General features: G+C 60.4%; 50 protein-coding genes (2 of these 50 only partly in view). 22 read left to right on the forward strand and 28 right to left on the reverse strand.

The annotated features are described in order from the left end of the window. Positions 1-96, reverse strand: the 5' portion of a protein-coding gene (locus tag ACQ4OE_RS16145) for a hypothetical protein (RefSeq protein ID WP_430947199.1). Its footprint begins 2,469 nt before the window's first position; the window shows 96 of its 2,565 coding nt (coding positions 1-96); it begins with the start codon at positions 94-96; its stop codon lies off the left edge, out of view. Between the two features lie 221 nt (positions 97-317). Between ACQ4OE_RS16145 and ACQ4OE_RS16150 the strand changes: the two genes are divergently transcribed. The 4 genes from ACQ4OE_RS16150 (at position 318) to ACQ4OE_RS16165 (ending at position 9,638) form a co-directional block, all read left to right on the forward strand. Beyond that, complete coding sequence (locus tag ACQ4OE_RS16150) at positions 318-2,630, forward strand: YgiQ family radical SAM protein (RefSeq protein ID WP_007915855.1); 2,313 nt, start codon at positions 318-320, stop codon at positions 2,628-2,630. A gap of 267 nt (positions 2,631-2,897) precedes the next feature. After that, a complete protein-coding gene (locus ACQ4OE_RS16155; RefSeq protein WP_430947200.1) occupies positions 2,898-6,173 on the forward strand; it encodes a DUF2126 domain-containing protein in 3,276 nt (1,091 codons plus the stop codon). Positions 6,174-6,261: 88 nt separating this feature from the next. Beyond that, entirely contained in the window at positions 6,262-8,748 is a 2,487-nt protein-coding gene (locus tag ACQ4OE_RS16160) for a circularly permuted type 2 ATP-grasp protein (protein ID WP_430947201.1), read from the forward strand. Then, on the forward strand, positions 8,748-9,638 hold the full coding sequence (locus ACQ4OE_RS16165; RefSeq protein WP_122593798.1) for a transglutaminase-like domain-containing protein: 891 nt from the start codon (positions 8,748-8,750) through the stop codon (positions 9,636-9,638). The genes ACQ4OE_RS16160 and ACQ4OE_RS16165 overlap by 1 nt, the downstream gene beginning before the upstream one ends. Positions 9,639-9,844: 206 nt before the next feature. On the opposite strand, the gene ACQ4OE_RS16170 is transcribed toward ACQ4OE_RS16165, so the two are convergent. Beyond that, complete coding sequence (locus tag ACQ4OE_RS16170) at positions 9,845-10,042, reverse strand: hypothetical protein (protein WP_430947202.1); 198 nt, start codon at positions 10,040-10,042, stop codon at positions 9,845-9,847. Between the two features lie 67 nt (positions 10,043-10,109). Next, entirely contained in the window at positions 10,110-10,697 is a 588-nt protein-coding gene (locus ACQ4OE_RS16175; protein WP_430947203.1) for a TIGR00730 family Rossman fold protein, read from the reverse strand. A 340-nt stretch (positions 10,698-11,037) separates the two neighbouring features. Between ACQ4OE_RS16175 and azu the strand changes: the two genes are divergently transcribed. Continuing rightward, positions 11,038-11,481, forward strand: a complete 444-nt coding sequence (gene azu, locus ACQ4OE_RS16180) for an azurin (RefSeq protein WP_008078296.1) — start codon at positions 11,038-11,040, stop codon at positions 11,479-11,481. Positions 11,482-11,610: 129 nt separating this feature from the next. Here azu and nadE read toward each other — a convergent pair whose 3' ends face one another. The 3 genes from nadE to ACQ4OE_RS16195 all read right to left on the reverse strand — a co-directional run bounded on the left by nadE (position 11,611) and on the right by ACQ4OE_RS16195 (position 14,782). Continuing rightward, positions 11,611-12,438 (reverse strand): ammonia-dependent NAD(+) synthetase, encoded by an 828-nt coding sequence (gene nadE / locus ACQ4OE_RS16185; protein WP_430947204.1) that lies wholly within the window; start codon positions 12,436-12,438, stop codon positions 11,611-11,613. A gap of 4 nt (positions 12,439-12,442) precedes the next feature. Next, entirely contained in the window at positions 12,443-13,666 is a 1,224-nt protein-coding gene (gene pncB, locus ACQ4OE_RS16190; RefSeq protein ID WP_122593791.1) for a nicotinate phosphoribosyltransferase, read from the reverse strand. A 204-nt stretch (positions 13,667-13,870) separates the two neighbouring features. Next, complete coding sequence (locus ACQ4OE_RS16195) at positions 13,871-14,782, reverse strand: LysR family transcriptional regulator (RefSeq protein WP_122593789.1); 912 nt, start codon at positions 14,780-14,782, stop codon at positions 13,871-13,873. Positions 14,783-14,945: 163 nt separating this feature from the next. Between ACQ4OE_RS16195 and amaB the strand changes: the two genes are divergently transcribed. The 9 genes from amaB to ACQ4OE_RS16240 all read left to right on the forward strand — a co-directional run bounded on the left by amaB (position 14,946) and on the right by ACQ4OE_RS16240 (position 26,008). Continuing rightward, positions 14,946-16,436, forward strand: coding sequence for an L-piperidine-6-carboxylate dehydrogenase (amaB, locus tag ACQ4OE_RS16200; RefSeq protein WP_430947205.1), 1,491 nt, complete (start codon positions 14,946-14,948; stop codon positions 16,434-16,436). 158 nt (positions 16,437-16,594) lie between these two features. Continuing rightward, entirely contained in the window at positions 16,595-17,878 is a 1,284-nt protein-coding gene (gene amaA, locus ACQ4OE_RS16205; RefSeq protein ID WP_430947206.1) for an L-pipecolate oxidase, read from the forward strand. A 368-nt stretch (positions 17,879-18,246) separates the two neighbouring features. Continuing rightward, positions 18,247-19,380: an ABC transporter substrate-binding protein gene (locus tag ACQ4OE_RS16210; RefSeq protein ID WP_008078283.1), complete on the forward strand. Its 1,134-nt coding sequence runs from the start codon at positions 18,247-18,249 to the stop codon at positions 19,378-19,380. 241 nt (positions 19,381-19,621) lie between these two features. Beyond that, positions 19,622-20,536, forward strand: coding sequence for an ABC transporter permease subunit (locus tag ACQ4OE_RS16215; protein WP_008078282.1), 915 nt, complete (start codon positions 19,622-19,624; stop codon positions 20,534-20,536). 3 nt (positions 20,537-20,539) lie between these two features. Further along, positions 20,540-21,841 (forward strand): high-affinity branched-chain amino acid ABC transporter permease LivM, encoded by a 1,302-nt coding sequence (gene livM / locus ACQ4OE_RS16220; protein WP_122593784.1) that lies wholly within the window; start codon positions 20,540-20,542, stop codon positions 21,839-21,841. Further along, positions 21,838-22,710 (forward strand): ABC transporter ATP-binding protein, encoded by an 873-nt coding sequence (locus tag ACQ4OE_RS16225; protein ID WP_034151617.1) that lies wholly within the window; start codon positions 21,838-21,840, stop codon positions 22,708-22,710. Before livM ends, ACQ4OE_RS16225 begins: the two co-directional genes overlap by 4 nt. Beyond that, positions 22,707-23,423: an ABC transporter ATP-binding protein gene (locus ACQ4OE_RS16230; RefSeq protein ID WP_122593782.1), complete on the forward strand. Its 717-nt coding sequence runs from the start codon at positions 22,707-22,709 to the stop codon at positions 23,421-23,423. The genes ACQ4OE_RS16225 and ACQ4OE_RS16230 overlap by 4 nt, the downstream gene beginning before the upstream one ends. Positions 23,424-24,162: 739 nt before the next feature. Next, positions 24,163-24,927, forward strand: coding sequence for an SDR family oxidoreductase (locus tag ACQ4OE_RS16235; RefSeq protein ID WP_430947207.1), 765 nt, complete (start codon positions 24,163-24,165; stop codon positions 24,925-24,927). 175 nt (positions 24,928-25,102) lie between these two features. Next, positions 25,103-26,008: a cation diffusion facilitator family transporter gene (locus ACQ4OE_RS16240; RefSeq protein WP_430947208.1), complete on the forward strand. Its 906-nt coding sequence runs from the start codon at positions 25,103-25,105 to the stop codon at positions 26,006-26,008. Between the two features lie 137 nt (positions 26,009-26,145). Here the strand turns inward: ACQ4OE_RS16240 and ACQ4OE_RS16245 are convergent, their stop codons facing one another. The 7 genes from ACQ4OE_RS16245 to ACQ4OE_RS16275 all read right to left on the reverse strand — a co-directional run bounded on the left by ACQ4OE_RS16245 (position 26,146) and on the right by ACQ4OE_RS16275 (position 31,387). Next, positions 26,146-27,279, reverse strand: coding sequence for an AGE family epimerase/isomerase (locus ACQ4OE_RS16245; protein ID WP_430947209.1), 1,134 nt, complete (start codon positions 27,277-27,279; stop codon positions 26,146-26,148). A gap of 180 nt (positions 27,280-27,459) precedes the next feature. Further along, entirely contained in the window at positions 27,460-28,032 is a 573-nt protein-coding gene (locus ACQ4OE_RS16250; protein WP_430947210.1) for a HupE/UreJ family protein, read from the reverse strand. Between the two features lie 27 nt (positions 28,033-28,059). Then, positions 28,060-28,674 carry an urease accessory protein UreG gene (ureG, locus tag ACQ4OE_RS16255; protein ID WP_053116815.1) on the reverse strand — a complete coding sequence of 205 codons (615 nt, stop codon included), beginning with the start codon at positions 28,672-28,674 and terminating at the stop codon, positions 28,060-28,062. An 11-nt stretch (positions 28,675-28,685) separates the two neighbouring features. Further along, a complete protein-coding gene (locus ACQ4OE_RS16260; RefSeq protein ID WP_430947211.1) occupies positions 28,686-29,360 on the reverse strand; it encodes an urease accessory protein UreF in 675 nt (224 codons plus the stop codon). Continuing rightward, positions 29,357-29,857, reverse strand: coding sequence for an urease accessory protein UreE (ureE, locus tag ACQ4OE_RS16265; RefSeq protein WP_095121871.1), 501 nt, complete (start codon positions 29,855-29,857; stop codon positions 29,357-29,359). The genes ACQ4OE_RS16260 and ureE overlap by 4 nt, the downstream gene beginning before the upstream one ends. A 236-nt stretch (positions 29,858-30,093) precedes the next feature. After that, positions 30,094-30,726, reverse strand: a complete 633-nt coding sequence (locus ACQ4OE_RS16270; RefSeq protein WP_122593770.1) for a TetR family transcriptional regulator — start codon at positions 30,724-30,726, stop codon at positions 30,094-30,096. Between the two features lie 154 nt (positions 30,727-30,880). Beyond that, on the reverse strand, positions 30,881-31,387 hold the full coding sequence (locus tag ACQ4OE_RS16275; RefSeq protein WP_430947212.1) for a hypothetical protein: 507 nt from the start codon (positions 31,385-31,387) through the stop codon (positions 30,881-30,883). A 385-nt stretch (positions 31,388-31,772) separates the two neighbouring features. On the opposite strand from ACQ4OE_RS16275, the gene ACQ4OE_RS16280 reads away from it, so the two are divergent. After that, positions 31,773-33,848, forward strand: coding sequence for an AsmA family protein (locus ACQ4OE_RS16280; protein WP_430947213.1), 2,076 nt, complete (start codon positions 31,773-31,775; stop codon positions 33,846-33,848). Between the two features lie 218 nt (positions 33,849-34,066). Here ACQ4OE_RS16280 and ACQ4OE_RS16285 read toward each other — a convergent pair whose 3' ends face one another. Further along, positions 34,067-34,600 carry a ferritin-like domain-containing protein gene (locus tag ACQ4OE_RS16285; RefSeq protein ID WP_430947214.1) on the reverse strand — a complete coding sequence of 178 codons (534 nt, stop codon included), beginning with the start codon at positions 34,598-34,600 and terminating at the stop codon, positions 34,067-34,069. A gap of 264 nt (positions 34,601-34,864) precedes the next feature. Here ACQ4OE_RS16285 and ACQ4OE_RS16290 point away from each other — a divergent pair, with 264 nt between their 5' ends. Next, positions 34,865-35,743, forward strand: a complete 879-nt coding sequence (locus tag ACQ4OE_RS16290; protein WP_430947215.1) for an alpha/beta fold hydrolase — start codon at positions 34,865-34,867, stop codon at positions 35,741-35,743. Between the two features lie 19 nt (positions 35,744-35,762). Here ACQ4OE_RS16290 and ACQ4OE_RS16295 read toward each other — a convergent pair whose 3' ends face one another. Next, positions 35,763-36,650: a DMT family transporter gene (locus ACQ4OE_RS16295; RefSeq protein ID WP_430947216.1), complete on the reverse strand. Its 888-nt coding sequence runs from the start codon at positions 36,648-36,650 to the stop codon at positions 35,763-35,765. A 96-nt stretch (positions 36,651-36,746) separates the two neighbouring features. Here ACQ4OE_RS16295 and ACQ4OE_RS16300 point away from each other — a divergent pair, with 96 nt between their 5' ends. The 3 genes from ACQ4OE_RS16300 (at position 36,747) to ACQ4OE_RS16310 (ending at position 39,138) form a co-directional block, all read left to right on the forward strand. Beyond that, entirely contained in the window at positions 36,747-37,541 is a 795-nt protein-coding gene (locus ACQ4OE_RS16300) for an AraC family transcriptional regulator (RefSeq protein ID WP_430947217.1), read from the forward strand. 63 nt (positions 37,542-37,604) lie between these two features. Continuing rightward, positions 37,605-37,910, forward strand: a complete 306-nt coding sequence (locus ACQ4OE_RS16305; RefSeq protein WP_158959355.1) for a PsiF family protein — start codon at positions 37,605-37,607, stop codon at positions 37,908-37,910. A 214-nt stretch (positions 37,911-38,124) separates the two neighbouring features. Further along, the gene (locus tag ACQ4OE_RS16310; protein WP_122593755.1) at positions 38,125-39,138 is read left to right on the forward strand and encodes a hypothetical protein; all 1,014 of its coding nucleotides are present in this window, start codon (positions 38,125-38,127) and stop codon (positions 39,136-39,138) included. A 135-nt stretch (positions 39,139-39,273) separates the two neighbouring features. Here the strand turns inward: ACQ4OE_RS16310 and ACQ4OE_RS16315 are convergent, their stop codons facing one another. Beyond that, positions 39,274-40,548: an Hsp70 family protein gene (locus ACQ4OE_RS16315; protein WP_430947218.1), complete on the reverse strand. Its 1,275-nt coding sequence runs from the start codon at positions 40,546-40,548 to the stop codon at positions 39,274-39,276. A 292-nt stretch (positions 40,549-40,840) separates the two neighbouring features. Between ACQ4OE_RS16315 and ACQ4OE_RS16320 the strand changes: the two genes are divergently transcribed. Both ACQ4OE_RS16320 and ACQ4OE_RS16325 read left to right on the forward strand, forming a co-directional pair. Next, positions 40,841-41,791: a DnaJ C-terminal domain-containing protein gene (locus tag ACQ4OE_RS16320; protein WP_122593751.1), complete on the forward strand. Its 951-nt coding sequence runs from the start codon at positions 40,841-40,843 to the stop codon at positions 41,789-41,791. A gap of 23 nt (positions 41,792-41,814) precedes the next feature. Then, a complete protein-coding gene (locus ACQ4OE_RS16325; protein ID WP_016984795.1) occupies positions 41,815-42,120 on the forward strand; it encodes a chaperone modulator CbpM in 306 nt (101 codons plus the stop codon). Between the two features lie 124 nt (positions 42,121-42,244). On the opposite strand, the gene ureC is transcribed toward ACQ4OE_RS16325, so the two are convergent. The 11 genes from ureC to urtA form a co-directional block, all read right to left on the reverse strand. Continuing rightward, positions 42,245-43,945 carry an urease subunit alpha gene (ureC, locus tag ACQ4OE_RS16330; protein WP_430947219.1) on the reverse strand — a complete coding sequence of 567 codons (1,701 nt, stop codon included), beginning with the start codon at positions 43,943-43,945 and terminating at the stop codon, positions 42,245-42,247. A gap of 141 nt (positions 43,946-44,086) precedes the next feature. Beyond that, positions 44,087-44,395, reverse strand: a complete 309-nt coding sequence (locus tag ACQ4OE_RS16335; protein ID WP_122593747.1) for an urease subunit beta — start codon at positions 44,393-44,395, stop codon at positions 44,087-44,089. Continuing rightward, positions 44,395-44,928, reverse strand: a complete 534-nt coding sequence (locus tag ACQ4OE_RS16340) for a GNAT family N-acetyltransferase (RefSeq protein ID WP_430947220.1) — start codon at positions 44,926-44,928, stop codon at positions 44,395-44,397. Before ACQ4OE_RS16340 ends, ACQ4OE_RS16335 begins: the two co-directional genes overlap by 1 nt. A gap of 5 nt (positions 44,929-44,933) precedes the next feature. After that, a complete protein-coding gene (locus tag ACQ4OE_RS16345; protein WP_430947221.1) occupies positions 44,934-45,467 on the reverse strand; it encodes a GNAT family N-acetyltransferase in 534 nt (177 codons plus the stop codon). Positions 45,468-45,476: 9 nt separating this feature from the next. Then, a complete protein-coding gene (gene ureA / locus ACQ4OE_RS16350) occupies positions 45,477-45,779 on the reverse strand; it encodes an urease subunit gamma (RefSeq protein ID WP_007915951.1) in 303 nt (100 codons plus the stop codon). Between the two features lie 223 nt (positions 45,780-46,002). Beyond that, positions 46,003-46,842: an urease accessory protein UreD gene (locus ACQ4OE_RS16355; protein ID WP_430947222.1), complete on the reverse strand. Its 840-nt coding sequence runs from the start codon at positions 46,840-46,842 to the stop codon at positions 46,003-46,005. A gap of 43 nt (positions 46,843-46,885) precedes the next feature. Next, a complete protein-coding gene (gene urtE, locus ACQ4OE_RS16360) occupies positions 46,886-47,584 on the reverse strand; it encodes an urea ABC transporter ATP-binding subunit UrtE (protein WP_038360486.1) in 699 nt (232 codons plus the stop codon). A gap of 140 nt (positions 47,585-47,724) precedes the next feature. Continuing rightward, positions 47,725-48,594, reverse strand: coding sequence for an urea ABC transporter ATP-binding protein UrtD (gene urtD / locus ACQ4OE_RS16365; protein ID WP_007918913.1), 870 nt, complete (start codon positions 48,592-48,594; stop codon positions 47,725-47,727). Continuing rightward, positions 48,591-49,670 carry an urea ABC transporter permease subunit UrtC gene (gene urtC / locus ACQ4OE_RS16370; protein ID WP_430947223.1) on the reverse strand — a complete coding sequence of 360 codons (1,080 nt, stop codon included), beginning with the start codon at positions 49,668-49,670 and terminating at the stop codon, positions 48,591-48,593. Before urtC ends, urtD begins: the two co-directional genes overlap by 4 nt. Further along, on the reverse strand, positions 49,670-51,172 hold the full coding sequence (gene urtB / locus ACQ4OE_RS16375; protein ID WP_430947224.1) for an urea ABC transporter permease subunit UrtB: 1,503 nt from the start codon (positions 51,170-51,172) through the stop codon (positions 49,670-49,672). The genes urtC and urtB overlap by 1 nt, the downstream gene beginning before the upstream one ends. A 143-nt stretch (positions 51,173-51,315) precedes the next feature. After that, the gene (urtA, locus tag ACQ4OE_RS16380) at positions 51,316-52,581 is read right to left on the reverse strand and encodes an urea ABC transporter substrate-binding protein (RefSeq protein WP_064388716.1); all 1,266 of its coding nucleotides are present in this window, start codon (positions 52,579-52,581) and stop codon (positions 51,316-51,318) included. Between the two features lie 304 nt (positions 52,582-52,885). On the opposite strand from urtA, the gene ACQ4OE_RS16385 reads away from it, so the two are divergent. Beyond that, complete coding sequence (locus ACQ4OE_RS16385) at positions 52,886-56,239, forward strand: hypothetical protein (RefSeq protein ID WP_430947225.1); 3,354 nt, start codon at positions 52,886-52,888, stop codon at positions 56,237-56,239. Between the two features lie 78 nt (positions 56,240-56,317). Here ACQ4OE_RS16385 and ACQ4OE_RS16390 read toward each other — a convergent pair whose 3' ends face one another. Beyond that, positions 56,318-57,262, reverse strand: the 3' portion of a protein-coding gene (locus tag ACQ4OE_RS16390; protein ID WP_430947226.1) for a PepSY-associated TM helix domain-containing protein. The gene runs 423 nt beyond the window's last position; only the last 945 of its 1,368 coding nucleotides appear in the window; the start codon falls outside the window, past its right edge; its stop codon occupies positions 56,318-56,320.

A 57,262-nucleotide genomic window follows, 5' to 3' on the forward strand; every position in this document is an offset into this window, starting at 1 on the left:
TGGCACGTGATCGGGGTGAATCATCGGGCCGTCCGGTCGCGCCGGTCGAGTGTGCACGTCAACGACGGTTGTCGTTTTCCCAGGTTTTACTGTCATGAGCGTTCATCCTTGAACGGTTGTCATAATGTCGCCCTCACCATCAAAGCCTGACGAGGCGACGAATTTTTGGCCGATTCACCGGCCAGATGCGCAGTGTGCCGACCGTGTCGAGCGGGTAGAGGCGGTTGCGGTAAAAACCGACCACCGCCGTCGGAATTGGTCAAAATTTGTGCTATATTCCGCGCCCGCGATTTTTCATCTCAACACCGGTCGTCGACATGCAAGCAGCCAAGCCGTTATTTGACTATCCAAAATATTGGGCCGAATGTTTCGGACCAGCGCCATTCCTGCCGATGAGCAGGGAGGAGATGGATCAGCTCGGCTGGGATTCGTGCGACATCATCATTGTTACGGGAGATGCCTACGTCGATCACCCGTCGTTCGGCATGGCGATCATTGGCCGGCTGCTGGAGTCGCAAGGCTTCCGCGTCGGGATCATTGCCCAGCCGAACTGGCAGTCCAAAGACGATTTCATGAAGCTCGGCGAGCCGAACCTGTTCTTCGGCGTCGCTGCGGGCAACATGGACTCGATGATCAACCGCTACACCGCGGACAAGAAAATCCGTTCCGACGACGCCTACACGCCGGGCGGCATGGCCGGTAAGCGTCCGGACCGCGCGAGCCTGGTTTACAGCCAGCGCTGCAAAGAAGCCTACAAGCATGTGCCGATCGTCCTCGGCGGCATCGAAGCCTCGCTGCGCCGCATCGCCCACTATGACTACTGGCAGGATCGCGTGCGTAACTCGATCCTGATCGACGCCAGCGCCGACATTCTGCTGTACGGCAACGCCGAGCGCGCGATTGTCGAAGTCGCTCAGCGTCTGTCCTACGGTCACAAGATCGAAGACATCACCGACGTGCGCGGCACCGCGTTCATCCGTCGCGATACGCCGAAAGACTGGTACGAAGTCGACTCGACGCGCATTGACCGTCCGGGCAAGGTCGACAAGATCATCAACCCGTACGTGAACACCCAGGACACCCAAGCCTGCGCCATCGAGCAGGAAAAGGGGCCGGTTGAAGATCCGCAGGAAGCCAAGGTCGTGCAGATCCTGGCCAGCCCGCGCATGACCCGCGACAAGACCGTGATTCGCCTGCCATCGGTAGAAAAGGTCCGTGGCGACGCCGTTCTGTATGCCCACGCCAACCGCGTGCTGCACCTGGAAACCAACCCGGGCAACGCCCGTGCGCTGGTGCAGAAGCACGGCGAAGTCGATGTCTGGTTCAACCCGCCGCCGATTCCGATGACCACCGAAGAAATGGACTACGTGTTCGGCATGCCTTACGCCCGTGTTCCACACCCGGCGTACGGCAAGGAGAAAATCCCGGCCTACGACATGATCCGTTTCTCGGTGAACATCATGCGTGGCTGCTTCGGTGGCTGCACCTTCTGCTCGATCACAGAGCACGAAGGCCGGATCATCCAGAACCGTTCCGAAGAGTCGATCATTCGCGAAATCGAAGAGATCCGCGACAAGGTCCCAGGCTTCACCGGCGTCATCTCCGACCTCGGCGGCCCGACTGCGAACATGTACCGCATCGCCTGCAAAACGCCGGAAATCGAATCAGCGTGCCGCAAGCCGTCCTGCGTGTTCCCGGGCATCTGCCCGAACCTGAACACCGACCACTCGTCGCTGATTCAGCTGTACCGCAGCGCTCGTGCGTTGCCGGGTGTGAAGAAAATCCTGATCGCCTCCGGTCTGCGCTACGACCTTGCGGTCGAGTCGCCGGAGTACGTCAAAGAGCTGGTGACCCACCACGTCGGTGGTTACCTGAAGATCGCCCCGGAACACACCGAGGAAGGTCCGCTCAACCAGATGATGAAACCGGGCATTGGCAGCTATGACAAGTTCAAGCGCATGTTCGAGAAGTACACCAAGGAAGCGGGCAAAGAGCAGTACCTGATTCCGTACTTCATCGCCGCCCACCCGGGTACCACCGACGAGGATATGATGAACCTCGCGCTGTGGCTCAAGGGCAACGGCTTCCGTGCTGACCAGGTGCAGGCGTTCTACCCGTCGCCGATGGCCACTGCCACCGCGATGTACCACTCGGGCAAGAACCCGCTGCGCAAGGTCACTTACAAGAGCGACGGCGTGACCATCGTCAAGAGCGAAGAGCAGCGTCGTCTGCACAAGGCGTTCTTGCGTTATCACGACCCGAAAGGCTGGCCGATGCTGCGTGAAGCGCTGATCCGCATGGGCCGTGGTGATCTGATCGGTTCGGGCAAGGATCAGTTGATCCCGACCCATCAACCGGCGACCGACAGCTACCAGAGCGCCCGTCGCAAGAACTCGACGCCGGCCGGCAGCCATAAAGTGGCGAAGGAAGGCAAAGAGAAGACCACCAAGATCCTCACCCAGCACACCGGCCTGCCGCCGCGTGCCAGTGATGGTGGTAATCCTTGGGACAAGCGTGAACAGGCCAAGGCCGCGGCGTTTGCCCGTAACCAGCAGGCTGCCAAGGAACGCAAAGACGCCGCGAAAGGCAAAGGGCCGAAGCCGACCCGCAAGCCGGTCGTACCGCGCTAAACATCGCTTGAGCTGAACAGAACGCCAACCTTCGGGTTGGCGTTTTGCATTTGCAGCCTCCAGGAAATGTGTTGAGCGAAGAGGACCGCACATGCAACCACCATCGCATGTCTGCCACAAATAGAAGCAAACTCGCCAAACCATTTCCCCGCATCGCCCGATTTTGGTGCTGTACTGCCTTAAGCATTCCGGGAAAGCGCCCAAGCCCTCTGCATGGCATAAGTCTTGCGCGCTTTCGAATACGCTTAGGCTCGCAGGAGGCACGCCGTGTCGATTCATGTCGCATTGCACCACGTCACGCATTACCGCTACGACCGCGCTGTCGAACTCGGCCCGCAGATCGTTCGCCTGCGCCCGGCCGCTCACAGCCGCACGCGGATTCTGTCGTATGCGCTGAAAGTCTCGCCTGAGCAGCATTTCATCAATTGGCAGCAAGACCCGCAGGGCAACTACCTCGCCCGACTGGTGTTCCCTGAGAAGACCAACGAACTGCGCATCGAAGTCGATCTGCTCGCGGAAATGGCCGTGTTCAATCCGTTCGACTTCTTCCTCGAGCCCTACGCCGAGAAAATCCCCTTCACCTATGCCGCCGATGAGCGCAAGGAGCTGGCGCCGTATCTCGAAACCCTGCCGCTCACGCCCAGGTTCAAAGCCTATCTGGACGCCATCGACCGCACGCCGCTGCCGGCGGTGGATTTCCTCGTGGCACTCAACCAGCGCCTGAGCGAAGACATCGGCTATCTGATCCGCATGGAGCCGGGCGTGCAAACCCCGGAGCACACCCTCGAACACGCTTCCGGCTCTTGCCGTGACTCGGCGTGGTTGCTCGTGCAACTGCTGCGCAACCTTGGCTTGGCCGCGCGATTTGTTTCCGGCTATCTGATTCAACTGACGGCGGATGTGAAGAGTCTCGACGGCCCGTCCGGCACGGACGTCGATTTCACCGATCTGCATGCCTGGTGCGAGGTGTATCTGCCCGGTGCCGGCTGGATCGGCCTCGACGCCACGTCCGGGCTGTTTGCCGGTGAAGGGCATATCCCGTTGGCCTGTAGTCCCGATCCGTCCTCTGCGGCACCGATCAGCGGCTTGGTCGAACCGTGCGAATGTGTGTTCAGCCACGAAATGTCGGTGGAGCGGGTCTGGGAGGCGCCGCGCGTCACCAAGCCCTACACCGATGAGCAATGGCTGGCGATTCAGGCGCTCGGTCGGCAGATCGATGCCGACCTGCTGGCGGATGACGTGCGCCTGACCATGGGCGGCGAGCCGACCTTCGTGTCCATCGACGATCCGGACGGCGCCGAGTGGAACACCGCCGCGTTGGGTGACGATAAACGTCGACTGTCCGCCGAACTGTTCCAGCACATGCGCAAACACTACGCACCGAAAGGCCTGGTGCATTTCGGTCAGGGCAAGTGGTATCCCGGCGAGCAACTGCCGCGCTGGTCACTTAATTGTTACTGGCGCCGCGACGGCGTACCGATCTGGCACAACGATGCGCTGATCGCCGACGAGCAGCAGGATTACGGCGCCACTGGCGAGCTGGCCGGGCGTTTTCTGGCGAGTGTCGCCGAGCGCCTGAAATTGCCTACACGCTTTGTGTTCCCGGCCTACGAGGACAATTTCTATTACCTCTGGCGCGAGGGCACGTTGCCGAGCAACGTCACTGCCGAAGATTCACGTCTTGAAGAACCGCTGGAGCGCGCCCGCCTGCGCAAGGTCTTCAGTCAGGGCCTGAACAAGGTGATCGGCCAAGTGCTGCCGCTGGCGCGCACCGCCAAGGGCGATCAATGGCAGAGCGGGCGCTGGTACCTGCGTGACGAGCACTGCCGGTTGGTGCCGGGGGATTCGCCGTTGGGCTATCGCTTGCCGCTGGGTGCGCAGCCGTGGCTCAAGGCCGCCGAATATCCGTTTATTCATCCACAGGACCCGAATCAGGACTTCCCGGATCTCCCGGAGACCACGCAGCTCAACCGTCACGCCGAGCCGGCGACAGCGGACGAGCGCGCTCCAAAAATCGATGAATCCGCCGATTGGCTGACGCGCACCGCATTTTGTGCCGAGGCTCGTGAGGGGCGTTTGTACCTGTTCATGCCGCCGCTGGAGCGGGTCGAGGATTATCTGGAACTGGTCGCCGCCATCGAAGCCACCGCTGAAGAGTTACATTGCCCGGTGCTGCTGGAAGGTTACGAGCCGCCCAGCGATCCGCGCTTGAGCAACTTCCGCGTGACGCCGGATCCGGGTGTGATCGAGGTCAACGTGCAACCTTCGGCGACCTGGGACGAATTGGTCGAGCGCACCGAGTTTCTCTATGAAGAGGCACGCCAGACCCGCCTGACCACCGAAAAATTCATGATCGACGGCCGCCACACCGGCACCGGCGGCGGCAATCATTTCGTGCTCGGCGGGGCGACACCGGCGGACTCGCCGTTTCTGCGTCGTCCTGACCTGCTGCGTAGCCTGATCAGTTACTGGCACAACCATCCGTCGCTGTCGTATCTGTTTTCCGGGCTGTTCATCGGCCCGACCTCGCAGGCGCCGCGTGTCGATGAGGCGCGCAATGACGCGCTGTACGAACTGGAAATCGCTTTCGCGCAGATGCCGGAACCGGGCGAGGAATGCGCGCCGTGGCTGGTCGATCGATTGCTGCGCAACTTGCTGATCGACGTCACCGGCAACACTCACCGAGCCGAATTCTGCATCGACAAACTGTACTCGCCGGACGGCGCCACCGGGCGCCTCGGTCTGCTGGAACTGCGGGCCTTTGAAATGCCGCCGCACGCGCGCATGAGCCTGGCTCAGCAGTTGTTGCTGCGAGCGCTGGTCGCACGGTTCTGGCGTGAACCTTATGCGCCGCCGAAGCTGGCGCGCTGGGGCACTGAACTGCACGACCGGTTCCTGCTGCCGCACTTTATCGAGCAGGATTTTGCTGACGTCATCGTCGAACTCAACGGTGCAGGTTATCCACTGCGCGCGGAATGGTTCGCCGCGCATCTTGAATTTCGTTTTCCCAAGGTCGGCGATTACGCCGTCAACGGCATCGAACTTGAACTGCGTCAGGCGCTGGAGCCGTGGCATGTGCTGGGTGAGGAGGGTGCGGCGGGTGGCACGGTGCGATACGTCGATTCGTCATTGGAGCGTTTGCAGGTCAAGCTCAAAGGCTTACCGCCGCAGCGCTATTTGCTGACCTGCAATGGCATCGCGGTGCCGTTGCACCCGACCGGGCGCGTGGGCGAGTTTGTCGCGGGTGTGCGTTATCGCGCGTGGCAACCGGCCAATTGTTTGCAGCCGACGATTCCGGTGCATGCGCCGTTGGTGTTCGACGTACTCGACACCTGGATGGGCCGTTCGCTGGGTGGATGTCAGTACCACGTCGCGCATCCGGGTGGGCGCAATTACGAGACCTTGCCGGTCAATGCCAACGAAGCGGAGAGCCGGCGCATGGCGCGATTCTTCCGCGTCGGACACACCCCGGGAAAACTTCCTATACCGAATGTGGAAATCAGTGACGAGCTGCCGATGACAATCGATTTGCGACGCTTCTGAATCGTACGCGACGGTCGGATTTTTCGTATATCCGCGCGTCATGTGCCTGCGTTAGTCTGACCGTTCCCTGCTGTCTGCCGAGCTTTCCATGCCTGACCTGCTAGACCGCTACCCGCTGACGGCGGGCACTTATCACGAACTGCTTGACGTCAGTGGCGCGGTGCGCCCGCACTGGCGGCGGCTGTTCGATCAGTTGCAGCGCAGTACGCCGGCGCAACTCGTGCAGCGGCAAGCGTTGCTGGCCCGACAGATTCAGGAAAACGGGGTCACCTATAACGTCTACGCCGACCCGAAAGGCGCAGATCGGCCGTGGGAACTGGATCTGCTGCCCCATGTGATTGCGGCAGATGAATGGCAGCAACTCTCGGCCGGTATTGCCCAGCGTGCGCGACTGCTCAACGCGGTGCTGGCGGATCTGTATGGTCCGCAGCGGCTGATCAGCGAAGGCTTGCTACCGGCAGAACTGGTGTTTGGGCATAACAACTTTCTCTGGCCGTGTCAGGGTATCGTGCCGCCGGAAGTCGCTTTCCTGCATCTGTATGCAGTGGATCTGGCGCGCACCCCGGACGGTCGTTGGTGGGTCACCGCCGATCGAACCCAGGCACCTTCGGGCGCCGGTTATGCGCTGGAAAACCGCACCATCGTCTCCCGCGCCTTTCCCGAGTTGTACCGCGATCTGAAGGTGCAGCATCTGGCCGGGTTCTTCCGCACGTTGCAGGAAACCCTCGCGCGTCAGGCGCCGAGTGACGGCGACACACCGTTGGTGGTGTTGCTGACGCCGGGGCGCTTCAACGAAAGCTATTTCGAACATCTGTACCTCGCGCGCCAGCTCGGCTATCCCCTGGTCGAGGGCGGCGACCTGACGGTGCGTGATGCCACGGTGTACCTGAAAACCCTCAGTGGCTTGCGTCGGGTGCACGCGATCATGCGCCGCCTCGACGATGATTTCTGCGATCCACTGGAGTTGCGCACAGACTCGGCGCTCGGCGTGCCCGGTTTGCTGGAGGCGGTGCGCCAGCGTCGCGTGCTGGTCGCCAATGCATTGGGCAGTGGCGTGCTGGAGTCGCCGGGATTGCTGGGCTTTCTGCCAAAGATCAATCAATACCTGTTCGGCGAAGACCTTATTCTGCCGTCCATCGCCACGTGGTGGTGCGGCGAAGCGCCGGTGTTGGCGCAGGCGCTGGAAAAGCTGCCGGAGCTGTTGATCAAACCGGCATTCCCCTCACAAACCTTCGCGCCCGTATTTGGCCGTGATTTGAATGAAAAACAGCGCGAAACGCTCGCTGAGCGCATGCGTGCGCGGCCCTATGCGTATGTTGCGCAAGAACTGGCGCAGCTGTCTCATGCACCGATCTGGCAGGCCGAAAACGGCCAGCTGCAACCTCGGGCGATCGGCATGCGCATGTATGCCGTGGCCGGTGAGGACGATTACCGCGTGTTGCCCGGCGCTCTGACCCGAGTCGCCGCCGAGGCCGATGCCGAAGTAGTGTCGATGCAGCGTGGCGGCGCGAGTAAGGACACCTGGATGTTGGGCGATCGTCCGCCGAGCGGTGAACAGTGGAAAACCCAGCGTAACGTCGGCGTGCACGATCTGGTGCGGCGCGATCCTTATCTGCCTTCGCGGGTGGTGGAAAACCTGTTCTGGTTTGGCCGCTACTGCGAGCGCTGTGATGACAGTGCCCGGCTGCTGCGGATCATGCTCGCGCGGTATGTCGATGGCGATGACCCGCAAGCGTTGCAAGCCGCCGTCGATCTCGGCGAGCGCCTGACACTGTTACCGGACGAAGGCGAATTGCCGGAACGCTTGCTGGCTGCGTTGCTTGGCGATGATTGGTCGTTCAGCTTGCGCTCTAACCTGCAGCGCCTGCAGTGGGCGGCTTCGCAAGTGCGCGGCAAGCTCTCGCGGGAAAACTGGCAGGCGTTGGTCGAGTTGCAGCGCGAAGCCATGGAGCTGGACACCGATGAACCGGATTTCGGCGAGTTGCTGGATTTTCTCAACAGGCTGGTGATGTCGCTGGCGGCGTTGTCCGGATTTGCCCTCGACGACATGACCCGCGACGAAGGCTGGCGCTTTCTGATGATTGGCCGGCGGATCGAACGTTTGCAGTTTCTCAGCCGCAGTCTGGCGGCATTTCTGCGCGGCGCCGGAGCGTTCGATCAGGCCGGGCTCGAATGGCTGTTGGAGCTGGGCAACAGCAGCATTACCTACCGCTCACGTTATCTGGCAGTGGCGCAACTGATTCCGGTGCTCGATCTTTTACTGCTCGACGAGCAGAACCCGCACGCGGTGTTGTTTCAGTTGAAACTGGTGACACGCACATTGAAGCGCTTGAACGATGATTTTGGCGTCCCGCGGGAAGCCGGGTTGCCGCGACTGGTCGAACGCCTGGCGCAATTCGATCTCGGTTGCCTGGAGAACCCGCTGTTCGGCGAAGCCAGCGTGCGCGCGGCACTGGATGGTCTGGCGGATCTGTTGCAGGAAATCGCCGAGGCCAGCGGTCAGGTGTCGGATCGTCTGGCCTTGCGCCATTTCGCTCACGTCGATGATGTCAGCCAGCGCACGGTGTCCGTCTGATGAGCGCGCATTACCAGATCCTGCATGACACCTGTTATCACTACGACAGCCCGGTGTCGCTGGCGCAGCAACTGGCGCATCTGTGGCCACGCGAGTGCGCATGGCAGCGCTGCACCGAGCAGCAATTGCTGATCAGCCCGCCGCCAACCGCGCGGCGTGATGAACTGGATGTGTTCGGAAATCCGCTGACCCGACTGGCGTTCGAGCGGCCTCATGATGAGCTGCAGGTCAATGCGCGGCTAACCATTGAGGTGTTGGCGCGCCCGACGCTGGATTTCAACCAGTCGCCGGCCTGGGAGCTGACGCGGGATGCGCTGACCTACAGCAGTCAGCCGCTGTCCGCCGATCTGCTGGAAGCCTGTCGCTACCGGTTCCAGTCCCCCTACGTGCATTTGAAGCGCAGCTTCGTCGAGTTCTCGCAGAGCTGCTTCCCGCCGGGCCAGCCGTTGCTGCTCGGTGTGCAGGCTTTGATGCAGAAAATCTTCAGTGAATTTACTTTCGATGCCGAAGCGACACAGGTGGCCACGCCGCTGGTGGAAGTGCTGGAGCGTCGGCGCGGGGTGTGTCAGGACTTTGCCCATCTGATGCTGGCGTGCGTGCGCTCTCGAGGTCTGGCGGCGCGCTATGTCAGTGGTTATCTGCTGACGCAGCCTCCACCGGGGCAGCCGCGCTTGATCGGTGCCGATGCATCCCATGCCTGGGTTTCGGTTTTTTGCCCGGTGCTGGGTTGGGTGGATTTTGATCCGACCAACAATGTGCAGCCGGCGCTGGAGCACATCACCTTGGCGTGGGGCAGGGACTTCTCCGATGTGTCGCCATTGCGCGGGGTGATTCTGGGTGGCGGCAATCACGACCCGGAAGTGCGGGTCACTGTGATGCCGCTGGATTAACGCCGATCAAACATGTGGGAGCGAGCCTGCTCGCGAAAGCTTTCCATCAGTCAATGATTTATCGACTGGCACGACGCTTTCGCGAGCAGGCTTGCTCCCATAGGGGATTTGGGGAAATTTAAGGAAGGCTGTGAGGGCCGGCGGTGAACCCGCCAGCCCCGTCACAAATCCGCAGGGTCTGATTCGATCATCAAACCCGGTGGGGCTCAGGCGTCAGGCGCCTGATCTTTCGGTGTATCGGTTGCTTCGGTTGCATCAACATCGTCTTCCGTTGCCACTTCACCCTCAGGGTTCAGTGCTGCTTCTTCAGCGGTTTGTTTCTTGCGCTGAAGCTTTTCCTCTTTCTTCTGTTCCTTTGCCAGGTCTCGTTGACGTTTGGCGAAGGAGTAATTGGGTTTGGCCATGGGCGTTCCTCTTGGTCGAAGGTGAGGTTGAGCGGCGCGTATTCTGCCCTGTATCGGTGCCTTGCGGTTAGCCGGGTTTTTGGTCGACCCATTTTGGCGTGACGGTCGGCTTCCAGTTATCCAGGGAATCGAGCAGCGTTTGCGGCGATTCGCTCACTTGCAGCATGTCACGGTGTGGCGCGCGAACGAAGCCTTCGCCGACGATGTGGTCAAGAAATGCAGTGAGTTTGCTATAAAAACCGTTCACTTCGAGCAGACCCAGCGGCTTGCCGTGGTAGCCGAGCTGACCCCAGGTCCAGACTTCGAACAATTCTTCCAGGGTGCCGAGGCCGCCGGGCAGCGCGATAAACGCATCGCTGAGCTGCGCCATCCGCGCCTTGCGCGCATGCATGCCATCAACCACTTCCAGGCGCGTCAGGCTTTTGTGACCGATTTCCTTGTCCATCAGGCTTTGCGGGATGATGCCGATCACTTCGCCGCCAGCGGCCAGCGCGGCGTCAGCGACGATCCCCATCAAACCCACGGCGCCACCGCCGTAAACCAACGTCAGCTTACGCTCGGCGAGCGCGCGGCCAAGGGCGATGGCGGCTTCGGTGTAAGCCGGATCAGTGCCGGCGTTGGCACCGCAAAATACACAAACGGATTTCAGAGACATGCCTTTCTCCTGAGTCGATCTGACACAGGGTAATGGCTCGCACGCTGCGATCCAAGGCCTAAACTTCCCGCTCCGGAGATTCAAAGGTACCGCTGGCGCCACAGGCGTAGGCGGCGAGCAAACTGCACAACAGACCGTTAAAGAACATGACAGGCACTCCGTTTCAGTAGATGGGCCGATCATAGGGCCGTGCGGGAATCCTGGCCGTTAGATTGTCTCGATGAGTGTCATAGCCTGAAAGTTGTATACAATTTTTGACTCAAGTCATATGAACTTGCGAAGATTTCAGGCAGTCTTTCCATCATTCGTGTGTTTGTTAACCCTGCCTTGGAGATTCACCATGTTTTCCAAAGTTGTTGCGGTATCCCTGCTGGCGCTGGCCAGCAGCCAATTGATGGCTGCCGAGTGCAAAACCACCGTTGACTCCACTGATCAGATGTCCTTCAACACCAAGGAAATCGTGATCGACAAGAGCTGCAAAACCTTCACCGTCGAACTGACCCACTCCGGCAGCCTGCCGAAGAACGTCATGGGCCATAACCTGGTGATCAGCAAAGAAGCTGACATGCAGCCAATCGCTACCGCAGGCCTGGCCGCCGGTATCGACAAGAACTACCTGCCGGAAGGTGACGCGCGCATCATCGCCCACACCAAAATCATCGGCGCCAAGGAAACCGACTCGCTGACCTTCGACGTGGCGAAGATTGCAGACGGCGGCTACGGCTTCTTCTGCTCGTTCCCTGGCCACATCTCGATGATGAAAGGCACGATTACCGTTAAGTAAGCAGGCCAATCGCGTCATCGTTCTTGGCGAGCTTGCTCGCGAAGGGGCCATCAGCATCAACTGATGTCTGGGCCAAAGAAAAGCCCGCTGAGGATTACGCCTCAGCGGGCTTTTTCATTTCATCAGCGCTTACGGCGCAAACGGCATCACACGCTTGTGATGAGTCTTGTTGTACGTCGCGACGATAATGTCGAACGCTTCCTGCCGCACCGGCTCACCGTGCAGGAACGCATCGATCTCGGCATAGGTCACGCCATGGGACGCCTCGTCCGGTTTACCTGGCGACAGGTCTTCCAGATCCGCCGTCGGCACCTTCTCGACTAACGATTCCGGCGCACCAAAGCTGCGGGCAATCGCGCGAACCTGATTTTTCACCAGCCCGCTCAGCGGCGCCAAGTCGCAAGCGCCGTCGCCAAACTTGGTGAAGAAGCCCATCACCGCTTCCGCCGCGTGGTCGGTGCCGATCACCAGACCGTGAGCCGCGCCAGCGATGGTGTACTGGGCAACCATGCGCATGCGCGCCTTGGTGTTGCCGAGGACGAAATCCACCGACACCGCGTGTTTGCCTTCGAACGCGGCGACTTCAGCGGCCAGCGACTTCACCGCTGGGCCGATGTTGACGGTGTGACGTTCATCCGGGGCGATGAAATCCACCGAAGCCTGGGCGTCATGCTCGTCGAACTGGGTTTCGTACGGTAGGCGCACGGCGATGAATTTGTAGCTGTTGTCGCCGGTCTGGTCGCGCAGTTCACGCATCGCCCGTTGGGCCAGAAGGCCGGCGGTCAGCGAGTCGACGCCGCCGCTGATGCCCAGCACCAGCGTCTTGAGCCCGGAATTGACCAGGCAATCCTGAATGAAGGTAATGCGCCGGGCGACTTCGGCTTGCAGGGCCTGGTAGTCGGCGAACGGCGGTTGCACCTTGAGCTGTTCAGCAATCTCACGCTGTACGGCTTGCATGAATTCACTCCTTGCTAGATAGACTGGAATCGGCAGGAACCTGGAAAACGTGTCGCAAATAGGCAACAAAATTCGGGTCTTTGCAGTGGGACTTGCCTGGCTCGTCGGAGATCTTCGCCACCGGTTGGCCGTTGCAGGCGGTCATTTTAAGCACGATGCTCATCGGTTCGACACCCGGAATGTCACAGGTGAGGTTGGTGCCGATGCCAAAGCTGACGTTGATCCGCCCGTGCAGCGCGCGGAAGATCTCCAGCGATCTGGGCAGGGTCAGGCTGTCGGAGAACACCAAGGTCTTGCTCATCGGGTCGATGCCGAGCTTGTGGTAGTGCGCGATGCATTTTTCGCCCCACACCACAGGATCGCCGGAGTCGTGGCGCAGACCGTCGAACAACTTGGCAAAGAACAGATCGAAATCGCCGAGGAAAGCGTCAGTGGTGATGCAGTCAGTGAGGGCAATCCCCAGCAAACCCCGGTACTCGCGCACCCAGCAATCGAGCGCGGCGATCTGGCTGTCGATCAACCGTGGGCCGAGTTGCTGGTGCGCCATGATCCATTCGTGGGCCATGGTGCCCAGCGGTTTCATGTCCAGTTCCCGCGACAGATTGACGTTGCTGGTGCCGACGAAACGCCCGGGGAAATCATGCTTGAGCACGTTCACCACTTCTTCCTGCACCCGGTAAGAAAACCGCCGGCGCGTGCCGAAATCGGCGACTTGCAGTTGCGACAATTCGTCAGCCGAGGCGTTGGCGGTCAGCCAGTCGAACTTGCGATAGAGCTGCTCGCGCGCCTGTTCGAGCACGGTTTCGCGGTAGCGATAGCGATTGCGCACTTCGCTGACGATCGCCAGCAACGGCACCTCATAAAGGATTACATGCAGCCACGGCCCACGCAGGCGGATGAACAACTCGCCGTTCTCGATGCCAGTGTGCACGTAGCGCAGGTTGAAGCGGAACAGCCCGAGGAAGCGCAGAAAATCCGGCTTGAGGAAGCTGATGCGCTCAAGGAAACTCAACTGATCGGCACTCAGGCTCAGCTCGGCCAGGCGCTCGATCTGATAGCGGATCTCGGCCAGATACGGGCGCAGATCCTCGCTGTTACGGCAACGAAACTCCCATTCGACTTCGACGTTGGGGTAGTTGTGCAGCACCGCCTGCATCATCGTCAGTTTGTAGAAGTCGGTGTCGAGCAGGTTCTGCACGATGCGATCGGCAAACACACTCTCGCTCATAACGGGGTCTCCAGGTGCGCCGCGCCGTGGCGCGGTCTCAATCAGTGGCGCTAGTGGCGCATATCAGGGACGAAGATTGCCAGCAGTTTTTTAAATCACCGCAGAAGCTTGTGGGAGCGAGCCTGCTCGCGAAGGCGTCATTTCAGTCGATATTGATACTGAATGTGCCGGCCTCTTCGCGAGCAGGCTTGCTCCCACAGTTTTTCAATCGGGTTCGTCATTCGGACTGTCGATCTGCTCCAGCATCCACTTCACAAAATCCCGCACCTTCGGCACTTCCGCCGCGTGCTCCGGGTACGCCAGGTAGTAGGCGTCGGAACTGGGCATTGCATGCTGCCAGGGAATCACTAGTTTGCCGTCGGCCAATTCCTCTTCCACCAGAAACCGTGGCAGCAGCGCTACGCCGCAGCCGACCTGCGCGGCGCGGATGCACATATAAAAGGTTTCGAAGCGTGGGCCGTGGTAGCTGTGCTCGGTCTGGTAGCCCTGACTGTCGAACCAGTCGTGCCAGGCCTGGGGGCGCGAGGCATTTTGCAACAGCACCAGATCGGTCAGTTGCGTCGGGTCAGTAAACGGTGTGTCCGGCAGGCTGCCCGGCGCGCACACCGGCACCAGCTCCTCGCCGAACAGCTTCAGGCATTCAGTGCCGGGCCGCGAGCCTTGGCCGAAATAGAACGCCAGATCGCTGCGCCCTTGCAGCAAATCATCGGCTTCCTGCTCATTGCAGAGATCCAGATGGATCGAAGGATGGCGCAGGCGCCAGCCTTTCAAACGTGGCACCAGCCAACGCGCGCCGAAGGTCGATGGCGTAGAAACACGTAGGACTTCGGTCTCGCCGCCGTAGGAGCGCAGGTAATGGGTCGACATTTCCACTTGCGTGAGGATTTTTCGTACTTCGACCAAGTACAAATCCCCAGCCGGGGTCATCTGCAAACGCCGGCGCACGCGGCGGAACAACAAGTGCTGCAACAATTCTTCCAGCTGCGCGACCTGCTTGCTGACTGCGCTCTGGGTCAGGTTGAGTTCCTCGGCAGCGCGGGTGAAGCTCAGGTGTCGGGTCACGGCCTCGAAGCACTGCAATGCGGTGATCGAGGGCAAGTGGCGTTTGTTCAGCATGGCCGATCCTTTTCTGGTCTTTCTGTGCGCAGCATGAATAAACGGAATGATATCTCGCGTAAAGGTCGTTTGTTGCCTTGCCATTGTGACGCTACAACTAAAGGCCTGCCCGGTCGCGAAAAAGCGTCCGCACACATTCAGTTTTTTGCTTGAGGAGTGACCCATGGTTGCCGCATTGCTTGATCGTCTTGGTGTGAACCCGGCCCTTTATCAGAACGGCAAAGTGCCGGTGCATTCGCCCATCGATGGCAGCCGCATTGCCGCCGTCAACTGGGAAGGCCCGGCCGAAGTCGAGCAGCACATCAGTCGCGCAGATCATGCGTTCGAGCAATGGCGCAAGATTCCGGCCCCGCGTCGCGGCGAATTGGTGCGTCAGTTCGGTGAGGTGTTGCGCGAATACAAGGCCGACCTCGGCGAACTGGTGTCGTGGGAGGCGGGCAAGATCACCCAGGAAGGTCTGGGTGAAGTGCAAGAGATGATCGACATCTGCGATTTCGCCGTCGGCCTGTCCCGTCAGTTGTACGGTTTGACCATCGCTTCCGAGCGTCCGGGCCACCACATGCGCGAAACCTGGCATCCGCTGGGCGTGGTCGGGGTGATCAGCGCGTTCAACTTCCCGGTCGCGGTGTGGGCGTGGAACACCACGCTGGCGCTGGTCTGCGGCAACCCGGTGGTGTGGAAGCCGTCGGAGAAAACCCCGCTGACCGCGTTGGCCTGCCAGGCGCTGTTTGATCGTGTAGTGAAGAATTTCACCGACGCCCCAGCGAATCTTTGCCAGGTGATTATTGGTGGTCGCGACGCTGGCGAAGCCTTGGTCGATGACCCGCGTGTCGCGCTGATCAGCGCCACTGGCAGCACACGTATGGGCCGCGAAGTGGCGCCGAAAGTTGCCGCTCGATTCGCTCGCAGCATTCTGGAATTGGGCGGTAATAACGCGATGATCCTCGGCCCGAGCGCGGATCTCGACATGGCCGTACGTGCGATTCTGTTCAGTGCCGTCGGCACCGCCGGCCAGCGTTGCACCACTTTGCGTCGTTTGATCGCGCATGAATCGGTTAAAGAAGAAATCGTCACCCGCCTCAAGGCTGCTTATTCGAAAGTACGCATCGGCAACCCACTGGAAGGCAATCTGGTCGGCCCGCTGATCGACAAGCACAGCTTCGAAAACATGCAGGACGCGCTGGAGCAGGCGTTGAGCGAGGGCGGTCGGGTGTTTGGCGGCAAGCGCCAACTGGAAGATCAGTTCCCCAACGCCTACTACGTGTCGCCAGCGATTGTTGAAATGCCGGAGCAGAGCGATGTGGTCTGCAGCGAAACTTTCGCGCCGATTCTGTATGTGGTCGGTTACAACGATTTCCAGGAAGCGCTGCGCCTGAATAACGCGGTGCCACAAGGTCTGTCGTCGTGCATCTTCACCACGGATGTGCGCGAGGCTGAGCAGTTCATGTCGGCGGTCGGCAGTGATTGCGGCATTGCCAACGTCAACATCGGCCCGAGCGGTGCGGAGATTGGTGGCGCGTTTGGTGGCGAGAAGGAGACCGGTGGGGGGCGTGAGTCGGGTTCCGACGCCTGGCGCGCGTACATGCGCCGGCAGACCAACACCGTGAACTACTCGCTAGAGTTGCCGCTGGCGCAGGGCATCACCTTCGACTGACAGGTTGAGATCGATCGTTCCCACGCTCTGCGTGGGAATGCCTCACCGGACGCTCCGCGTTCGCTTTTGGGACGCAGAGCGTCCCTGACTGCATTCCCACGCAGAGCGTGGGAACGATCATTTTGCAGTGTTTGTTAGGTTTCTGTTGGAGTCTGGCAATGCCGTTACGCGAAGAATGTCTGTGGGAAAAACTCACGCCGCAACGCCCGGATAACACCGCGCTCAGGGGCGAAGTCAAAGTCGATGTCTGCGTGATCGGCGCCGGGTTCACCGGGTTGTCGGCGGCGCTGCATCTGTTGGAACAGGGCAAAAGCGTCTGCGTGCTGGAAGCTCATCGCGCCGGCCACGGCGGGTCCGGACGTAATGTCGGGCTGGTCAACGCCGGCATGTGGATTCCACCGGACGAGATCGAAGCCGGTTTCGGCGAAGCGGTCGGCAGTCAGCTCAACCGCATGCTCGGGGCAGCACCGGCGCTGGTGTTCAGCCTTGTGGACAAGTACAACATCGATTGCCAGTTGCGCTGCGAAGGTACGCTGCACATGGCGCACAACGCCAAGGGCGAGGCCGATCTGCGCAGTCGCGAGCAACAATGGAAGCGACGCGGTGCGCCCGTCGAATTGCTCACCGGCAAAGCTTGCGAACAAGCCACCGGGACGCAAAAAATTGCTGCTGCATTGCTTGATCGACGCGCCGGTACGCTCAACCCGATGGCTTATGTCACCGGGCTGGCGAATGCCGTGATCGGTCTCGGCGGGCAGATGTTTGATCATTCGCCGGTGACTCGACTTGAACGGCAAGGCTCGAACTGGTCGGTGCAGACCGAGCACGGTTCGGTGCTCGCCGAACAAGTGGTCATCGCCTCAAACGCCTACACCGAAGGTGACTGGACCGAACTCAAACGCAACTTCTTCCCCGGTTATTACTATCAGGTCGCCTCGGTGCCTCTGACCGAGGACGCCGCGCAGGCAATTCTCCCGGGCGGGCAGGGTTCGTGGGATACGCGGCAGGTCTTGAGCAGCATCCGCCGCGACAAAGAAGGGCGGTTATTGCTCGGCAGCCTGGGCAACGGTAATCAGAAACCGACCTGGTTTCTCAAGGCCTGGGCTGACCGCGTGCAGCAGCATTACTTCCCCAATCTGAAGCCGGTCGAATGGGAATGCACCTGGACCGGGCGCATCGCATTCACCCCCGATCACCTGATGCGCCTGTTCGAACCAGCACCGGGTCTGGTGGCCGTCACCGGCTATAACGGTCGTGGCGTCACCACCGGCACCGTGGTCGGCAAAGCCTTCGCCGATTACCTGTGTAACGGAAATCCTCAAGCCTTGCCGATTCCTTTTGCACCGATGCAGCCCTTGGCCGGTGTGGGCTTGCGCAGTTGCCTGTACGAGGCCGGGTTCTCGCTGTATCACGCGGGCCAGTGCCTGCGCATTGTGATTTGAGTGTTGAAATATGTTGCCGGAAGCGGCGCTTTTCGATGCAGCGACTAGCCTGTAATGGTGCGGGTTGTAGCAGTCCCGCACCAGCAGTGTGCAGTTCGGTGACGCGGGCTGTTACAGGCTGGTTGCACGTCGTTTGGCGCCGCGGTTGCAATGATGGCGCGCGCGGGTTGCGCCTGAAAAAATAAATGGTTTCACCTTCCGCGGTTTAGACGGTTGCACGCCCAATGAAAATGGGAACGAAACAGTCGAAATAACAAGAAAGCAGCGACTTTTTGAAGAATAAAAAACCGATGGCACGGGCCTTGCTCTGAGCTTTCAGTGAAGTGAAGTCGCAGTGCCAACTAAAAAAAACCTTGGAGCACCACCTCATGTCCCAGACGTTTTACAAGAAAGGCTTTCTGGCCCTCGCAGTGGCTACTGCGTTGGGTGTTTCTGCGTTTGCTCAGGCTGACATCAAAATCGGTGTAGCGGGTCCAATGACGGGCGCCAACGCGGCATTTGGCGAGCAGTACATGAAGGGTGCACAGGCAGCGGCTGACGCGGTCAACGCGGCAGGTGGCGTCAACGGGGAAAAAATCGTACTGGTCAAAGGCGATGACGCCTGCGAGCCGAAGCAGGCTGTGACGGTCGCCAAGGACCTGGTCAACCAGAAAGTCGCTGGCGTCGTCGGTCACTTCTGCTCTTCTTCGACCATTCCAGCGTCGGAAATCTACGACGAAGCCGGCGTGATTGCGATCACTCCAGGTTCCACCAACCCGCAAGTGACCGAGCGCGGCCTCAGCGCCATGTTCCGTATGTGCGGGCGTGACGACCAGCAGGGCATCGTCGCCGGCGACTACATCGTCGACGTGCTCAAAGGCAAAAAGGTTGCCGTGCTGCACGACAAGGACACCTACGGCCAAGGCCTGGCGGACGCCACCAAGGCACAGCTTGAGAAGCGTGGCGTGAAGCCGGTGCTGTACGAAGGCCTGACCCGTGGCGAGAAAGACTTCAGCGCCGTGGTCACCAAGATTCGTGCGGCCGGTGCCGACGTCGTCTACTTCGGCGGCCTGCACCCGGAAGCCGGTCCTCTGGTTAAACAACTGCGTACCGAAGGCCTGAAAGACGTGAAGTTCATGTCCGACGACGGCATCGTTACCGACGAGCTGGTGACCACCGCTGGCGGCCCACAATACGTCGACGGCGTGCTGATGACCTTCGGCGCCGACCCGCGCATGCTGCCGGAAAGTAAAACCGTCGTGGATGCCTTCCGCAAGGCTGGCACCGAGCCTGAAGGCTACACCCTGTACGCCTACGCGTCGGTTCAGACCCTGGCGGCCGCCTTCAATGGCGCCAAGTCCAACAGTGGCGAGAAAGCCGCCGAATGGCTGAAAGCCAACCCGGTGAAAACCGTGATGGGCGAGAAAGCCTGGGACAAGAAGGGCGACCTGAAAGTCTCCGACTACGTGGTGTACCAGTGGGACGCGACTGGCAAATATCACCAGCTGGAAAAACAGAAGTAAGGGCTGACGCGATCAGTTGATCCCCACCGATCCAATGTGGGAGCGAGCCTGCTCGCGAAGACGGAATGACTGCCAACACATGTGTTGAATGATCGACCGCATTCGCGAGCAGGCTCGCTCCCACAGGAACGGTGTGGGACGGGTGGATCGTGGCTGACATTGCTCCGACGTAAATCTGTATTTTCCCTAGAAGAGCCGCCCATCCACAGGTGGGCAGGTTCTCACTGCGTGAGATTGCGTTATGGATGGTATTTTCCTGCAGCAACTGGTCAACGGCCTGACCCTCGGGTCGGTCTACGGCCTGATCGCCATCGGCTACACAATGGTCTACGGCATCATCGGCATGATCAACTTCGCCCACGGCGAGGTTTACATGATTTCCGCTTACCTGGCGGCAATCAGTCTGGCTCTGCTGGCTTACTTCGGTATCGAATCTTTCCCGCTGCTGATGCTCGGCACACTGATCTTCACCATCGTCGTCACCGCGGTGTATGGCTGGGTCATTGAGCGAGTCGCCTACAAACCCCTGCGCAACTCCACCCGACTGGCTCCGCTGATCAGCGCCATCGGTATTTCCCTGATCCTGCAGAACTATGCGCAGATCAGCCAGGGCGCCCGCCAACAGGGTGTGCCAACGCTGCTCACTGGCGCCTGGCGCGTCGACATCGGCACCGGTTTCGTTCAGCTCACCTACACCAAGATCTTCATCCTGGTAGCCGCATTCGTCGGCATGGGGCTGCTGACTTACGTCATCAAGTACACCAAGCTCGGCCGCATGTGCCGCGCCACTCAGCAAGACCGCAAGATGGCCTCGATTCTGGGGATCAACACCGACCGCGTGATCTCTTACGTGTTCATCATCGGTGCAGCGATGGCGGCGTTGGCCGGCGTGCTGATCACCATGAACTACGGCACGTTCGACTTCTATGCCGGCTTCGTCATCGGCATCAAGGCGTTCACTGCCGCGGTGCTCGGCGGGATCGGTTCTCTGCCGGGCGCGATGCTGGGCGGGATCATCCTCGGCATCTCCGAGTCGCTCTTCTCCGGTCTGGTCAACTCCGACTACAAAGACGTGTTCAGCTTCTCGCTGCTCGTACTTGTTCTGGTCTTCCGGCCGCAAGGCCTGTTGGGCCGTCCTCTTGTGTCGAAGGTGTAAGCGATGTCTTCAACCACTAAAAAAACCATCGATATCAAAAAAAGCCTGGTTGAGGCGATTCTGGCAGGCCTGATTGCCCTGATCGTATTCGGGCCGATTGTCGGCGTCGTTCTTGAGGGTTACAGCTTCAACCTTGAGCCGACTCGCGTGGCGTGGCTGATCGGCATTGTCATGATCGGCCGTTTTGCGCTGAGCCTGTTCCTGCAGACGCCCAAGGGCCTGAAGATTCTCGACGGATTCGAGAGCACCGGTTCCGGCGTGCATGTGTTGCCGGCCGATCACAAATCACGCCTGCGCTGGATCATCCCGCTGATGATTGTGCTGGCCGTGATCGTGCCGTTCGTTTCCAACTCCTACCTGCTGGGCGTGGTCATTCTCGGGTTGATCTACGTGCTGCTGGGGTTGGGGCTGAACATTGTGGTCGGTCTGGCGGGTCTGCTCGACCTTGGTTATGTGGCGTTTTACGCCATCGGTGCCTACGGCCTGGCGCTGGGTTATCAATACCTCGGCCTGGGTTTCTGGACTGTGCTGCCGCTGGCGGCGATCACCGCTGGCCTGGCCGGTTGCATCCTCGGTTTCCCGGTGCTGCGTCTGCATGGCGACTACTTGGCGATCGTGACCTTGGGCTTCGGTGAAATCATTCGTCTGATCCTCAACAACTGGTTGTCGCTGACTGGCGGCCCGAACGGCATGCCGGCGCCATTGCCGACGTTCTTCGGTCTGGAGTTCGGTAAGCGGGCGAAGGACGGCGGGGTGCCGTTCCACGAGTTCTTCGGCATCGCCTACAACCCGGACGTGAAGTATTACTTCATCTACGCAGTGTTGTTCCTCGTGGTGCTGGCCGTGCTGTACATCAAACATCGTCTGGTGAAGATGCCGGTCGGTCGTGCGTGGGAAGCCTTGCGCGAAGATGAAATCGCCTGCCGCTCGATGGGCCTCAACCATGTGCTGGTCAAGCTTTCGGCGTTCACTATCGGTGCGTCGACCGCAGGTCTGGCCGGGGTGTTTTTCGCGACTTACCAAGGTTTCGTCAACCCGACATCGTTCACCTTCTTTGAATCCGCGTTGATCCTCGCCATCGTCGTGCTCGGCGGCATGGGTTCGACCATCGGTGTGGTGATCGCTGCGTTCGTGCTGACGGTTGCCCCGGAACTGCTGCGCGGCTTCGCCGAATATCGTGTGCTGCTGTTCGGCATCCTGATGGTGTTGATGATGATCTGGCGACCACGCGGGCTGATCCGCATCAGCCGTACCGGGGTCACTCCACGCAAAGGTGCCATTCACTATGAGAGGACTGCGCCATGAGTGAGGTCGTACTCTCTGTTGAAAAACTGATGATGCATTTCGGTGGCATCAAGGCCTTGAGCGATGTCAGCCTGAAGGTCAAACGCAACTCGATCTTCGCCCTGATCGGCCCCAACGGCGCCGGCAAGACCACCGTGTTCAACTGCCTCACCGGTTTCTACAAAGCCTCCGGTGGCAAGATCGAACTCAACGTGCGCGGCCAGCAGACCAACGTCATCCAGCTGCTGGGCGAGTCGTTCAAACCGACCGACTTCGTCTCGCCGAAATCTTTCCTTAGTCGTCTGTATTACAAGATGTTCGGCGGCACCCATCTGGTGAACCGTGCAGGCCTGGCCCGAACCTTCCAGAACATTCGCTTGTTCAAGGAAATGTCGGTGCTGGAAAACCTGCTGGTGGCGCAGCACATGTGGGTCAACCGCAACATGCTCGCCGGCATCCTCAACACCAAGGGCTACCGCAAGGCGGAGAGCGACGCGCTGGATGTCGCGTTCTACTGGCTGGAAGTGGTCGATCTGGTGGACTGTGCCAACCGTCTCGCCGGTGAACTCTCGTACGGCCAACAGCGCCGTCTGGAGATCGCTCGGGCGATGTGCACGCGGCCGCAGATCATCTGCCTCGACGAACCGGCCGCCGGCCTCAACCCTCAGGAAACCGAAGCGCTGAGCGCGATGATCCGGCTGCTGCGCGACGAGCACGATCTGACCGTGGTGCTGATCGAACACGACATGGGCATGGTTATGAGCATTTCCGACCACATCGTGGTGCTGGACCACGGCATCGTCATCGCTGAAGGCGGGCCTGAAGCGATTCGTAACGACCCGAAAGTGATTGCCGCCTACCTGGGCGCCGACGAAGAGGAGCTGGTATGACGCAACCGATCCTCGAACTCAAAGACCTCGACGTGTTCTACGGACCGATCCAGGCGCTCAAGGGTGTTTCGCTGCAGATCAACGAGGGGGAAACCGTCAGCCTGATCGGCTCCAACGGCGCCGGGAAATCGACGTTGCTGATGTCGATCTTCGGCCAGCCACGGGCGGCGGGCGGGCAGATCATTTATCAAGGCGTCGACATTACCCACAAGTCCTCGCACTACATCGCCTCCAACGGCATTGCGCAGTCGCCGGAAGGCCGGCGGGTGTTCCCCGACATGACCGTCGAGGAAAACCTCTTGATGGGCACCATCCCGATTGGCGACAAGTACGCCAAAGAGGACATGCAGCGTATGTTCACGCTGTTTCCACGGCTTGAAGAGCGGCGCACGCAGCGGGCGATGACCATGTCCGGTGGTGAGCAGCAGATGCTCGCGATTGCTCGTGCGTTGATGAGTCGACCGAAGTTGTTGCTGCTCGATGAGCCGAGCCTTGGCCTGGCGCCGATCGTGGTGAAGCAGATCTTCGCGACCCTGCGGGAACTGGCGAAAACCGGCATGACGATCTTCCTCGTCGAGCAGAACGCCAATCATGCGCTTAAGTTGTCGGATCGGGCGTATGTGATGGTCAACGGCGAGATTCGCCTCACAGGCACCGGCAAGGAGTTGTTGGTGAACGAGGAGGTGCGTAACGCTTATCTGGGCGGGCATTGATTCTTCTGCGTCATACACAGCCCCGGCGACGCAAGTCCCCGGGGCTTTTTACATCCCGGCCCCACAGGTGAATTGTGGAATTTCCAGAATTGTGGAAAACAAATTCCCCATGCTGCCAAAGCGCGACATATAGACGCTGCAAATGGCTGTTTTTCCACGGTTTTGACTTGTCCCCGTTTGCTGTGGAGCTGGCTGTGAATAACATGGGTGTATCTGGCTGGACGCCTTATATTACGAGGCTTCCAGAGGCGTGGTTGTTTTTTGATCAGGCAGTTTTGCGGCGGTTGAAGTCGTTGTTGTCAACCTTTTTATGGGCGCGCTTACCGAGGCGATTATTGCTGGACAGGCCTGTGGATAAGTCTGTGACTAAACTCTGGAAAGACTCCGCTAAGGGCCGTAGTTACTGGCCTCGCGCAATCACTGTGTCCACCGATGGGTCGTGCAAAATGCCATGTCCCGCACACCTGCCGCTTCAGGGTCAAGCAAAAAACTTTCTATTTCGCCCGCAAAGCCTTGTGTGGCGCGGCTTTGCGCGTTTCCACTTGCCCCCGGAAACTGTGGAAGGGACTGTGGATAACATGCGTGCACATGGCTACAGGCCACGGTGGCTATGGCGTCGAAGAAGTTGATTGTTTTTTGTACAGCTTGTGGGTGTTGCCCGTGAGTGCGCGGGCGGGCATGCTGCCTGCTGATTTTCTATTCCAAGGGCTGCTCCGGCGGTCGAAGCAAGGAGAACACGATGTCCAACACCCTGTTTATCACCGGCGCAACGTCCGGATTTGGTGAAGCCTGCGCCCGCCGTTTTGCCGCGGATGGCTGGAAACTGGTGCTGACCGGCCGTCGTGAAGAACGCCTCAATGCGCTGTGCGCCGAATTGTCGAAGCAAACCGAAGTGCACGGCCTGGTGCTCGACGTGCGTGATCGCAAGGCGATGGAAGAGGCGATTACCAATCTGCCGCCGTCCTTCGCCAAGTTGCGTGGCCTGATCAACAACGCCGGCTTGGCCTTGGGCGTTGATCCTGCGCCGAAGTGCGATCTGGACGATTGGGACACCATGGTCGACACCAACGTCAAAGGCCTGATGTACGCCACCCGTCTGCTGCTGCCGCGTTTGATCGCCCATGGCCGTGGCGCCGGTATCGTCAACCTCGGCTCCATCGCCGGCAACTATCCGTATCCGGGCAGCCACATTTACGGCGCGACCAAGGCATTCGTTAAACAATTCTCGCTGAACCTGCGCTGCGACTTGCAGGGCACTGGCGTACGGGTCAGCAACATCGAGCCGGGTCTGTGCGAGAGCGAGTTCTCGCTGGTGCGTTTTGCCGGCGATCAGGAGCGTTACAACGCGACTTACGCCGGTGCCGAGCCGATCCAGCCGCAGGACATCGCCGAGACGATTTTCTGGGTGATGAACGCGCCGGCGCATATCAATATCAACAGCCTTGAGTTGATGCCGGTGAGCCAGACCTGGGCTGGTTTTGCCATTGAGCGTAATAAGGCTTGATACCGCATTGAGGCCATTCGCGAGCAAGCTCGCTCCCACATTGGAATGCATTTCAAAGTGGGAGCGAGCCTGCTCGCGAAGAGGTCAAAACGGCCAAAACATGGCGATAAGGTAAACTCCCCTCGCAACAACCCAACCGCACCCCGCGGTTTTCAAGGTTTTTCGAGGAGTTAAAGTGAGTAACCGAGGTGAGCAGGCACTGCTCAAACAATCGACCATTCTGATGTTGGCTGTGGCGATTGCCGGGATCGTCACCGGTTTTGTTTCTGGTTCGCAATCCATCCTGTTCGATGGTTTTTTCTCGCTGATCGCAACCTTTATCAAGGTCTTGATGCTGATCACCGCCAAGTTGATCGCCAAGGAAAGCAATCACCGTTTCCAGTTCGGCTTCTGGCACCTGGAACCCATGGTGTTGCTGATCGAAGGCAGTTTCCTGCTGCTGATCGCGATCTATGCGTTTCTCAACGGCGTGTTTGGCATCATCAACGGTGGTCGCGAGATCGAACTGGGGTTGGTGATCATCTATGCGGCGGTGTTTACCGTAGTCGAGTTCGCCTATTTTTTCTACGTGCGCCGGCGTAACCGCAAGCTCAAATCCAGCCTGATCCAGTTCGACAACATCAGTTGGCTGGTGGACGCGATGCTGTCCGTGGGCCTGTTGATCAGTTTCCTTGCGGCGCTGCTGCTCAAGTCTCAGGGCTATGGCGAGTGGGCGGCCTACGTCGACCCGTTGATTCTCATTGTGCTGGCGCTGACCATGCTGCCGCCGGCGTTCAAGATCCTCGGCCCGGCGCTACGCGATGTACTCGGTATTGCGCCGGACACGCTGGATGATCAGGTGCGCCAGGTGATGGAGGCGGCAAAGGTCGAGCATGGTTTCGACGACTACGTGTCGTACGTGCAGAAGCACGGACGGGCGCGGTTTATCGAGATTCATGTGGTGTTGCCGGCCGACTATGCGCTGAGCCATGTCGGGCAACTGGATGCCTTGCGCGAAGAGATTTCGTCGAAGCTGGGCAAGGCGGATGCGGCGCGGTGGTTGACCATCAGCTTTACTGGCGACAAGAAGTGGATTGCCTAGCGACCGCATAACGGCTAATCGTCGGATCGCCGCCCGGAGCAGGCTCACTCCCACAGTCGATTTGTGCTGCCCACAAATAGTGTGTTCGGCGCAGTTTCAATGTGGGAGCGAGCCTGCTCGCGAAAGCGATTTATAAATCAGCGAAGATATTCAGCAATGCCGCTATAGCAAGTCGCCAAGTGATACGGGGTGGTCGAAGGCATGTCCTTGCGACTGACTTCACCCAATTCATCCCGGCACTCATACCAGCCACCCGCATGCAGAAACCGCTGCTGCAACGCCTGCAACTGGCGCAGCACCACCGCTTCACTGCCCTGACGCAAGGTCAGCGCACGCAGATATTCAGCCTGCGCCCAGATCCGTTGGGTCGAATCTCGTGGGCGTCCGTCGGTTTCCAGATCAAGCATCGCCCGCACCGCGCCGGATGCCTGCACAACTCCATATTGCTCGGTGAACGCAAACGCCCTATCTAGCGCGGCATGCAGTTTCGAACCACGCAGCAACCCTGACGATTCGAGCAGGAAATACCACTCGAACTGATGCCCCGGCTCGTACCAGTTATCCACAGCACCGAGCGGCTTCTCCATCAACACGCCGTATTGCGGATCGACGAACTGCTTGTGCATGGCTGTGCATAACTCCAGCAGCGCCTTCTGCGTCTGGGCATCTTCGCGCACCGCCAAGGTGGCGAGGAAGGCCTCGGCCAGGTGCATCAACGGGTTCTGCAGTGGCCCGGTTTCGAGGGTGATCCAGTCGCGATTCAGGCACGCTTCGTACAGGCCGTCACCGGTGGCAAAGCGCCGACCAATGATTTCCAGCGCCGCATTCAGGGTCGACTCAACCAGCGGATCGCCGGACTTCGCCCAATAATGTGCGCAGGCGAACAGGATGAAGGCGTGGGTGTAGAGATCCTTGCGCTGATCCAGCGGCTTGCCGTGGGCGTCGATGCTGTAGAACCAGCCGCCATGCTCGGCATCATGGAAGTGCCGTTGCAGCGAACGAAACAGCGCGGCGGCGCGGACATCAGCGTTATCCACAACCCCGATCAGACTGGAAAACAGGTACAGCTGCCGTGCGCAGGCCATTGCGCGATAGCGCTGCGCTGGCAACGGCACATGCGCGGCGTCCAGCGCCTCGTAGGGCAGAGCCAAGTCGGCGTTCCAGCCCGGGCCTTGCCAAAGGGGCACGATCACGTTGACGAAGTGCTGTTGCACAGCGCCGAACAGGGCGGTCAATTCAGGCAGGGCGGTGGAGCGGGAAGCGTGGGGCATGGGCGGACGTCGTCACGGCTGGGGCGATTGCGCGACATGGTAGCAGAGCGGCGGCCTTTAGAGACGCGGTGTCTGTCAGTCCGCCTTCGCGAGCAGGCTCGCTCCCACAGTGGATTTGCAGCGTACACAAAACTGTGAGAGCGAGCCTGCTCGCGAAGAGGTAAGTTCAGACAATACAAACTAGCCCGCGAGCAACCAGGCACCAGTCACCGCCGAAGCCGCGCCTGCCAGTCGCACCAACGGCGCAGCCGCCTGCGGCAGGAAACGCACCACCGCATAACCCGCGGCATGCAACGCAGCCGTCGCCGCAACAAACCCGGCGGCATACGCCCAAGGACTGCTCATCTCCGGCAGCTCCAAGCCATGCGCCACCCCATGGAACAACGCAAACACCGCCGTCGCCACCACCGCCATCAGCAAAGGCGGACGCACCGCCAATGCCACCGCCAGACCCAGCGCCAGCACGGAAGCGGCAATCCCGCCTTCCAGTGCCGGCAATTCCAGCCCTTCAAAACCCAGCATGCCGCCCATCAGCATGGTGCCGACAAACGTGCATGGCAGCGCCCAGCGCGCCGCGCCTTGCTGCTGCGCGGCCCACAAACCAACGGCGAGCATCGCCAACAGATGGTCGAGGCCACCGATGGGGTGGCTGATGCCGGCGATCAAACCGCTGTCGCCGTGCCCCGGGTGAGCGAAGGCCAGTGCCGGGGTCAGCAGCAGCGCCACGGCGCCGAGAATGCGTTTGAGTGTCATGAATAAGCTTCCTTGTTGAAAAGTGAATCAGGCTGCGGTCAGCAGGCCTTGGCGTTCGATGAAGGCGATGATGGCTTCAAGGCCCTGACCGGTTTTCTGGTTGCTGAAGACGAACGGCTTGCCGTTGCGCATGCGTTTTGTGTCGCTGTCCATCATCTCCAGCGAAGCGCCCACCAACGGCGCGAGGTCGATCTTGTTGATCACCAGCAGATCGGATTTGCAGATCCCCGGCCCGCCCTTGCGCGGCAGTTTGTCGCCGGCGGAAACGTCGATCACATAGATGGTCAGGTCAGACAATTCCGGGCTGAAGGTGGCCGAGAGGTTATCGCCGCCGGACTCCACCAGAATCAGATCCAGCCCCGGAAAGCGCCGGTTCAGTTGATCGACCGCTTCAAGGTTGATCGAGGCGTCTTCGCGGATCGCCGTGTGCGGGCAGCCGCCGGTTTCCACGCCGATGATCCGCTCCGGCGCGAGGGCTTCATTGCGCACAAGGAAATCAGCATCTTCGCGGGTGTAAATATCGTTGGTGACCACGGCGAGGTTGTAGCGCTCGCGCAGGGCCAGGCACAGGGCCAGGGTCAACGCGGTTTTGCCGGAACCGACCGGGCCGCCGATGCCGACGCGCAGAGGTTGTGTGTTCATGAATGTTTCTCCTAGGAGCGAAAGAGGCGGCTGTACTGGCGCTCGTGGGCCATGCACGCCAGGGACAGACCGAACGCGGCGCTGCCGATGTGTTCGGGATTGATTCGGGTCGCGTCCTGCTGCGCCTGTTGCAGTAACGGCAGCAATTCGCTGGTCAGGCGCTGGGCGGCTTGCTGGCCCAGCGGCAGGGTTTTCATCAATACGGCGAGCTGGTTTTCCAGCCAGCTCCATAACCAAGCGGCGAGGGCGTCTTGTGGGCTGATGCCCCAAGCGCGCGCGGCCAGCGCCCAGCACAGGGCCAGATGCGGTTCGCTGCATTGTTCGAGAAAACTTCGCGCGGACCCGTCGAGTTCCGGCAAGCCGTTGAGCAATTGCTGCAACGAATAACCCATCTGCCGGCTCTCCAGATGCAACTCGCGGGTCTCGCGGCTGGCGCGATGGCTTTCACAGAGGATCAGCAACTCGCTCCAGTTTTCATCCGCCGCTGCTTGGCAATGCGCAAGCAACAACGGCGCTTCAAAGCGCGACAGATTCAAAAGCAACTGATCGCTGATCCAGCGCCGCGCGCTGTCCGGATTGTTCACGCGGCCGTTATCCACCGCCATTTCCAGGCCTTGCGAATAGCTGTAGCCGCCAATCGGCAATTGCGGACTGGCCAGGCGCAGCAGCGCCCAGGCCGGATTCACAGGCGTACGCCGAACTGATGGAGCTTCGGCGCGTAGTTGAAGTCTTCGTCGCCGTGTCGTGAATGGTGATGGCCGCCGCCATAAGCGCCGTGTTCCGGCTGGAACGGTGCTTCGATGGCTTCGACCTGCGCGCCGAGTTGTTCGAGCATGGCTTTGAGCACGTAATCGTCGAGCAGACGCAGCCAGCCATCGCCGACTTGCAGGGCGACGTGGCGATTGCCCAGGTGATAAGCCGCGCGAGTCAGTTCGAACGCATTGGCGCAGGTGACGTGCAGCAGTTGCTCGGGACGGGCGCAGACGCGGACGATTCGGCCGTCTTCGGCCTGCAGGCATTCGCCGTCAAACAGCGGCGGCTGACCGCGCTCCAAAAACAACCCGACGTCTTCGCCCTCGGCACTGAAACAGCGCAAACGGCTTTTGCTCCGCGCTTCGAAGGTCAGGTGCAACTCGGCGGCCCAGACGGGTTGAGGGTCGATTCTGCGGTGAATCACCAGCATCGGAAAACTTCCAGCAGTGGACAATGATTGGTCTAGAGCAAGGGCCTTGCCAATTGGACGGGATGTAGGAAATCCCTGTCGGAGTGCGCTGGATGTTTCAAGAAGTCGGGTGAATATGGAAGGTTTTGGTGCGTGAAGAATTTTTTATGCACCAAATGGAGGCTGATGCGCCGAACCAAATGTGGGAGCGAGCTCGCTCCCACAGGGGGAATTTGTTGTGTCAGTAATAAGGGGAATTACTCGGTACTGCCTAGCCCTTGCCAATGCTTGAGGCCAATAAAGATAAAGCGCAGTTGCTGGGTGATCTTCGCCTGCGGCGTCAGATGCTCCGGCAGCGCTTCAGCGGGCGGATCGATGATGTCGGGGAGGGTGGCGAACACCGATTTGACGATCAGGTCAGCCATCACGCTCAGGCCGTCGGCATCCAGGTGCTGCAGCTTGGGCATCATCGTCAGGTCGGACGCCAGGTCGGAGCTGATGTTTTCGCGCAGTCGCCCGATTGCCTGACGCACCCGCAGCGAGCCGCCGTACTGCTCGCGAGCGAGAAACAGGAATTGCGAACGATTGGCGCTGACCACATCCAGAAAAATCCGCACTGACGCATCGATGATGCCGCCCATGACGAATTCGTTGTGCCGCACCAAGCGGATGGTTTCGCGAAAGGTCTGGCCGACTTCACTGACCAGCACCAGGCCCAGCTCATCCATATCGGCAAAGTGACGGTAGAAACCAGTGGGCACGATGCCGGCGGTTTTCGACACTTCGCGCAGGCTCAGGCTGCCGAATCCTCGGCCGCTTTCCATCAGGTGGCGGGCAGCGTCCATCAGGGCGTTGCGGGTCTGTTGCTTCTGTTCGGCGCGGGGCAGCATCGCAGGAAGTGTTCTTCGGCAGGACAAGCGCCGCACTCTAGCAAATCGGCTTTGTCGGCGTCGAACGGGAGGGCATGCAGCGAGGATTTCAGAGGGGCAGAAAAGTCAAAAGCCCAATCCGGGGATTGGGCTTTTTTTCGAGGCCGCCATGGGCTTAGCTCAATTTGCTGTTGCGTTCGATTACACGGTCACCACCACCTTCGGCAAGGGTTTGGCCTTGTGGGGTGCGGTCGCTGCCGTCAGAAGCCAGGGTTTGACCTTGTGGAGTGCGGTCGCTGCCATCGGATGCGAGGGTCTGGCCTTGTGGCGTGCGGTCGCTACCGTCGGACGCCAGGGTCTGGCCTTGTGGGGTGCGATCGGAACCGTCTTGAACCAGACCTTTCTCTTCGAGGCGATCACGGCCACCTTCGGCTACGGTTTGGCCTTGTGGCGTCTTGTCATAGCCGTCTTGCACCAGACCTTTTTCTTCCAGACGATTCCGGCCGTTTTCAGCCAGAGTCTGACCTTGTGGAGTGCGGTCGCTGCCGTCGGAAGCTACGGTTTGGCTGAATACCGAGTGGCTGGATTTCACTTGCGGAGTGGCTTGTTCAGCAGCCGGCAGGGCAAATGCAGTACTGGCTAGCATTGAAAGGGTAAGGCTGAGCAGTAATTGGCGTTTCATGATGGGATGCTCCTTGGGAGGGCGATAAAGTGGGTACGAGGGCAATGCTACTCTCGATAAGTCGATATAAAAGTTCATAAACGCAATGGTAATAATCAACAGAATTGATTGTTCTGTCGGGAGGCTCTAGGTCGCGGCTTTCCGGGCGACGGTTTTGCACCGTGGTGGGTATTTTCGACTCACTCGCGCCTCGCAAATGTGCGGGCCGCGGTAACGCTGTTCGACTGATCGGTCAGATTTCACCCGGATTTTTGCGCCTTAATCGGACTTTCGATTAAACCTGCGGGCCGTTTGCCAGTCACAGAATTCATAGGGGCCGCATTGGCCCGCCGTTTCAGCCGTTCGCCGCGATATTGGCTGGCGGTCGTGATCAGGAGCTTTGTGCATGACGCGCACTGGAAAAATCTTCAGCTGGACCTTCGCCATCCTCGTGCTGCTACTGGCCGTGCTGGTATTGATCATCGTGTTCTTCGACTGGAACCGGATCAAACCGCCGCTCAACGCCAAAGTCTCCGAAGAGTTGCATCGACCGTTTGCCATCAATGGCAACCTCGCGGTGATCTGGCAGCGTGAGCCGGACGAAGGCGGCTGGCGGGCGTGGGTGCCGTGGCCGCATGTGGTCGCCGAGGACCTGAGCCTGGGCAACCCGGACTGGTCGAAGAAACCGCAGATGGTCACGCTCAAACGTGTCGAGTTGCGCATTTCGCCGTTGGCCTTGCTCGCGCAACGGGTGGTGATTCCGCGCATTGACCTGACCGAACCGAACGCCGACCTGCAACGTCTGGCCGATGGCCGCGCGAACTGGACGTTCAAATTCGATCCGAAAGACCCGAATGCCGAACCGTCGAACTGGGTGGTCGACATCGGCGCCATCGGTTTCGACAAGGGCCACGTCACCCTCGACGATCAAACTCTCAAAACCAATCTGGATGTATTGATCGATCCGCTGGGCAAGCCTATTCCTTACAGCGACATCGTCGGCGCCAAAGCGGCGAAAACCGCGCAGGACAAGGGCGGTGCGCCGCAGGATTATGCGTTTGCCCTGAAGGTCAAAGGCCAATATCACGCGCAGAACCTTACCGGTCAGGGCAAGATCGGCGGCTTGCTGGCATTGCAGGACGCGAGCAAACCCTTCCCGTTGCAGGCGCAGGCAAAAATCGGCGACACCAGCATCGAACTGGCCGGCACGCTGACTGATCCGTTGAACCTTGGCGCCCTCGATCTGCGCCTGAAACTGGCCGGCGCCAGCCTCGGCAATCTCTACCCGCTGACCGGTGTGACGCTGCCGGACACGCCGCCGTATTCCACCGACGGTCACCTGATCGCCAAGCTGCATGACGCCGGCGGGGCGAAATTCACCTATGAGCAATTCAACGGCAAGATCGGCAGCAGTGACATTCATGGTGACCTGACCTTCGTCGCCAGCCAGCCACGGCCAAAACTCAGCGGCGCGCTGCTCTCGAACCAACTGCTGTTCGCTGACCTCGCACCGCTGATCGGCGCCGACTCCAATGACAAGCAAAAGGCTCGCGGCGGCGAGAGCAAGCAGCCGGCGGACAAAGTGCTGCCCGTGGAAGAATTCAAAACCGACCGCTGGCGCACGATGGACGCCGACGTCGAATTCACCGGCAAGCGCATCGTGCACAGCGAGAAGCTGCCGTTCACCGACCTTTATACCCATCTGAAACTCAACGACGGCGAACTGAGCCTGGAGCCGCTGCGCTTCGGCGTGGCCGGTGGCAACCTTGATGCGCAGATCCGCCTCAACGGCCGTACCGAACCGCTGGAAGGCCGGGCCAAACTGACTGCGCGGCGGTTCAAGCTCAAAGAGTTGTTCCCGACTTTTGAACCGATGAAAACCAGTTTCGGTGAGCTTAATGGCGACGCGGATATCAGCGGTCGCGGCAACTCAGTGGCGAAGCTGCTGGGCGGGGCCAACGGCAAACTGAAGATGTTGATCAATGACGGCGCTATCAGCCGCGAGCTAATGGAACTGGCTGGGCTCAACGTCGGTAACTACGTGGTCGGCAAGATTTTTGGCGACAAGGAAGTGAAGATCAATTGCGCCGCCGCTGACTTCGACATCAAGACCGGTCTGGCGACCACGCAGCTGTTTGTCTTCGATACCGAGAACGCGATCATCTACATCGACGGCACGGCGAACATGGCCACCGAGCAGCTGGATCTGACGGTGACGCCGGAATCGAAAGGCTGGCGTCTGATCTCCCTGCGCTCGCCGCTGTACGTGCGCGGCAAGTTCATCAAGCCGGATGCGGGCGTGAAGGCCGTGCCGTTGATGCTGCGCGGGGCGGGGATGGTTGCATTGGGCGTGATCGCTGCGCCGGCGGCGGGGTTGTTGGCGCTGGTGGCGCCGAGTGGCGGTGAGCCGAATCAGTGTGCGCCGTTGCTGGAGCAGATGAAGGCGGGCAAGGCGCCGGTTACCGTCAGACCGACTAAATAATCGGTCCCCGTTAGGGCCCCTTCGCGAGCAGGCTCGCTCCCACATTGAAATGCATCCCAATGTGGGAGCGAGCTTGCTCGCGAAGGCGGTTACCGATCGTTCCCACGCTCTGCGTGGGAATGCCTCAACGGACGCTCCGCGTTCGGCATAAAAAAGGCACGCAGAGCGTGCCGGGCTGCATTCCCACGCAGAGCGTGGGAACGATCAGTCATCAGGTATCAGAGGTCGTTCAGGATGTCAGCCATGTCATCGGCATGCTCTTCTTCCTGCGCGAGAATATCTTCGAAGATCCGCCGGGTTGTCGGGTCTTTCTCACCGATGTACTGGATGATTTCACGATAACTGTCGATGGCGATCCGCTCGGCCACCAAGTCTTCGTAGACCATCTCTTTGAGGGTATTCCCGGCCACGTATTGCGCGTGGGACATTTTCGACAGCAGGTCGGGATTGAATTCCGGCTCACCACCCAATTGCACGATGCGCTCGGCCAGACGGTCGGCGTGCTCGGCTTCCTGTTTGGCATGTTCGAGGAACTCTTCAGCGGCGACGTGGGCTTTTACGCCATTGGCCATGAAGTAGTGGCGCTTGTAGCGCAACACGCAGACCAGTTCGGTGGCCAGCGATTCGTTGAGCAAGCGCAGCACCTCTTCACGGTTGGCGCTGTAGCCCTCGGTGACGGCGCCGTTTTCGACGTGTTGGCGCGCACGATCGCGCAGTGTTTGGACATCTGACAGATGCAGGTCGTCGCTCATTTCAATCTCCTGGAGGCTAATCCGATGGGCGCCACGTTCTGCGGCCGTGGTCGCTACCCAAGTTGTGAGTCATGCGCGAAGCAAAAAGTTTTATCGGTTTTGCGCGACCCCGTTGCGTGCCGCCAAAGGGCGGTTTCACTGGGGCGGTGGCGGGGCCGGAGGGCCTGAAGTAGGCTGATGGTTGAGTTGTCATCATCAGGGAGGAGGCTTGGCGGGCGTTTTGCACGCCTTGTCTCCACTCACCGACCACAAGGATGTTTGCCCATGTCGACGCGTTATCCACTCGTTCTGGTGCCGGGCATGCTCGGGTTTATCCGGCTGGTGCTCTATCCGTATTGGTACGGGATCATCAAGGCATTGCGCCGTGGTGGTGCAACGGTGATCGCGGTGCAGGTTTCCCCGCTTAACTCGACCGAAGTGCGCGGCGAGCAGTTGCTGGCGCAGATCGATGAGATCTTGCGTGAGACTGGCGCAGCCAAGGTCAACCTGTTCGGCCACAGTCAGGGTTCATTGACGGCGCGCTATGCGGCGGCAAAACGGCCGGACCTGGTCGCCTCGGTGACGTCAGTGGCCGGCCCTAATCATGGATCGGAACTCGCCGACTATCTGCAAAAACACTATCCGGCAAACAGCGCCAAGGGCCGTCTGCTTGAGGCGTTGCTGCGTTTCGTCGGATGGCTGATGGCGTTGCTCGAGACCGGTTATCACGGGCCGAAATTGCCGGTGGATATTCACGCGTCGCACCAGTCGCTGACGACCGAGGGCGTCGCGCTGTTCAATCAGCGTTATCCACAGGGCCTGCCGGAAACCTGGGGCGGGCATGGGCCGGAAGAGGTCAACGGCGTGCGTTATTACTCGTGGTCGGGGACATTGCAGCCGGGCAAGACCGATCGTGGCGGCAATCTGTTTGACGGGACCAATCGAAGTTGCCGGTTGTTCGCGAAAACCTTCGTGCGCGAGCCGGGGCAGTGTGACGGCATGGTCGGACGCTACAGCTCGCACTTGGGCACGGTGATTGGCGATGACTATCCGCTGGATCACTTCGACATTGTTAACCAGTCGCTGGGGCTGGTGGGCAAAGGTGCGGATCCGGTGCGGCTGTTTGTCGAGCATGCGGCGCGGCTTGAGGCTGCGGGCCTTTAGGATCAAAAGATCGCAGCCATCAGGCAACGCTGATTCGGCGACCCAACACGGTGGTCCAACGCTCGGAGAGAATCACCCCGCCCAACGTCAACAACCCGCCCACCAGGTGATACATCGCCAACTGCTCCTTCAACACCACCGCGGCGATCAGCGCGGTAATCAGCGGCAGCAGATTGAAAAACAACGTCGTCCGGCTCGGCCCCAAGCGCTGCACCGCCTGCATCCACGCCAGCGGCGCAACCATCGAGGCCAACAGGCACGCATACAACACCAGCGGAATGTTCTGCACGGTCAAACCGGTTTTCGGCGAAGCGGCGTACAGCGGAAACAATACGACAATCGCCACCAGCACCTGCAAATACAACAACACCAGCGGCGGCAAGCGCAGCTGCCATTTCTTCAGCAACGTGCTGTAAATCGCATAGGCGAGGGTCGCGATCAACATCATCGCGTCGCCCATGTTCACCCCGTGTTGCAACAGTGCGCCGAGGCTGCCGGATGACACCACCACCAGCACGCCGGCGAACGACAGCACCGCACCCACCAGCGCGCCAGCCGTCAGACGCTGGCCGAGGCTGATGATCGCCATCGTCAGCGACATCAACGGCATCAGCGACAGAATGATGCCCATGTTGGTTGCCGTGGTCAGGGTGGCGGCGAAGTAAGCGAGGCTCTGATACACCGCCATGCCGAGCACGCCGAGGACGAAAATCTTGCCGAGGTTCGGGCGAATCTGTGGCCAGTGCGCGATCACCGCTTTGAGCATGAATGGCGTGAACAGCAACCCGGCGAGCAGCCAGCGATAGAAACCGATCTCAGCGGGGAAAATCGCCCCGACCGCCAGTTTGTTGATCACGGTATTGCCGGCCCAGATAAAAATCGCCAGCAGTGGAAACGCGTATTGCATGAGTTGAAACCAGTACGTTGATGAAGCGCAATTATCCCTTGTCTGGATGCAGGCCTATACTTCGAACCAGACAACCTGCCTCTGAAACCGGACAGCATGAACAGTAAACACATCGATCTGCTGGATTTCAGCGAGCTGCCGTCGGCGGTGTATTTCCGCTACGCCGATTTCAACGCCCATGAATTCGCCGCACCACACCGTCATCCGTGGGGCACGCTGGAATACGCGGCGCACGGCGTGCTGCACATGGACGTCGACGGTAGTCGTTTTATGTCGCCGCCGCAGTATGCGGTGTGGGTGCCGCCGCAGGTCGAGCACAGTTTTTACAGCCATCAACCGGTCAACTATCGCGCGGTGTGCCTGGATCCCAAGGTCTGCGCGGACTTGCCCCGGCGCGCTTGCACGTTGGCGATCAGCGACATCCTCAAGGCGATTCTCAAGGACTTCGCCGCCCGCGACGTGAAGATCCCTGAACTCGACGCCGATCAGCGATTGGCGCAGGTGTTGGTCGATCAACTGCAACAGGCTCCGGTGCACGAGTGTTATCTGCCCTACGCGAGTCATCCAGGTTTGCTGGCGATTCTCGAAGCCTTGCAGGCCGAGCCCGGCAACAATCAGCCGCTGGCACACTGGGCGCTGCAAGTGCATGTCAGCGAGCGCACGCTGGCGCGGCAATTCGTCCGTGAACTGGGAATGAGTTTCGGCGAATGGCGCCAGCGTCTGCGTTATCTGGCCGCGATCGAAGCGCTGGAGACGTCGCGCAGCGTGCAGGAAATTGCCTTCGACCTCGGTTACAGCAGCGGCTCGGCGTTCATCGCCATGTTCGCCCGTCAGGCGGGCTGTGCGCCGGAGCAGTATCGCCGTAGCCATCTGGAGGGCAGGAAGGTGTAACAAGCTTTGACTACACTTCGGCAGAGGCCGCCCCCATCGGTGCGGCGACAAGGAGAAAACTCCATGAAGATGTTGCGTGTGCCTTTGTTGATGATTGGTTTGCTCCTGTGTTCCCAGGGTTTCGCCGCCACGGCGCAACAGAACAAAATGACCACCTGCAATGCCGATGCGACCGCCAAGAGTCTGAAAGGCGATGAGCGTAAAACCTTCATGAGCACCTGCCTCAAGGCAACGCCGGCCGCCAACGACGGCAAGACTCTGACCCCGCAGCAGGAAAAAATGAAGACCTGCAATGCCGACGCGAAAACCAAAGCGCTGACCGGCGATGCGCGCAAGACCTTCATGAGTGATTGCCTGAAGAAAAAGTGATCATCTGAATCCGTGGCGGTTGGGCTGGCCTCTTCGCGGGCAAGCCCGCTCCCACAGGGATTTCGGCTGTTCCCTGAATGTGTGTTCAACGCTTAACCTGTTGGAGCTGGCTTGCCAGCGATGAGGCCCGATGGGGCGAACCGCATATACCTAGTGCTCACCCCGGAACGCTGGCAGACTGCCAATCCTTTTACGCCGTTCGTTTTGAGGCTGTATGCCAACGTTTTCTGAGCGTCATGTAGTGTTCTGGGTCAGTTGCATCATTATTTTCGGCGGTTTGCTGCTGGTGCTGCCGCTGCGCTTGCTGCCGAGCCTGCTGGCCGGGTTGCTGGTGTTCGAGCTGGTCAACATGCTCACCCCACAGTTGCAGCGGCTGATCGAAGGCCGCCGCGCGCGTTGGCTGGCGGTGGCGTTGCTGGGTACGTTGGTGGTCAGTGTGCTGGCGTTGCTCTTTGCTGGCGCGATCAGTTTTCTCTTGCACGAAGCGGAAAACCCCGGCGCCTCACTCGATAAATTCATGGGCGTGGTTGATCGCGCGCGTGGGCAACTGCCGCCATTCATCGATGCTTATCTACCGGCCAGTGCGGGTGAATTTCGCGTGGCGATAGGCGAATGGCTGAGCAAGCATCTCTCCGAGCTGCAACTGGTCGGCAAAGACGCCGCGCACATGTTCGTGACGCTGCTGATCGGCATGGTGCTCGGCGCGATCATCGCCCTGCAGCGCGTCCCCGACCTGACTAAACGCAAACCGCTGGCGGCGGCGCTGTTCGACCGTCTGCACCTGTTGGTTCAAGCGTTTCGCAATATCGTCTTCGCGCAGATCAAGATCGCCTTGCTCAACACCTTCTTCACGGGGATCTTCCTCGCGGTGATCCTGCCGATGTTCGGCGTCAAGCTGCCACTGACCAAAACCCTGATCGTGCTGACCTTCCTGCTCGGTCTGCTGCCGGTGATCGGCAATCTGATTTCCAACACGCTGATCACCATCGTCGGTCTGTCGCTGTCGATCTGGGTGGCGGTCGCGGCGCTGGGTTATCTGATCGTTATCCACAAGCTCGAGTACTTCCTCAACGCGCGGATTGTCGGCGGGCAGATCAGTGCCAAGTCGTGGGAGTTGCTCTTGGCGATGCTGGTGTTCGAGGCGGCGTTCGGATTGCCGGGGGTGGTGGCGGGGCCGATTTATTATGCGTATTTGAAGAGTGAGTTGAAGCTGGGCGGGATGGTTTGATCGATGCCTTGTAGCGCCTGAACGGGCATCTTCGCGAGCAGGCTCGCTCCCACATTTTGATCACATTCCTTCAGTTGGAATGCAATCCCATGTGGGAGCGAGCCTGCTCGCGAAGGGCGCGCCGCCGATTCTGGATCAGGCCATCGAACCGTAGCGCTTCATCGCTTCAATCGCCAAACCGCTGCCAATGCTGCCAAAGATATTCCCTTCGACATGCCGCGCATTCGGCAGCATCGCCGAGACGCTGTTGCGCAGCGCCGGAATCCCGCTCGAACCGCCGGTGAAGAACACCGTATCGACCTGATCCACCGCCACGCCGGCATCGTTCAACAGCTGCGTAACACTGCCGCGCACGCGCTCGAGCAGTGCATCGATCGCCGATTCGAACAGCGCGCGGCTCAGCTCCACGCTCAGCCCGGCCTCGATCCGGTCCAGCGGCACATGGCGGCTATCGGTGTGGGTCAGCTGGATCTTGGTTTCCTCGACTTCCATCGCGAGCCAGTGACCGGCGCGCTGTTCGATCAACTTGAACAGGCGGTCGATGCCGCCGGTGTCTTCGATGTCGTAGCGCATGCTGCCCAGCGCCAGGCTGGATTTCTGCGAGTACACCGAGTTGATCGTGTGCCAGGTCGCCAGGTTCATGTGGTGGCTGGTCGGCATGTACGCGCCGCTCTTCATGCGGCTGCCGTAGCCGAACAGCGGCATCAGGCCTTGCAGGCTTAACTGTTTGTCGAAGTCGGTCCCGCCGATGTGCACACCGCCGGTGGCGAGGATGTCATCGTGACGGTTGTCCAGACCACGCCGCTCCGGCGACAGGCGCACCAGCGAGAAGTCCGAAGTACCACCACCGATGTCGACAATCAGCACCAGCTCTTCTTTCTCGATGGTCGACTCGTAGTCGAAGGCCGCCGCAATCGGCTCGTACTGAAAGGAGACTTCCTTGAAGCCGATCTTCCTGGCTACGTCGACCAAAGTGTCTTCAGCTTCCTGATCCGCCAGCGGATCGTCATCGACGAAGAACACCGGGCGACCGAGCACGACTTGCTCGAATTCCCGACCGGCGGCGCTCTCGGCGCGGGTTTTCAGCTGACCGATGAACAGGCCGAGCAAGTCCTTGAACGGCATCGCCGTGCCAAGAACACTGGTGTCGTGCTTGATCAGTTTGGAACCGAGCAGGCTTTTCAGCGAGCGCATCAGCCGGCCTTCGTAGCCTTCCAGGTACTCGTGCAGCGCCAGACGACCGTACACCGGACGGCGTTCCTCGATGTTGAAGAAGACCACCGACGGCAGAGTGATCTTGTCGTCTTCCAGCGCGATCATCGTGTCCATGCCGGGGCGCAGCCAGCCGACGGTGGAGTTGGACGTGCCGAAGTCGATGCCGCAGGCACGGGCTGGAGAGGCGTCTTTCATGTCTTTCGGTTCCGGTCAAAAAAACGGCCGCGCAGTGTATGTCAGTGCGCGCCAGAATCGAAGGCCGGTCATCTGCTATTTCACGACTAAACTGCCTTGAAACCTCAAGCTTTGCCCCAAACTTGCTGGCATGGGCCGGCAGAACCACCGGCGGTCGCAAGAACCGTCGTCTACTGCCGATAAACTTCTGCAGCGCCACCCGGTCACAACCTTGAGATCGGTCAACCTGGCACGCGCGAATCGGCGCATGCTGGCATCGGCGCGAAATCGATAACGGATGGTGATTCCTTCAATGGACTTCAAAGACTATTACAAGATACTCGGCGTGGAGCCGACAGCGGACGACAAGGCAATCAAGGCTGCCTATCGCAAGCTGGCGCGCAAATACCACCCCGATGTCAGCAAGGAAAAAGACGCCGAGTCCAAATTCAAGGACGCGTCGGAAGCCTATGAAGCGCTGAAAAGCGCCGACAAACGTGCTGAATACGACGAGCTGCGTCGTTATGGCCAGCACGGTCAGCCATTTCAAGGGCCACCAGGCTGGCAGAGCCGTGGCGGCTTTGGTGGCGGCGGTGGTGACACCGGCGACTTCTCGGACTTCTTCAGTTCGATCTTCGGCAATCGCGGCCCCGGTTTCGGTGGCGGTGACGGTCGGCAACAACGCAGTGCAGGGCGCCGAGGGCAAGACGTGGAAATGGAACTGCCGATCTTCCTCGAGGAAACCCTCTCGAACGAATCGAAGAAAGTCACCTTCCAGGTGCCGCAATACAACGCCAACGGCCAGCACGTCAGCAACACCAGCAAGAGCCTGAACGTGAAGATCCCGGCGGGCGTGACCGACGGCGAGCGCATCCGCCTCAAAGGCCAGGGCGCACCGGGCGTTGGTGGCGGGGCGAATGGCGATCTGTACCTGACCATTCGGTTCGCGCCGCATCCGAAATTCGATGTTGAAGGTGAAAACCTCATCATCACCTTGCCGCTGGCTCCGTGGGAGCTTGCGCTGGGAGCTGAAGTGGCCGTGCCGACCCTGACCGGCAAGATCAACCTCAAGGTACCGGCCGGTAGCCAGAATGGCCAACGCATGCGCGCCAAAGGTCATGGCTTGAAAAACAAGGCCGGTGAGCGCGGTTATCTGTTCGTTCAGCTCAAAGCCGTGATGCCGAAAACCTCGGACGACGAGGTCAAGGCGCTGTGGCAGGAACTGGCGAAGAAAGCCGCCTTCAACCCGCGCGAGAACTTCTGAACCCGACGACGGAGTAGCCCATCATGAGCAGCCCCCTGATCGTTCAACTGGACCTGGCAGAATTCTGTGAGGCGGCCGATTTGTCGGACGTCTACGTGATCGAAATCGTCGAACACGGCATCCTCGAACCTCAGGGCGCGCAGCCCCGGGAATGGCGTTTCACCGATTACGAGTTGGCCCTGGCCAAGCGTGCGGCGAAGTTGCGCCGGGATCTGGAGCTGGAGTGGGAAGGGGTTGCGCTGGCGCTGGATCTGCTGGAAGAGGTGCGCGAGTTACGCGCCGAGAACCGAATGTTGCGCCAGCGCTTGGGGCGGTTGGTGGTGGAGTAGATAGCCTGAAGGCTTTGTGCGGGCTGATCTGGCCCTATCGTCGGAACGCCGCCCGGAGACGATGAACGATGACGCGGTGTAACTGATAGACAAGCAAAAGGCCCCGAAGGGCCTTTTTTTGTGTTCAGAACAGGAAGTACCGTTGCGCCATCGGCAATGTTTCCGCCGGCTCACACCAGAGCAACACACCGTCAGCCTTGACCTGATAGGTCTGCGGATCGACATCGATGTTCGGCAGATAGTCGTTGTGAATCAGGTCGGTTTTCTGCACATCACGACAGCCCTTCACCACGGCGATTTTCTTCTTCAACCCCAACGCCTCCGGCAATCCGGCTTCCTGCGCCGCCTGACTGATAAAGGTCAGGCTGGTGGCGTGCAGCGAGCCGCCATAGCTGGCGAACATCGGGCGGTAGTGCACCGGTTGCGGGGTTGGAATCGAAGCATTGGCGTCGCCCATCAGGCTTGCGGCAATCGCGCCACCCTTGAGAATCAGCGTCGGTTTCACGCCGAAAAACGCCGGACGCCAGAGCACCAGATCGGCCCACTTGCCGACTTCTACCGAGCCGACTTCATGGCTGATGCCGTGGGTGATCGCCGGGTTGATCGTGTACTTGGCGATGTAGCGTTTGGCGCGGAAGTTGTCGTTGCCTGCGCTATCCTGCGGCAGCGGGCCGCGCTGCTTTTTCATCTTGTCGGCGGTCTGCCAGGTGCGCGTGATGACTTCGCCGACGCGACCCATGGCCTGGCTGTCGGAGCTGATCATCGAGAACGCGCCGAGGTCGTGGAGAATGTCTTCGGCGGCAATCGTTTCGCGGCGGATGCGGCTCTCGGCGAACGCGACGTCTTCGGCGATGCTCGGGTCGAGGTGGTGGCAGACCATCAGCATGTCGAGGTGTTCGTCGATGGTGTTGCGGGTGAACGGCCGGGTCGGGTTGGTCGAACTCGGCAGCACGTTGGGGAAGCCGCAGGCCTTGATGATGTCCGGTGCGTGACCGCCGCCGGCACCTTCGGTGTGATAGGTGTGAATGGTGCGACCCTTGAACGCGCCGAGGGTGGTTTCGACGAAACCGGATTCGTTGAGCGTGTCGGTATGGATCGCCACCTGCACGTCGAACTGATCGGCGACGCTCAGGCAGTTGTCGATGCTCGCCGGGGTGGTGCCCCAGTCCTCGTGCAACTTGAGGCCGATGGCGCCGGCCCTGACCTGTTCGATCAGCGGCTCCGGCAGGCTGGCGTTGCCCTTGCCGGTGAGGCCGATGTTCATCGGGAAAGCATCGGCGGCCTGAAGCATGCGCGCCAGGTGCCACGGACCCGAAGTGCACGTCGTGGCGTTGGTGCCAGTGGCCGGGCCGGTGCCGCCGCCGATCATGGTGGTGACGCCGCTCATCAGCGCCTCTTCGATCTGCTGCGGGCAGATGAAGTGAATGTGCGTGTCGATGCCGCCAGCGGTGAGAATCATGCCTTCACCAGCGATCACTTCGGTGCCGGCGCCGATGGCGATGGTCACGTTGGGCTGCACGTCGGGATTGCCAGCCTTGCCAATCGCGGCGATGCGCCCGTCCTTGAGGCCGACGTCAGCTTTGACGATGCCCCAGTGGTCGATGATCAGCGCGTTGGTGATCAGCGTGTCGACGACTTCAGCCGCCAACAGTTGGCTCTGGCCCTGGCCGTCACGGATGACTTTGCCGCCACCGAATTTCACTTCTTCGCCGTAGGTGGTGAAGTCTTTTTCGACTTCGATCCATAGTTCGGTGTCGGCCAGGCGCACCTTGTCGCCGACGGTGGGGCCGAACATGTCGGCGTAGGCTTGTCTGGAGATTTTCATGTGTCTGCCTTAGTTGATCGTTCCCACGCTCTGCGTGGGAATGCCGCCATGGACGCTCTGCGTCCGCCGTTATGTGACGCGCAGCGTCACGGGATGCATTCCCCCGCGGAGGGTTCGACGCCTCGACGTGGGAACGATCAGTCAGTCGAGGTTGCCCATGATTCGTCCGGCAAACCCGAACACCCGCCGGTGCCCGGCGTAATCCACGAGTTCCACCTCACGGCTCTGCCCCGGCTCAAAACGCACCGCGGTGCCCGCCGGAATATTGAGGCGCATGCCCCGACTCGCGGCGCGATCAAAGGTCAGCGCGTCGTTGGTTTCGAAAAAGTGATAGTGCGAACCGACTTGAATCGGCCGGTCGCCGCTGTTGGCGACTTTCAGGCTGACGGTGCGGCGGCCGACGTTGAGTTCGATGTCGCCGGGCTGGATCTGGTACTCGCCAGGAATCATCACTGGGCTCCTTGCAGAATCTTGTAATAGAGGGCGGTCGGGCGGTAGGTGCCGTTCGGGTCGCAGGCGTAATCGGGAATGGCGCCTGCGCGGGTGTAGCCCAAGGCCTTGTAGAAATCTTCAGCTGGCGAACCCGCTTCGGTGTCGAGGTAGAGCATGCCGCGCTTGTGATGGCGCGCTTGCAGCTCCAGCGCGCTCATCAATTGCTGACCGAGCCCGCGTCGACGGGCGTGTTCACGCACCAGCAGTTTCTGCACTTCGGCGCGGTTGAGGCCATTGGCTTTCTGGCACAAACCCAATTGCACACTGGCCAACACTTGCTCGTCCTTGACCACCACCCACAGCAGCACGCTGCCTTTGTTGACGTTGTCCTGAACGTCGTCGAAATAGGCGTGAGCCTGAGCCGCATCGAGGTCGGCCATGAAGCCGACGCTGGCGCCATAACCCACTGCGTCGAGCAACAGGTCAATCAGGCCCTGACGATAATGGGCAAAACTTTCAGCGTTGACGCGGCGCAGTTGGGCGGCGTTCATCGGTGTCACTCCTTGATGGTTTCAGGCGGCTCCGCGCCAGGATTGAGGGGCAGCTGCATGAAAGTCAGGTCGAGCCAGCGGCCGAATTTGGTGCCGACCTGCGGCATCTGCCCGGTGATGCTGAAACCCGCGCGCTCGTGCAGGCGAATCGAGGCGGCGTTACCACTTTCGATGGCGGCAACCATGACATGCTTGCCACAGGTCTTCGCCCGTTCGATCAGCGCCGTCATCAGTTGCGGGCCGAGACCGTTGCCACGTTGATCGCTGCGCACATACACCGAGTGTTCGACGGTGTGGCGGAAACCGTCGAAGGGCCGCCAGTCACCGAACGAAGCGTAGCCGAGCACAGTGTTGTCGGCGTCGACGATCACCAGAATCGGATAGGCCTGGGCCTGACGCGCGCTGAACCACGCCTGACGGTTGCCGAGGTCGACGGCCTGTTCATTCCAGATCGCCGTGGTGTTGAGTACCGCGTCGTTGTAGATATCGCGGATCGCCGGCAGGTCGGCGTGAATCGCATCGCGAATGGAGTAAGTCATGGCGCGGCCTCAGACGATCGGTTGGTGGACGGTGACCAGTTTGGTGCCGTCGGGGAACGTCGCTTCGACCTGAATCTCCGGGATCATTTCCGGAATGCCTTCCATCACTTGTTCGCGGCTGAGCAGGGTGGTGCCGAAGTGCATCAGCTCGGCCACGGTCTGGCCGTCACGCGCGCCTTCGAGCAGCGCTGCAGAGATGTAGGCCATGGCTTCCGGGTAATTGAGTTTCACGCCGCGGGCCAAACGCCGCTCGGCGACGAGGCCGGCGGTGAAGATCAGCAGCTTGTCTTTTTCGCGTGGGGTCAGGTCCATTGTGGGGTTCCATCAGGGCAGTTTTGTGAGGTTCTTGCGGGCGTGGGGTGCCAGTTGGAGCAGCCCCTCACCCTAGCCCTCTCCCCGAGGAGAGGGGACTGATCTCGGTTGTTTTCCAAGGCCGGTTCAGTCAGCGGTATTCGTTCAGGCAGTTAAATTAATTTCAAACCACTCGGTCTGGCTCCCTCTCCCTCCGGGAGAGGGCGGGGGGTGGGGATCGCTTTCAGGTGCTCCATATTCTTGGTGACACCGCCTCGCGATCCAGAAGCACCGGGCGTAGCAAGCGCCATAAATCGATGAGCCATGCGCGGGCGAGCAGCGCTTCAGACGCCAGACAACGAGCCACCAAAAGGTCGGGCAACTGGGTCAAATCCCCGCGCACTTGGTGATCCAGCGAGCGGCAACGCTCCAGCAGCTCGGCATCAATCTCACCCGTGACCAGCAACGTCGCAAACACCGGATTGCCATCCAGGCCGATCGGCGAATCAAGCAAACCGTCATCACCGACAATGCGCTGACGTTCATGCCAGAGCAATTGACCGTCGCGTCGAATATCCAGATGCGCCTGGAAATGCCCACGATCAAACCGCTCGCCACTGGCCGGACGACCCAGCGCCACCACGTCCCAGTAGAACAACCGCGCATCGCCTTCAAGATCAATCGACGTGGTCAGCTCAGCCTGGGCGGCGCTGTAGACGATGGTTTCCTGCGGCAGCCATTCCAGCGTCGCGCGGGCCGCCACTTTCAAGTCGAGTTGCTGATAAGCCGGCCCACCGGCGCGATACCACTTGGCCGCGCCGGGGCTGGTGATCTGCGCCCAGGCGCCTGGTTCGACGCGAGCACTGATGTCCAGCCGATCACCGCCGGCAATCCCGCCCGGCGGGTGGACGATGATGTGCTGGCAGACTTCAGGCCCTTCGGCGTACAGGTGCTTTTGCACGCGCAGCGGGCCGAGGTGGCGGCGCATGACCGGGCGCGTACAGTCGCCGAAACGGGCGTAAGCGAGTTCCAGCTCGGCGTGCCAGCTCGGGGTAAACAGGGCAGGTGCAACAGTCGAATTCATGGTGTGTAATTATCGTTAGGAAGCTACAGATTAGTTCGTTGTACTAGATCGTTACCAGCCCGCGTACACCCTCGGCCTCCATATTTTCCCCACGACCCTGCTGGACGATCTCGCCCCGGGACATCACCAGGTACTGATCGGCGAGTTCCGCGGCGAAATCGTAGAACTGCTCGACCAGCAGAATCGCCATGTCACCGCGTTCCGCGAGTTTCTTGATCACCGCGCCGATCTCCTTGATCACCGAGGGTTGAATGCCTTCGGTGGGTTCGTCGAGGATCAGCAAGCGCGGCCGGCTGGCCAGTGCGCGGCCAATCGCAAGCTGTTGCTGCTGACCACCGGAGAGGTCACCGCCGCGGCGCTGCTTCATTTGTAGCAGCACCGGGAACAATTCATAAATGAAACTTGGCACTTCTTTGGCTTCACTGCCGGGGAAGCGCGACAGGCCCATCAACAGATTCTCTTCCACGGTCAGCCGACCGAAGATTTCCCGGCCCTGTGGCACGTAAGCGATTCCGGCGTGAACCCGTTGGTGCGGTTTGAAAGTGGTGATCGGTTTGCCTTCCCAATTCACCGCGCCTTCTTTGGCCGGCAACAGGCCCATCAGACATTTGAGCAACGTGGTCTTGCCGACGCCGTTGCGGCCGAGCAGGCAGGTGACTTCGCCGACCTTCACGTCGAAAGACAGGCCACGGAGGATGTGGCTACCGCCGTAGTATTGGTGCAGCTTGTCGACTTGCAGCATGTCCAAATTCTCCCCCGGTGATCGTTCCCACGCTCTGCGTGGGAACGCATCCCTTGACGCTCCGCGTCACATAACGGCGGACGCAGAGCGTCCATGGCGGCATTCCCACGCAGAGCGTGGGAACGATCTATTCGTAAACCTTAGCGGCCGAGATAAACCTCGATCACGCGCTCGTTTTCCTGCACTTGCTCAAGCGAGCCTTCCGCCAAAACGCTGCCCTGGTGCAACACCGTCACATGGTCGGCAATCGAGCCAACAAAACCCATGTCATGCTCCACCACCATCAGCGAATGCTTACCCGCCAGGCTCTTGAACAGTTCAGCGGTGAATTCGGTTTCGGCATCGGTCATGCCCGCCACCGGCTCATCGAGCAGCAGTAATTGCGGGTCCTGCATCAGCAACATGCCGATCTCGAGAAACTGCTTCTGCCCGTGAGACAGCAAACCCGCCTGACGATTGACCGAGGTGGTCAGGCGAATCGTCTCCAGCACTTCGCTGATGCGATCTTTCTGCTCGCCACTCAGTCGTGCGCGCAAACTGGCCCACACCGATTTATCGGTTTTCTGCGCCAGCTCCAGGTTTTCAAACACGCTGAGCGCTTCGAACACCGTCGGCTTCTGGAACTTGCGGCCGATCCCGGCCTGGGCGATCTGCACTTCGCTCATCTGCGTCAGGTCGAGGGTTTCACCGAACCAGGCTTTGCCGTGACTCGGGCGAGTCTTGCCGGTGATCACATCCATCAGCGTGGTTTTGCCCGCACCGTTAGGGCCGATGATGCAGCGCAATTCGCCAACGCCGATGTACAGATTCAGATTGTTCAGCGCGCGGAAGCCGTCGAAGCTGACGCTGATATCTTCCAGGGTGAGGATCGTGCCGTGGCGGGTGTCAAGGCCCGGGCCGACGCGTTGGCCGAGGCCGATCGAGTCGCGGCTGGTGCCGGCGTCTTTGTTCGGCTCGACGGGGAAAAAGGCCGGTTCCAACATGAATTCAGCGCTCGCCGTGACTCTCATTGTTCACCTCGTTTCTTCAGCAGACCGATCACGCCTTTGGGCAAGTACAGCGTCACGACGATGAACAGCGCGCCAAGGAAGAACAGCCAGTATTCCGGGAACGCCACGGTGAACCAGCTCTTCATGCCGTTGACCACGCCGGCGCCGAGCAACGGGCCGATCAGTGTGCCGCGACCGCCAAGAGCCACCCAGACCGCTGCTTCAATCGAGTTGGTCGGCGACATTTCGCTCGGGTTGATGATTCCGACCTGCGGCACATACAACGCCCCGGCCAGACCGCACAACACCGCACTCAATACCCAGACAAACAACTTGAAACCGCGCGGATCGTAGCCGCAGAACATCAAGCGGTTTTCCGCATCACGCAACGCGGTCAACACGCGACCGAACTTGCTCTGCGCCAGACGCCAGCCGATGAACAGGCTCGCCACCAGCAACAACACCGTGGCCAGAAACAGCACCGCGCGGGTGCCCGGTTCAGTGATGCCGAAGCCGAGAATCGTGCGGAAATTGGTGAAGCCGTTGTTGCCTCCAAATCCGGTTTCGTTGCGGAAAAACAGGAGCATGCCGGCGAAGGTCAGGGCCTGGGTCATGATCGAGAAATACACGCCTTTGATCCGCGAACGGAAGGCGAAGAAACCGAACACCAGCGCCAGCAACCCCGGCGCCAATACCACCAGACACATCGCCCAAACGAAGCTGCTGGTGCCAGTCCAGTACCACGGCAATTCCGTCCACGACAGGAAGGTCATGAACGCCGGCAGACCATCGCCCGCTGCCTGGCGCATCAGGTACATGCCCATCGCATAACCGCCGAGGGCGAAGAACAATCCGTGGCCCAGCGACAGCAACCCGGCGTAACCCCAGACCAGATCCAGCGCCAACGCGACGATGGCGTAGCAGAGGATTTTGCCGACCAGCGTCAGCGTGTACGCCGAGACCGACAGCGCACTGTCCGCCGGCAACAACGACAGCAGCGGCAGGGCGATCAGCAGTGCGAGGATCACCGCGCCGACTGCAATCGTGACTTTCGGCCCGGCCTTTTGCGTGGCCGTGACTAACAGAGGCTGGTTCATCAGTCGATCACCCGTCCTTTCAGTGCGAAGAGGCCTTGCGGACGTTTCTGGATAAACAGAATGATCAGCGCGAGGATCAGGATCTTGCCGAGCACCGCACCGATCTGCGGTTCGAGAATTTTGTTGGCGATGCCCAGGCCAAATGCCGCGAGCACGCTACCGGCTAACTGGCCGACGCCACCGAGCACCACGACGAGGAACGAGTCGATGATGTAGCTCTGGCCGAGGTCCGGGCCGACGTTGCCGATCTGGCTCAGCGCCACACCGCCGAGGCCGGCAATGCCCGAGCCGAGGCCGAAGGCGAGCATGTCGACGCGACCGGTCGGCACGCCGCAGCAGGCGGCCATGTTGCGGTTTTGAGTGACGGCGCGAACGTTGAGACCGAGGCGGGTTTTGTTCAGTAGCAGCCACGTCAGCACCACCACGAACAGTGCGAAAGCGATGATGACGATGCGGTTGTACGGCAGCACCAGATTCGGCAAAACCTGAATACCCCCGGACAACCACGCCGGGTTGGCGACTTCAACGTTCTGTGCGCCGAACAACAAACGCACCAGCTGGATCAGCATCAGGCTGATGCCCCAGGTGGCGAGCAAGGTTTCCAGTGGTCGGCCGTAGAGGTGGCGGATCACCGTGCGCTCAAGCGCCATGCCGATCGCCGCGGTAACGAAGAACGCCACCGGCAGCGCGATCAACGGATAGAACTCGATGGCCTGCGGGGCGTAGCGCTGGAACATCAACTGCACCACGTACGTCGAGTAGGCGCCAAGCATCAGCATCTCGCCGTGGGCCATGTTGATCACCCCGAGCAAGCCGAAGGTGATCGCCAGACCGAGCGCGGCCAACAGCAGAATCGAACCGAGGGACATGCCGCTGAAGGCCTGGCCGAGGATCTCGCCGATCAGCAGTTTGCGTTTGACCTGGGCGAGGCTGGTTTCAGCGGCGGTGCGCACCGTGGCATCGGCTTCGACCCCGGGTTCGAGCAAGCCTTCGAGACGCGTGCGGGCCAGTGGATCGCCGGTTTCGCCGAGCAGTCTTACGGCGGCGAGGCGCACCGTTGGGTCAGTGTCGACCAGTTGCAGATTGGCCAGCGCCAGGCTCAGGGCGGCGTGGACGCTTTCATCTTTTTCGCCAGCCAGTTGCAGGTCGAGGAATTTCAGCTGCGCGGGTTTCGCGCTTTTCTGCAATTGCTGCGCGGCGCTCAGACGGATTTTGGCGTCGGCGGCGAGCAATTGGTGGCTGGCCATGGCAGTGTCGATCAGACCCCGCAGGCGATTGTTCAGGCGCAGGGCTTTCGCTTGGCCGTCGATGGTCAACTCACCTTGTTGCAAGGCGTTGATCAGTTCGATTCGGGCCGGGTCGGGCTGCGCGGCCCAGGTTTCGAGGAGTTTGGCCTGTTGCACGGGATTGGCCGCGACGAAGTCTTCGGCGTCGCCGGCGTGGGCGAGCATCGGCAGTAACAGCGCCATGGCTATAAACAAGCGGTAGAGGGCAGTGCGCATATGCGTGGCCTTGCGTAGTGATCGTTCCCACGCTCCGCGTGGGAATGCAGCCCGGGACGCTCCGCGTCCCCAAAGCGGACGCAGAGCGTCCGTTGAGGCATTCCCACGCAGAGCGTGGGAACGATCAGGTTGAGCGGGATGACTCAGTTGCTCTTCACCGCATAATCCGGCTTCTTGTCGTTGCCCTGAATGAACGGGCTCCACGGTTGCGCACGGACCGGCCCTTCGGTCTGCCACACGACGTTGAACTGACCATCGGCCTGGATCTCGCCGATCATCACCGGTTTGTGCAGGTGGTGATTGGTCTTGTCCATGGTCAGCGTGTAGCCCGACGGCGCGGCAAAGGTTTGGCCGGCGAGGGCTTCGCGGACTTTGTCGACGTCAGTGGACTTGGCTTTCTCAGCCGCCTGCGCCCACATATGGATACCGACGTAAGTGGCTTCCATCGGGTCGTTGGTCACGGCTTTGTCGGCACCCGGCAGGTTGTGTTTCTTCGCGTAGGCCTTCCAGTCCGCGACGAATTTCTTGTTCACCGGGTTCTCGACGGATTCGAAGTAGTTCCACGCCGCGAGGTTGCCCACCAGCGGTTTGGTGTCGATCCCGCGCAGTTCTTCTTCGCCGACCGAGAACGCCACAACCGGTACGTCGGTGGCTTTCAGGCCCTGGTTGGCCAGCTCTTTGTAGAACGGCACGTTGGAGTCGCCGTTGACCGTAGAGATAACTGCAGTCTTGCCACCGGCGGAGAATTTTTTGATGTTGGCGACGATGGTTTGATAGTCGCTGTGACCGAACGGCGTGTAGACCTCTTCGATGTCCTTGTCGGCGACGCCTTTGGAGTGCAGGAACGAACGCAGGATCTTGTTGGTGGTGCGCGGGTAGACGTAGTCGGTGCCGAGCAGGAAGTAGCGCTTGGCGCTGCCACCTTCTTCGCTCATCAAATATTCAACCGCCGGGATCGCTTGCTGGTTCGGCGCGGCGCCGGTGTAGAAGACGTTCGGCGACATCTCTTCGCCTTCGTATTGCACCGGGTAGAACAGCAGGCCGTTGAGTTCTTCGAACACCGGCAGTACCGATTTACGCGACACCGAGGTCCAGCAGCCGAACACCACGGCAACCTTGTCCTGGGTCAGCAACTGCCGGCCCTTTTCGGCGAACAGCGGCCAGTTCGACGCCGGGTCAACCACCACTGGCTCAAGCATCTTGCCGTTGACGCCGCCCTTGGCGTTGATCTCGTCGATGGTCATCAGCGCCATGTCTTTGAGCGACGTTTCGGAGATCGCCATGGTGCCGGACAACGAATGCAGAATCCCGACCTTGATGGTCTCGGCGGCCTGGACAGTCCAGGTCATGCCCATCGCGGCAATGGATGCCGTGAGTGTGAAAGCCTTGATCAAACTGCGACGCTTCATTGTGCGATCTCCATGAACGTTTGAAGTTTTTTTGGTTGGCAGATGCGGACGACTGAAGGGGCTTTAGCAAGGGCTGTGCCTAAGGCGTGGAAGGCCCGCTCTCAAGCGTCTGCTGAGGTTTCACCGCAGGCTGGTTGCACCAGCGTTGGGCGCTTTGTACAGCGAGGGGCACGCTCGTGCACTTGTGTGGGGCTAAGATGGGAAGTGTCGGCAACAGCGATAACTATGTACCGCCATGAGGGCGTGCGGAGTGTTCAGGCTAGGGGCTCGCAACTTCTCTCAACCGGAACAAGGATGTCCGTTTATGCATACCCATGCTTTACCTCGACGCACGGTGACAGGACCGGCATTGAGCCGCGCCTTTCTCTCGGCCGATGACGCCGCGCGCTATGCCCATGAGCGGGTCGGCAAGCGCCGGGATCGACACTACGCCAGTTGTATTTTCAAGCGTGACGATGGCCGGTTCGTCGCCAGCGAGCCGGTGGCAGTCGCCGACGGTGAGCTGGATAACCGCCTGTTGTTTCCGCTGGATGAGCACACCAGCGAAGCGATTTTCCCCAAGCAGCACACGCTGCACAGCCTGTTCTATTCCAATGTGGCCCTGTCGAAGTTCGACCTGACAAAGGCTGCGTCAGAGTGGCTGTGGGCCGATGCCGAAATGAGCCTGTTGATGTTCAGCGTGGCGCACCTGCGCTTCCTGATCGAGCAGAACCTGCCGGGGTATTTGTCGGGCGCCGAAGACAGTCTGCTGCTGTTCAGCCATGCTCCCGTGACCGTGGCGCCCTTGGTTAAACAGTTGGGCTCCGAAACGGATCCGGGGCCACTGGCCAAGGAGCTTCGGGCCGGTACGATCAAACCCAGCGTTCTCGTCGCCCGGGCGGCTGCAGCGGGGAATCTGGAGGTTTTGCTGAGCAATGGCAAGTGGCGACCCCGAGGGAAAGTGCATGGGCAGTTGCCGGTGGTGATTCCTTCCTGGGAGCGCGTCGTTCCGCAGCGGGTATCGTTTGGCGCGGTGTTCGCCTCGGCAGACGAAGCCGCACAGGATCTGTACCTGCGCGATACCACGCCACACGATGAGCAGACGTGGTTCGGCTTCATCCTCAAGCAAAAGGGCAAGGAACAATACGTCGCCTCGGAACTGGTGGCGGTGGATAAAGACCAGTTCAGGCTGTTCACCCTGAAGAGCCTGTTCCCTGCATCGGGTATCGCCGGCGGTTATCGACTGCCCGAGTCCTTTACCGTGCATTCGTATTTCTACACGCGCCCGCGCTTCAGGCCGGCGCCCGGCACCTCGAAAAACTGGCTGGCGGAGCACTTCATCGTCCCCGAGGATCTGTATGTCGCGGTCTACGATGCACGCAAGAAACCGCAGGTCGAGAGCGGTGCGCCACTCACCACTTACATCGCGCCCATGGACGGTGCACTGATCAAATTCACACCGCGCAGAGACACGCGGCTGTTCGACATTGACTCGCCATTGCTGGAGCTGGGCGAGATCCAGAGCAACCTCGCCTCCGGAGCGGTGACCTCGACTGACTTCGTCAGGACCGTCGCCCACAGCGGTGACCTGCGTGTGCTGCGCACGAATGTGTATTGGGATCGAAAAGGCGCGGTCGACCGCTACTGGTTTCCCTGCAGGAATCTGCAGCGCCTGGCACTGAGCGCGGTGTGTCTGACGGCGGATGATGCTGTTCTGCAGGCTCGCCAGTCGATACCGTCGGGTACCGACCGTTCCTATGGCGGTGTGATTCTCAAGCGTTCCGATGGCCTGTTCGTCGCCACCGCGCCGATCGCCGTGTATGAAGAAGATTTCCCAATCGACGTCATCTTTCCGGACGCCGCTGTTGCTCAAGGGTTATTCCCGGAGGGCTGCACGATCATCGGGCGCTATCGCTCCAGGGTTGCCCGGGATCTGCCGTTCGCTCTGGAAAAGGTCGAAATGCAGGTGTACCTCAACATGCTTTCGGTGGATGTGCTGCGCACTGCGTTCAGCTGGGAGTCCGAGCGTTTGGAGGAATATCTGTTCTGCCCCGACGGCGCGGTCGTCCGTTACCGAGTGAATGCTGGCGACAAGCTCGCCGTCAGCCTGTTCGTCAAATTGGGCATGGCGAATCTGGCGGGCATGAGCTTCGACAAGATCAAGCAGCATCTGCGTAGTGGTCAGTTGTCGGCGAAAACCTGGGTCGCTCGCTTGCTGGTGTTTGGCACGTTGCAGGTGGTCAAAGGCAGCAAGTTGTGGGGAGCACCGGGGACGTTGTCCGCATTCGTGCCATTCCCGTTCGCCCACGCTTCTCCCGCGATCGTCGATCAACCGGCCTGCAGTCCGGTGTTCATTCAGGCGGCAGACGCGGCGCGCTTTGCGCATGAGCAAGCGGTGGACAAGGATGGCTTGCACGTCGGCGTTCTGCTCAAGCATGAGCGCAACGACCAATACTCGGCGAGCCTGCCACAAGCGGTGCACGATCACCGTCTGACCCTTGAGGCGATTTTGCCGAACGGCGCGGCGCCTGCCGGTCACGCGGTCCATGGCCTGCATCTGCGTGCCCCGGCGCTGCCAGCAAAGCTGGACGACCACGATTACCGGCACTTTTTCTCGCCGCTGGATATCAGTCGTGCACTGAGCGCCGTGTATTCGCCTCAGGGTTACCTACCGATTTATCTGTCCTGTGCCGACGGCGCGTTGCTGCGTTACCAGATGTCGCCCTTCGATGCGGATGCACCGCAGGACAAACTTGGCCAGTCGTCGTTGCTACCCAATCGCTTCGGCTCGATGGCCAGGGCTCAGGATTTCTGGAAGCAGATCACACGCGGCAGCTTTGAGTTAGGTCAGTACACTCGTCAGTTGGCCCGGGCGGGTGAACTGAATGTGTTGATTCCCAGCACCTTCTGGTCACGGCAGGGGGTTGTCGGCAAAGACTGGTTGCCGCGCATGCGTGACTTGTCGCAGGACGAGCACTGGGCGAATTACCCGCACTTCGTCTTGGGGCCGATGTTCCACCACGCCGATGATGCGGCGCGCTACACGCAGCAGCGCGCCGGCAGCGGTTATGTCCGCCATGCGGCGTACGAGAGTGCGATTCTCGGCAATCCGGGTATCAGGGCCTACGTGGCGTTGGAACCTCTGCCCGAGACCGACGAGATGCTGAGCTTCAACCGGATCTTTCGCACACGCAAAGACGCGGTGGGTACGCCCCGCAACAAGTCGCCGGGGTTCCCCAGCGGTTATGCGTTGATGGCCGCGCATCAGTTGTATCTCTCGGGAAACACCACCATGACCGTCGACCCGGAACAGGTCTATGCCAACTATGCGTCGCCGGGGATGGTGTACGCCCATACCTTCGCCCTGAAAGACAAGGGGTTCGGAATCAAGGCCCACTACTACTCGACGCCCCACGGTGCGCTGATCAAGTACGGGCCTTACTATTCCGAGGCCGAGCGGCGCGTGTTGACGACCCAGACCGTCGTGTGGGTCGAGCAAAAATGGGTCACACGCCTGTCTCCCGGCGCGTTCATTACACAGCTCGCCAATGCCGCCGAATTGCGCGTGCTGAAGGCCGCGCATTATTGGAATCAGGCCGGGCGCCTGGGCACCGACTGGCGTACTTCACGCCAGGAAGCTCCGGTCAGCAGTCACAAGCCTTCTCGCGATGAGCTGTAACGCCGAGCTGGTTGTGCTTTACGGCTGAAAACGGGCAGCGCGCAATCGATAGGGACTGCGCGCTGCCTCGTGCCTTCTTCACGCGGCCGTTCTGTCGGTGACCCGAGCCGACACCAAGATCCGATCCAGCAACCACACCACCACCAGCGAAGCGCCCACCAATGGGAACACCACCGCCAGCGCGAGCATGATCACCACGCCGGTTTTCCACTTCGGCAAGTCGTGGCGCAGCGGCGGCACGCCGAATTTGCCCTGCGGTCGACGCTTCCACCAGATCACCACGCCGCTGACGGCGCTGAGCAGAATCATCAGGCAGATCAGCAGTACGACGATCTGATTGAAGGTGCCGAACATCTTGCCTTCGTGGAGCATGACGCCGATTTCCGTGGCGCGGGCCACCGTGCCGTAGTGTTCGAAACGCACGTCGGCGAGGACCTTGCCGGTGTATTGATCGACATGCAGGGTGGCGTCGTTGCGTGGATCATCGGCGAATACGGCGATGGTGAACACGCCGGTGGCAGTGGTCGGCAGGGTGATGCTGTAGCCCGCTTCAACCTTGCGCTGGGTGGCGATGTTTTGTACGTCTTGCAGGCTGACAGTCGGCGCTGCCGGGCCCGAGTTGGCGCCGCCGTGAACCATGTGTTCGGCGTGGTCGCCGGACATCGGCATCGGCGTGTTTTCCATCGCCCATGGCACGGTCTGACGCGTGGCGCTGTTGAGGCTGCGCGCCTCGACATCGGAGGTCGGCACGTTGTCCCACATTGCCGCCGGGAACACGTTCCACACCTGCGCGTATTGCTTGCCCCAGAAACCGGTCCAGGTCATGCCGCTGAGCAACATCACCAGCAGCAACGTTGCGCCCCAGAAACCGGTGACTGCGTGCAGGTCACGCCACAGCACGCGACCACGACTGCTCAGCCGTGGCCACAAAATCCCCGCCGCCTGACCGCGCGGCCACCAGAGGAAAACCCCGGACACCACCAGCACCACGCCCCAACCGGCGGCCATTTCGATGAGGCGGTC

The sequence above is a fragment of the Pseudomonas sp. WC2 genome, assembly GCF_050586545.1.
GTDB lineage: Bacteria > Pseudomonadota > Gammaproteobacteria > Pseudomonadales > Pseudomonadaceae > Aquipseudomonas.

What these genes read in the sequence shown, in the direction of transcription:
- ACQ4OE_RS16195 (WP_122593789.1), bottom strand. Translation starts at nt 14,782, where the DNA reads ATGCTGAACAAACGCCACTTGCCCTCGATCACCGCATTGCAGTGCTTC.
- ACQ4OE_RS16310 (WP_122593755.1), top strand. Translation starts at nt 38,125, where the DNA reads ATGCCAACGTTTTCTGAGCGTCATGTAGTGTTCTGGGTCAGTTGCATC.
- ACQ4OE_RS16290 (WP_430947215.1), top strand. Translation starts at nt 34,865, where the DNA reads ATGTCGACGCGTTATCCACTCGTTCTGGTGCCGGGCATGCTCGGGTTT.
- ACQ4OE_RS16305 (WP_158959355.1), top strand. Translation starts at nt 37,605, where the DNA reads ATGAAGATGTTGCGTGTGCCTTTGTTGATGATTGGTTTGCTCCTGTGT.
- ureE (WP_095121871.1), bottom strand. Translation starts at nt 29,857, where the DNA reads ATGCTGGTGATTCACCGCAGAATCGACCCTCAACCCGTCTGGGCCGCC.
- ACQ4OE_RS16315 (WP_430947218.1), bottom strand. Translation starts at nt 40,548, where the DNA reads ATGAAAGACGCCTCTCCAGCCCGTGCCTGCGGCATCGACTTCGGCACG.
- ACQ4OE_RS16385 (WP_430947225.1), top strand. Translation starts at nt 52,886, where the DNA reads ATGCATACCCATGCTTTACCTCGACGCACGGTGACAGGACCGGCATTG.
- ACQ4OE_RS16250 (WP_430947210.1), bottom strand. Translation starts at nt 28,032, where the DNA reads ATGACACTCAAACGCATTCTCGGCGCCGTGGCGCTGCTGCTGACCCCG.
- urtC (WP_430947223.1), bottom strand. Translation starts at nt 49,670, where the DNA reads ATGAACCAGCCTCTGTTAGTCACGGCCACGCAAAAGGCCGGGCCGAAA.
- ureG (WP_053116815.1), bottom strand. Translation starts at nt 28,674, where the DNA reads ATGAACACACAACCTCTGCGCGTCGGCATCGGCGGCCCGGTCGGTTCC.
- ACQ4OE_RS16245 (WP_430947209.1), bottom strand. Translation starts at nt 27,279, where the DNA reads ATGCCCCACGCTTCCCGCTCCACCGCCCTGCCTGAATTGACCGCCCTG.
- ACQ4OE_RS16150 (WP_007915855.1), top strand. Translation starts at nt 318, where the DNA reads ATGCAAGCAGCCAAGCCGTTATTTGACTATCCAAAATATTGGGCCGAA.
- ACQ4OE_RS16215 (WP_008078282.1), top strand. Translation starts at nt 19,622, where the DNA reads ATGGATGGTATTTTCCTGCAGCAACTGGTCAACGGCCTGACCCTCGGG.
- ACQ4OE_RS16335 (WP_122593747.1), bottom strand. Translation starts at nt 44,395, where the DNA reads ATGATTCCTGGCGAGTACCAGATCCAGCCCGGCGACATCGAACTCAAC.
- ACQ4OE_RS16295 (WP_430947216.1), bottom strand. Translation starts at nt 36,650, where the DNA reads ATGCAATACGCGTTTCCACTGCTGGCGATTTTTATCTGGGCCGGCAAT.
- ureC (WP_430947219.1), bottom strand. Translation starts at nt 43,945, where the DNA reads ATGAAAATCTCCAGACAAGCCTACGCCGACATGTTCGGCCCCACCGTC.
- urtA (WP_064388716.1), bottom strand. Translation starts at nt 52,581, where the DNA reads ATGAAGCGTCGCAGTTTGATCAAGGCTTTCACACTCACGGCATCCATT.
- ACQ4OE_RS16325 (WP_016984795.1), top strand. Translation starts at nt 41,815, where the DNA reads ATGAGCAGCCCCCTGATCGTTCAACTGGACCTGGCAGAATTCTGTGAG.
- urtD (WP_007918913.1), bottom strand. Translation starts at nt 48,594, where the DNA reads ATGAGAGTCACGGCGAGCGCTGAATTCATGTTGGAACCGGCCTTTTTC.
- pncB (WP_122593791.1), bottom strand. Translation starts at nt 13,666, where the DNA reads ATGAGCGAGAGTGTGTTTGCCGATCGCATCGTGCAGAACCTGCTCGAC.
- ACQ4OE_RS16225 (WP_034151617.1), top strand. Translation starts at nt 21,838, where the DNA reads ATGAGTGAGGTCGTACTCTCTGTTGAAAAACTGATGATGCATTTCGGT.
- nadE (WP_430947204.1), bottom strand. Translation starts at nt 12,438, where the DNA reads ATGCAAGCCGTACAGCGTGAGATTGCTGAACAGCTCAAGGTGCAACCG.
- ACQ4OE_RS16210 (WP_008078283.1), top strand. Translation starts at nt 18,247, where the DNA reads ATGTCCCAGACGTTTTACAAGAAAGGCTTTCTGGCCCTCGCAGTGGCT.
- ACQ4OE_RS16270 (WP_122593770.1), bottom strand. Translation starts at nt 30,726, where the DNA reads ATGCTGCCCCGCGCCGAACAGAAGCAACAGACCCGCAACGCCCTGATG.
- urtB (WP_430947224.1), bottom strand. Translation starts at nt 51,172, where the DNA reads ATGCGCACTGCCCTCTACCGCTTGTTTATAGCCATGGCGCTGTTACTG.
- amaB (WP_430947205.1), top strand. Translation starts at nt 14,946, where the DNA reads ATGGTTGCCGCATTGCTTGATCGTCTTGGTGTGAACCCGGCCCTTTAT.
- livM (WP_122593784.1), top strand. Translation starts at nt 20,540, where the DNA reads ATGTCTTCAACCACTAAAAAAACCATCGATATCAAAAAAAGCCTGGTT.
- ACQ4OE_RS16235 (WP_430947207.1), top strand. Translation starts at nt 24,163, where the DNA reads ATGTCCAACACCCTGTTTATCACCGGCGCAACGTCCGGATTTGGTGAA.
- amaA (WP_430947206.1), top strand. Translation starts at nt 16,595, where the DNA reads ATGCCGTTACGCGAAGAATGTCTGTGGGAAAAACTCACGCCGCAACGC.
- ACQ4OE_RS16230 (WP_122593782.1), top strand. Translation starts at nt 22,707, where the DNA reads ATGACGCAACCGATCCTCGAACTCAAAGACCTCGACGTGTTCTACGGA.
- ACQ4OE_RS16280 (WP_430947213.1), top strand. Translation starts at nt 31,773, where the DNA reads ATGACGCGCACTGGAAAAATCTTCAGCTGGACCTTCGCCATCCTCGTG.
- urtE (WP_038360486.1), bottom strand. Translation starts at nt 47,584, where the DNA reads ATGCTGCAAGTCGACAAGCTGCACCAATACTACGGCGGTAGCCACATC.
- ACQ4OE_RS16285 (WP_430947214.1), bottom strand. Translation starts at nt 34,600, where the DNA reads ATGAGCGACGACCTGCATCTGTCAGATGTCCAAACACTGCGCGATCGT.
- ACQ4OE_RS16170 (WP_430947202.1), bottom strand. Translation starts at nt 10,042, where the DNA reads ATGGCCAAACCCAATTACTCCTTCGCCAAACGTCAACGAGACCTGGCA.
- ACQ4OE_RS16275 (WP_430947212.1), bottom strand. Translation starts at nt 31,387, where the DNA reads ATGAAACGCCAATTACTGCTCAGCCTTACCCTTTCAATGCTAGCCAGT.
- ACQ4OE_RS16355 (WP_430947222.1), bottom strand. Translation starts at nt 46,842, where the DNA reads ATGAATTCGACTGTTGCACCTGCCCTGTTTACCCCGAGCTGGCACGCC.
- ACQ4OE_RS16165 (WP_122593798.1), top strand. Translation starts at nt 8,748, where the DNA reads ATGAGCGCGCATTACCAGATCCTGCATGACACCTGTTATCACTACGAC.
- ACQ4OE_RS16340 (WP_430947220.1), bottom strand. Translation starts at nt 44,928, where the DNA reads ATGAACGCCGCCCAACTGCGCCGCGTCAACGCTGAAAGTTTTGCCCAT.
- ACQ4OE_RS16320 (WP_122593751.1), top strand. Translation starts at nt 40,841, where the DNA reads ATGGACTTCAAAGACTATTACAAGATACTCGGCGTGGAGCCGACAGCG.
- ACQ4OE_RS16345 (WP_430947221.1), bottom strand. Translation starts at nt 45,467, where the DNA reads ATGACTTACTCCATTCGCGATGCGATTCACGCCGACCTGCCGGCGATC.
- azu (WP_008078296.1), top strand. Translation starts at nt 11,038, where the DNA reads ATGTTTTCCAAAGTTGTTGCGGTATCCCTGCTGGCGCTGGCCAGCAGC.
- ACQ4OE_RS16160 (WP_430947201.1), top strand. Translation starts at nt 6,262, where the DNA reads ATGCCTGACCTGCTAGACCGCTACCCGCTGACGGCGGGCACTTATCAC.
- ACQ4OE_RS16300 (WP_430947217.1), top strand. Translation starts at nt 36,747, where the DNA reads ATGAACAGTAAACACATCGATCTGCTGGATTTCAGCGAGCTGCCGTCG.
- ACQ4OE_RS16175 (WP_430947203.1), bottom strand. Translation starts at nt 10,697, where the DNA reads ATGTCTCTGAAATCCGTTTGTGTATTTTGCGGTGCCAACGCCGGCACT.
- ureA (WP_007915951.1), bottom strand. Translation starts at nt 45,779, where the DNA reads ATGGACCTGACCCCACGCGAAAAAGACAAGCTGCTGATCTTCACCGCC.